The following is a 55,255-nucleotide window of genomic DNA, read 5'->3' on the forward strand; positions in this document are numbered from 1 at the left end:
GCGCCGGCCCGGTCGTGGCTGCGCCGCAGGCGCCTTCGGCGTGCTTGACCTTGCTTGCACCGCACTTGCCTTCGCCGCACTTGCCCTCGGTCTGCTTGGAGACGCTGGCCGGCATCATCGCCGCACCGCGCGGCGCTTGCGCCGGCCCGGTCGTGGCTGCGCCGCAGGCGCCTTCGGCGTGCTTGACCTTGCTCGCACCGCACTTGCCTTCGCCGCACTTGCCCTCGGCCGCCTTGGCCGCGGCCGGGGCCGTCGCAGCGCCAGCCACCTGGTAGCCTTGGCTCAGGTGCTGCTGGCTCAGTGCCGAAGCCGCGCCGGTGATACCCAGGCCGGCGGCCAGTGCACTCGCGGCGAGCAGCTTCATGTGCTTGGAGGAGTTCGTCATCGTGGTAGTTCCCTTGCAGTGGAAAGAATGGCCCGCACGTCGCGTGGCACGGCAAGACTGCAAAGGCGCTGGTCCCGGAATCATCACTGGAATCAAAACGTTTCGTTACAAGTGGCGCAAAGCCTCTGCCAGCCGCCTTTACGCGGAGGAACAGGACCGGTCCAGCGGCGCAATCCTCGGCAAATCCGTGCCATTTACGAGCCGATTACGCCAAAAAAAAACCGCCACCCAAGGGCAGCGGTCGTCATGCGGCAGTGTCTTCGGCGGGGCTCAGATGTCGCCGGCGCTGGAGGTCTCGTCGCGCTTCTCGCGCGGCGGCAGCGGCTGCTCGCCATGCACCAGGAACCAGACGTTCTCGGCGATGTTGGTGGCGTGGTCGCCGACCCGCTCCAGGTTCTTGGCCATGAACAGCAGGTGGGTGCACGGGGTGATGTTGCGCGGGTCTTCCATCATGTAGGTCAGCAGCTCGCGGAACAGCGCGGTGTACTGCGCATCCAGCCGTGCGTCGTCCTCGCGCAGCGCCAGCGCCGCGTCCACGTCGTTGTCCCGGTAGGCTTCGATGGCCCGGCGCACCTGCACCGCGGCCAGCCGGCCCAGCGCACGCAGGCCCTGGATCTGCGGCAGCGGCGGCACCTTGCCCAGCGCGATGGAGCGCTTGGCCACGTTGGCGGCATAGTCGCCGATGCGTTCGATATCGGCCGGGATGCGCAGGCCGGCGAGGATCTCGCGCAGGTCGCGCGCCATCGGGCCACGCAGCGACAGGCGCATGACGTCGTGGCTGATCTGCTGTTCCAGCGCGTCGATGGCTTCGTCGTTGGCGATGATGCGGCGGGCGGCATTCTCGTCGCGCTTCTCGATCACGTCCATCGACGCCTCGAGCTGGGCCACGGCCATCTCGCCCATGCGCACGATTTCGGCCACCAGGCGCTGCTGCTCTTCGTCGTAACTCTTGACGATGTGGTCGTTGGGAAGGTTCATGTCTGTGCTCTCGGAAGGGGGCGTGCGGCGGATCAGCCGAAGCGGCCGGTGATGTAGTCTTCGGTCTGCTGCTTGCTGGGCTGCGAGAAGATCACCTCGGTCCGGTCATGCTCGATCAGGTCGCCCAGGTACATGAAGGCGGTGTAGTCCGAAACACGCGCGGCCTGCTGCATGTTGTGGGTCACGATGACGATGGTGTAATCGTGCTTGAGCTCTTCCACCAGCTGTTCGATGCGGCTGGTGGAGATCGGATCCAGCGCGGAGGTCGGTTCGTCCAGCAGCAGCACGTCCGGGCGCAGGGCGACCGCGCGTGCGATGCACAGGCGCTGCTGCTGGCCACCGGACAGGCCCAATGCGCTCTGGCCCAGCTTGTCCTTCACTTCGTCCCACAGCGCGCCCTGGCGCAGCGCATGTTCGACGCGGTCGTTCATGTCCGCCTTGGACAGTTTCTCGTGGTGGCGGATGCCGTAGGCCACGTTCTCGAAGATGGTCATCGGGAACGGAACCGGCTTCTGGAACACCATGCCGACCTTGCTGCGCAGGCGGTTCATCGGGTACTTCGGCGACAGGATGTTCTCACCGTCCAGCAGCACTTCGCCGCGCGCTTCCAGCTTCGGGTACAGGGCGTAGATGCGGTTGAAGATGCGCAGCAGGGTCGACTTGCCGCAGCCGGACGGACCGATCAGCGCGGTGACGCGCTTTTCCGGCACTTCGATGTCGATGCCCTTCAGGGCATGGAACTTGTCGTAGTAGAAGTCCAGTCCACGCGCGGCCAGCTTGACCGGCGCCGGGGTGGCAAGCGATTCATGCGAGGCCGGCACCACGATGCGCTGCATCGGCACGGCGTTGGAAAGATCGTTCATGGCAGTGTCCGCGGAAAGGTCAGTCATGGGAGATACGGTTGCGCAGCAGGATGCCGCGTGCGCTCAGGCTGATAAGGAGCACGAAGACGGTCAGCACCAGCGCGCCGGCCCAGGCCAGCACCTGCCAGGATTCGTACGGGCTGCCGGCGAACTGGTTCATCACCACCGGCACCGAGGCCATCGGCTGGAACACGTTGCTGCTCCAGTACTGGTTGCCGAAGGCGGTGAACAGCAGCGGGGCGGTCTCGCCGGAAATGCGTGCCAGCGCCAGCAGGATGCCGGTGACGATGCCGGCCGACGCGCTGCGGTACAGCACCTGCACGGTGACCTTCCACTGCGGGATGCCCAGCGAAAGCGCCGCTTCGCGCATCTGCGAAGGCACCAGGCGCAGCATTTCGTCGGTGGTGCGTACCACGACCGGCAGCACGATGAAGGCCAGCGCCAGCGCACCGGCGAAGGCGGAGAAGCTGCCGCCGGTCTGCATCACGAACAGCGTGTAGACGAACAGGCCGAGCACGATCGACGGGGCCGACAGCAGGATGTCGTTGACGAAGCGGACCACGGTGCCGGCCTTGCGGAAGTTGCCGTACTCGGCCAGCCAGGTGCCGGCCAGCACGCCCAGCGGGGTGCCGATGCCGATCGCCATGGCGCACATCACCGCGCTGCCGTAGAAGGCATTGGCCAGGCCACCTTCCTGCATGGGCGGCGGGGTCATCTGGGTGAACAGCGCCCAGTTGATGCCCGGGATGCCCTTGGAAAACAGCGTCCACAGGATCCAGCCGAGGAAGAACAGGCCGAACAGCGCGGTGACGACGGACAGCAGGATCGCGATGACGTTGCCGATGCGGCGGCGCAGGTACAGCGATTCAGTGGCAGTGGACATCAGTTGCCCTCCTTGCGGGACAGGCGCATCAACATCAGGCGGGCGATGGCGAGCACCACGAAGGTGACGATGAACAATACGAAGCCGAGCAGCAGCAGCGCCGAACGGTAGGTTTCGGTGGCTTCGCCGAAGTCATTGGCGATCAGCGCGGCGATGGTGGTACCCGGCTCCAGCAGCGACGGCGACAGGCGCACGCTGTTGCCGATCACGAAGGCCACGGCCATGGTCTCGCCCAGGGCGCGCCCCAGGCCGAGGAAGATGCCGCCGATCACCGCCGAACGGGTGTAGGGCAGCACGATGTCCCAGCTGACTTCCCACTTGGTCGAACCCAGCGCATACGCCGATTCCTTCAGGCGGGTCGGCACGGTCAGGAATACTTCGCGCATCACCGAAGAGATGAACGGAATGACCATGATGGCCAGCACGAAACCGGCGGTGAGCATGCCGATGCCCAGCGGCGGACCCTGGAACATCGGACCGATGATCGGCCATTCGCCCAGGGTTTCGTTGAGGAAGGGGGTCACATGCTCGGTCATCACCGGCACCAGCACGAACAGGCCCCACATGCCGTAGATGATGGAAGGAATGCCGGCCAGCAGTTCGATGGCGGTCCCAACCGGGCCACGCAGCCAGCGCGGGGCGACTTCGGTCAGGAAGAAGGCGATGCCGAAGCTCACCGGTACGGCGATGACCATGGCGATCAGCGCGGTGACCAGGGTGCCGTAGATCGGTGCCAGCGCACCGAATTTGTTCTCCACCGGATTCCATTCGGAGGAGTAGAAGAAGCTCAGGCCCTGCGCTTCCAGGGCGTGGCGACCGCCCCACAGCATCGACAGCGCGGCGCAGGCCAGCGCGGCCAGGACGAAGATGACGGTGCCGACCAGCACCCAGCGGAACAGGCGGTCGTTGCGGGCATCACGCGTATCACGCGTGGAAGGTACGGCGGCAGGCTGTGCGATGGCATTCATGGGATGGGCGGCGCGGCCAGTTGGGGGCGGGGTGATGCGGTACGCAGAAGGACGGTGCCCGCGCGGGGCGGGCACCGTGCGGGCATCACTTCAGTTCGGTGCCCCAGTAGGCTTCGATCTGGGTGACCAGCTCGGCCGGCAGCGGCACGTAGTGCAGCTCGTTGGCCTGGGTCTGGCCGTTTTCGAAGGCCCACTTGAAGAACGCCAGCGCGTCCTGGTTGCGCTTGGCATCCTTGGGCTGCTTCTGCATCAGCATGAAGTTGGTGGCGGTGATCGGCCAGGCCTGCTCACCCGGTGCATTGGTGATGACCAGGTTGAAGTCCTTGGCGCTGGCCCAGTCGGCGCTGGCGGCCGCGGCGGCGAAGGTTTCAGCGCTCGGCTGCACCCAGGTGCCGGCCGCGTTCTGCATGGAGGTGTACGGCATGCTGTTCTGCAGGGCGTAGGCCAGTTCGACGTAGCCGATGGAGCCCTTGATCTGCTTCACGTACGAAGCCACGCCTTCGTTGCCCTTGCCACCCACGCCGTCCGGCCACTGCACGGAGGTGCCTTCGCCGACCTTGCCCTTCCAGTCCGCGCTGACCTTGGACAGGTAGTTGGTGAAGTTGAAGGTGGTGCCCGAACCGTCGGAGCGGTGGACCAGGGTGATCTTGCCTTCCGGCAGGGTCACGCCCGGGTTGGCGGCAATGATCGCCGGGTCGTTCCAGGTCTTGATCTTGCCGAGGAAGATGTCTGCCAGCAGGGTGCCACTCAGGCGCAGCTTGCCCGGCTCCAGACCTTCGATGTTGACCACCGGCACCACGCCGCCGATGGCCGACGGGAACTGCGCCAGGCCGGACTGGGCCAGCTCTTCGCTGCTCAGCGGCTTGTCCGACGAACCGAAATCGACGGTGCCGGCCTTGATCTGCGCGATGCCGCCGCCGGAGCCGATCGACTGGTAGTTGATCCTGGCGCCGCTGGCGGCGTTGTAATCGGCCGACCACTTGGACACCAGCGGGAAGATGAAGGAAGCGCCGGCGCCGGAGACTTCGGCGCTGACCTTGTCACCGGCGGCCGGGGCCGCAGCGGTGGAGCCGTCAGCCGGCTGCTGGGCGGTCGGTGCTTCGTTGCCGCCGCAGGCCGACAGGCCGAGGGCAATGGCCAGGGAAAGGGTGGCCAGGCCGGCCTTCTGCAGTTTCATGCGTCACTCCATAGCGGTAGGTTGCCGGTCTGTCCGGCGGTTGCGGCTATGAAATGATGTTTTTGTTACAACCTGATGACGCAGGTGACAGCCTACCCGCAGCGCCCCTGTTGACGGGCCTTTCACGACCCCGCGCCGTCCAGCCAAGCCACCTGCGCCACCCGAACTGCGCGGCTTCTGCTCTCGCCTTTCACCCCCAACCGCGCCCGCAGTCTGTCCCAGCGGTGCCGGGTGGGGTAGTGCAGGACGCTGAGCCGCATGGATGCGGCGTCGCAGCCTACAAGGACGCACTTGCGGCGTGTCCTGCACTACCCCACACGGCACCGCGTGCATGCAGGAAGACCGGGCGCAAAAAAAAACGCGCAACCCTGGAAGGTCGCGCGCCCCGGAAAGGGCCGGCGGAGGGAGAGAGTCCCCGCCGGCCCCATGCCTCGATGGATCAGTACTTCAGGTTCTGCGTCCAATACGTTTCGATCTGCTGCACCAGGCTGTCCGGCAGCGGCACGTAGTCCAGCTGCTTGGCCTGGTTGTCACCGCTCTTGTAGATCCAGCGGAAGAAGTCCTGGGTTGCCTTGGCGTTGGCCACGTTGCGCGGCTGCTTGCGCACCAGGATGAAGTTGGTGGCAGTGATCGGCCAGGCCTGGGCGCCCGGAGCGTTGGTCATCACCAGGTAGAAGTCCTTGGCGTTGGCCCAGTCGGCGCTGGCGGCCGCAGCGGCGAAGGTGGTGTCCGACGGCTGCACGACATTGCCGGCGGCGTTCTTCATCGATGCATAGGACATGCGGTTCTGCAGGGCGTAGGACAGTTCGACGTAGCCGATGCCGCCCTTGATCTGCTTGACGTAGGCAGCGACGCCTTCGTTGCCCTTGCCGCCGATGCCGGCCGGCCACTGGACCGAGGTGCCTTCACCGACCTTGGTCTTCCACTCCGGGCTGACCTTGGACAGGTAGTTGACGAAGTTGAAGGTGGTGCCCGAACCGTCCGAACGGTGGACGATGGTGACCTTCGCGGCCGGCAGGGTCAGGCCCGGGTTCAGCGCGGCGATGGCCGGGTCGTTCCAGGTCTTGATCTTGCCCAGGAAGATGTTGGCCAGGGTGGCGCCATCCAGCTTCAGCGCGCCCGGGGCGATGCCGGCCACGTTGATCACCGGCACCACGCCGCCGATCACCGACGGGAACTGGGCCAGGCCTGCAGCCGCCAGTTCTTCCGGCTTCAGCGGGGCATCGGAGGAACCGAAGTCGACCGTGGCGGCCTTGATCTGCGCGATGCCACCGCCGGAACCGATGGACTGGTAATTGACCTTCTTGCCGGTGGCGACGGTGTAATCGGCCGACCACTTGGACATCACGGGGAAGATGAAGGACGCGCCGGCGCCGGTCACATCAGCGGCGTTGGCGGCGAAGACGGACGACGCGGCCAGGATGGCGACGGCGGCGCGCGACTTGAAGGCGTGGATCACGGGGATGGCTCCTGGGTGGTGGACGGGTGAGTACCCGTCGTGTCGCTGCACATTCCATAACGATTGCGTGACACCAACGCGACTGTCACATGACGCATCCATGACAGCGCGAAAAAGCTTCCGCGGCCGATGGGCCCGCAAACGCAGAAGGGCACGGCGCAATGCCGTGCCCTCCACGATCAGCTGACTGCAACTGCGGGGCTTACCAGAAGAACTGCAGGCGCGCTTCCAGGATGTTCGGGTCGTCGTTGACGAAGCCACGCGCGCTGGAGCTGTACTTCTGGCTGTCCACCATCACGTAGTTCAGCGCGAACTTGGTGTTGGAACGCCAGTAGTAGTTCACGCCCACGGTCCAGATATCCATCTTGCCGCCCAGCACGCCGTCCACGATCGGCGGACGACCGGCGACCGGGTTGGCGCTCAGGTTGCCGTCGTTGAGGTCCATGTGGTCGTAACGTGCGCCAAGCTGCCACATGCCGCTGCCCGGGTTGTCCGGCAGGCCGGTGCCCGGCACGCCGCCCTTGTAGCCCCAGGTCTCGCCGGTGATGTTCCACAGGCCACTGACATAGAAGCCATCGCTGGTGTAGTTGTCGTTGGCCATGCGCTTGGCCTTGCTGCTGTAGTACTCACCCTGCGCCTTGAACGGGCCGCCGATGTACATCGCTTCCACGCCCAGCGTGGTGACGCGGTCGGTGTCGACCATGTTGCCGCTGTCGACGAGGCGCACGGTGGCCAGGTCGGCGTTCGGACGGGCACGCACGCGCAGGGTATCTGCGTCGGTGTCGTAGGCCACGTAGCTCAGGCCGAAATGCAGCACCTGGCCCTTTTCGTTGATCGGGGCGAAGGTGCCGCGCGCGCCGTAGCCGCTGCCGTGGGCCAGGTTGCGGGTCAGTTCGCGGCCGAAGGCGCTGGCGGTCACCGACCAGTTGTCCTGGCCGTAGCCCCAGGCGCCGCCGAGGCGACGCGCCACCGCGTAGGTGTTGGTGACGGCGGCCTTGGAGATGAAGTCGTTGTTCTTGGTGCTGGACAGCTCTTCCAGGCTGTTGGGCTGCTTGTACTGGCCCAGCTGCAGGTAGTGGTTGCTGTTGCCGCCCAGCTTGTACTTGATGTTGGTGTCGAGGAACTTGTCGGCCTTGGCGTCGTAGCCGACCACCCATTCCACGTTGCCCGGGCCCTTGCCCTTGAGCACCAGTTCGGCGCGGCGCAGCTCGAACTCGCTGTCCTTGCCGTTGGCTGCATCGCCGCCGTTGAGGTCGGCTACATCGTTGTCGAACCAGTTGCCATCGGCCTGGACCAGGCCTTCGAAGGTGATCTCCGAACCGCCGATCACATCGATGGCCACTTCAGCGTGGGCGGCCGGGACGAACAGCGCAGCCGCAACGGCCGCAGTGAGAAGTTGGCGATGCAGTTTCATGGAGAAAGTAGCCTTGCAGGCAGGTGGGAAGATGCGCGCAGGCTAGATCGTGAAGATTGCGTAAATATGACAGTTCGCGAACGGCAGTCGGCCGCCAGGGGCCTTGCCCACCAACAAGGTGCCTATCAGGCCCGACCCATATGACGGCAGGATTGCGTCCCGATGGCAGCGCGTGTGCCCGCGTCAGGCGGCCAGCGTCTTGTCCTTGAAGCGGCACAGATCGCGGATCACGCACTGCGGACAGTCCGGTTTGCGCGCCTTGCACACATAGCGCCCGTGCAGGATCAACCAGTGGTGCGCATCCAGCAGGAACTCCGCTGGAATCGCCTTCATCAGCCCGTCCTCGACCGCGCGCACGTCCTTGCCCGGTGCCAGCCCGGTTCGGTTGGAAACGCGGAAAATATGCGTATCCACCGCCATGGTCGGCTGCCCGAAGGCAGTGTTGAGCACCACGTTGGCGGTCTTGCGGCCCACGCCGGGCAGGGCTTCCAGCGCTGCGCGGTCCTGCGGCACCACGCTGCCGTGCTGTTCGACCAGCAGGCGGCAGGCGGCGATCACATTCTTCGCCTTGGCGTTGAACAGGCCGATGGTGGAGATGTAGCGCTTCAGTCCTTCCTCGCCCAGGTCCAGGATCGCCTGCGGCGTGTTGGCCACCGGAAACAGCTTGCGCGTGGCCTTGTTGACGCTTACGTCGGTGGCCTGCGCGGACAGTGCCACGGCCACCAGCAGCTCGAACGGCGAGCTGTATTCCAGTTCGGTCTTCGGGTGCGGATTGAGTTCGCGCAGCCGGGTGAACATTTCCACCACGTCGGCGCGCGGCATCTTCGCCGTACGCCGCGCGGGTGCGCGTGCGGTCTTGCTGACGGTAGCCATCAGTTTCCTTTCGGTGCGGCGGCGCGCGCCTTCGCGCGGGCCAGGATCGCCGCGGCGGCAGAGGGCAGGGCGGGCTTCTGGTCGGGTGCCGGCGGCGGTGCACGGCGCGCGTCGCGCTCGGCATCGCGGCGCGCCAGGCGTACCGCGCGTGCCCGGTAGCGCTCACGTGCCGCCCAGGCCTGGCGCAGCTGGTGCTGGGCCTGCAGCAAGCGCTGCGGCAGATCCGGATGCCCGGACACCCGGCTGCCATCGGCATCACCGGGCGCGTACTCCATCAGGCCAGCCTGCACGGCGCCATCCAGGTCGTCGGCCAGCACCCGCTGCAACAACAGCGCAGGGTCGATCACGCGGGCCATGGTTCAGCGGTTCTGGAACATGGCGGCACGCCGCTCGAGGAAGGCGCTGGTGCCTTCACGCATGTCCTGGGTGGCAAACAGCAGCCCGAACTGCGCACTTTCGTATTCCAGCCCCGATTCCAGGCTGCATTCACCGCCCACGTGCACCGCATCCAGCAGCGCACGCACGGCCAGCGGCGCCGCGTTTGCCAGCCGCTCGGCAAGTCCGGCTACCCGCGCATCCAGGTCATCGGCGCTGGCGACCTCGTTGACCAGCCCCAGTTGCAGCGCCCGCGCGGCATCGATCGGGGTGCCCAGCAGGCACAGTTCCAGCGCTGCGGCGCGCCCGCACAGGCGCAGCAGGCGCCGGCTGCCGCCGAAGCCGGGAATCAGTCCCAGGGTGATCTCCGGCTGGCCCAGCCGGGCGGTATCGACGGCAATGCGCAGGTGGCAGGCCATGGCCAGTTCCAGCCCGCCGCCCAGCGCGAACCCGTTGACGCGCGCGATGACCGGCTTGGGCATCCGCTCGATCTGACGCATAAGGCGCTGGCCCAGAAGGGAAAAGTCCCGTCCCTCCACGGCCGAGAGGGTATTCATCTCGCTGATGTCAGCCCCTGCAACGAAGGCTTTCGGCCCGGCGCCGGTCAGGATCACGACGCGTACGGCCGGGTCCTGGGCGGCCTGCTCGAAGGCTGCAGCCAGTGCGCGCAGGGTTTCCCCGTTGAGCGCATTGAGTTTCTCCGGCCGCTGCACCGTCACGGTGCGGATGAAACCGTGGTCCAATACGACAACGGGGGCGGCAATCGGGGCGTCGGCCACGCTGAATCTCCAGAAACGTTAAAAAATAGTGATGTTGAACTCTTGAAACGCAGTCAGGTCAAAGCCTGCGTTGTCAGTAGCGGAACCCCCCTCGCGGCCGCTATCCTAACCCGTCGCCTCAGGGCGGCGAAAACGCCCCCTGAGTTACCACCCCTGGAGAATTGTTTGATGAAGTTGCGTTCTATCGCGGTCGCCGTCGCGGCCCTGGCCCTGACGGGCAATGCCTTCGCCCAGGACGTTGCGTCCGAAAAGGGCAAGCTCAGCTATTACTTCGGTTACGACTACGGCAACAACCTTGCCGAGCTGACCGGTCGCGGTGAACAGCTGGACATCAACTCGGTGGTGAAGGGCCTGCAGGATGCCTACGCCAAGAAGCAGCCGGCCATCACCGCCGACCAGCTGAAGCCGGCCGTTGAAGCGTTCCAGAAGCGCGAGCAGGGTCGTGCGCAGGCTGCCAAGGCCGAGTACGACAAGGCTGCTGCTGAAAACAAGACCAAGAGCACCCAGTTCCTGGCCACCAACAAGGCCAAGTCGGGCGTGCAGACCCTCGCCAGCGGCGTGCAGTACCGCGTGATCGAAGCCGGCAACGGCGCCAAGCCGACCCAGGCCAGCACCGTGCAGCTGGAAGTGGCCGGTCCGTTCCCGTATGGCACCCGCCCGGCTGAAGCCCGTCCCGCCCAGCAGATTCCTGCGATGAAGCTGAGCGAAGTGGAAATGAAGGCCATGCGCGAGACCCTGCTGCAGATGCCGGCCGGTTCGAAGTGGGAAGTCACCCTGCCGCCGGAACAGGCCTACGGTGCGGACCCGCGTACCCCGTTCCCGCCGAACGTGGCCGTGCAGTTTGAAATCAAGCTGGTCAGCGTCAAGTAATCAGCAACACGGTTCTACCCGACGCGCCGGTGGCTTCCACCGGCGCGTTTTTGTTTGCGCCGGGTGCCGGCCGTGGCCCATTCGCGGTAATGTACGGCGGTGCAAACCACGGAAAATACAGCACGTGCCGTGCCCAGTCCCTGCATTGGAAAATGCGAACTCGACCCGCATCGGTCGTGCACCGGCTGCCTGCGCAGCATCGACGAAATCGCGCGGTGGTCGTCGATGAGCGAGCGCGAACGGCAGCACGTCATGCACCATCGGCTGCCGCTGCGCGAGCAGCTCCGCGCTTCACTGGAAGGCTCGCTGGCCGACCACCAACGCCTGATGCGCGCGCTGCATCCGCTGGATGCGCCGCCCCAAGGTGATGGCTGGAACCGCAGCGAACTGATCGACCTGCTGCCCCCCGGACCGCTGGTCGAAGCGGCCGTGCTGGCCGGTATCGTGCCGCGTGCCACCGGCGCGCAGGTGATCCTCACCCGCCGCACCGAAGCGTTGCGCCAGCATGGTGGCCAGGTGGGTTTTCCCGGCGGCCGCACCGAAGCCGATGACGCCGATGCGGTTGCCGCGGCGTTGCGCGAAAGCAACGAAGAGATTGCGTTGGCGGCCGGCCAGGTGCAGGCGCTCGGTTATCTGGACCCGTTCGTGACCATCACCGGTTACCGCGTGACGCCGGTGGTGGCGGTGATCGATCCGGCCTTCAAGCCCATTCCATCTCCTGATGAAGTGGCCGATGTGTTCGAAGTGCCGCTGGATTTCCTGATGTCTCCGGACAACCTGCGCCACGTGGAAATCACCCATCGCGGGCGCGTGCGCCATGTCCTTGAATACAGCTGGCCGGGCCAGCGGATATGGGGCGCCACCGCAGCCATCCTGTACAACCTGCGCCGTCGCCTGGAGCAAGTGCAATGACCGACATTGAAGGACGCTGGAACCCGCTGGTCGACGCGGCATCATTGGCCGCGATGCTCGACGCCGATACGCTCCGCGTGGTGGACGCACGCGCCACCGCCAGCACCGCCGTGCGCGTGGTCGATGCGCGGTTTTCGCTGACCGATGCGCAGGCCGGGGCTGCGCAGTACGCCGCCGGGCACATTCCCGGTGCGGTGCATGCCGATCTCGACCACGATCTTTCAGACAAGCGCAGCGTGGGCCACGGCCGGCATCCGCTGCCGGACAGCGCAACCTTTGCTGCCACCGTCGGTCGCTGGGGCATCGGCCCGGACACCCAGGTGGTGGTGTATGACGCGGCCGAAGGCAGCATGGCCGCCGCACGCCTGTGGTGGCTGCTGCGCTTGATGGGGCATGCCCGGGTGTCCGTGCTTGATGGCGGCTTCGCGGCGTGGCAGCAGGCCGGTCTGCCGGTAAGCACGAAGGTCATCCCCCCCGCCGCCCTGCCGCCGTATCCCGGCCGGCTGGATGGCCGCCAGGTGGCAAGCGCGGACGAAGTAGCGATGCGGCTGAAGCATGCCGCCGGCTGGCTGGTCGATGCACGCGCCAACGAACGTTTCCGCGGTGCAGTGGAGCCGCTGGATCCGGTGGCCGGCCACGTACCCGGTGCGGTCAACCGTCCGTTCGCGTTGAACGTGGTGGACGGCAGGATGCGCCCGGCCGATGAGCTGCGCGCCGAACTGCAGCAGGTGATCGGCGCGCATGATCCCGCGCAGGTGGTGCTGATGTGTGGATCGGGCGTTACCGCCTGCCATCTGTTGCTGGCGATGGAATCGGCCGGCCTGCATGGTGCACGCGTCTACGCCGATTCGTGGAGCGGCTGGATCAGTGACCCGGCCCGGCCGGTGGCGACCGGCGCGTAATCCATGCGTGGTGGCGGGCAGGCTCGCCGCCCTTCACGGTACGGCGTGCCGGAGCGGGACGCCGGCCAGCACCTCGTGCCATGGGAACAACGGGCCCGGATCGCGCTTGCGCGCCACCGTGATCGCGGCATCGTCGCTGGCCGGGATCTGCTCCAGGTCCAGCTCGTCGTGGCCCACGATGTGGCGCAATGACGGATGGCGCGCCGCCAGCGCGCGCACCAGCACGAGCAGGGCCGCGATCTGCGCGGCGGGGTAGGGTTCCTGCATGGACTGGCAACGGCTGTCGAACCAGTCCGGATAGCGGCCCGTGTTGACCAGCTCGATGCCGATGGACGTCGCGTTCATGCCCCGCACGTGGTGGGCGATGCGGTCGGTGGCCACGTACTGGTACACGCTGCCATCGCGATCGATGTAGAAGTGCCCGCTGTTGCCGGTCCCGCTTTCGTACAGCGGCTTCTCACCGTACTGGCGGGCCATTGCCAGGTCCGGCAGTTCGGTGCAATGCACCACCACCGTCTGCAGGGTGTCCGTCGCGCGCAGCGGCAGCAGGTCGTGGTAAGGCAGCGGCTGGATCTGCAGCCCGGGAATCAGCGGATTCGGCATGTGCCGATGCTAGCATTGCGCGATGAACTGCATTCCCGAAATGACCGCTGCGCGCGTCCCGACGGTGTCCGCATGAGCCGCGGCCACTGCATCCTGTCGCATGGCTTCGAAAGCGGCCCCGATGCCATCAAGGTGACCGCGCTGGCCGACGTGGCCGAGCGGCTTGGCTGGACCCACGAGCGGCCCGACTTCATGGACCTGGATGCCAGGGCGGACGTGAGCCGGCTCGGCGACGTGCCGGCACGGCTGCAGCGGCTCATCGTGCTGGCCACGGCCGCCGCGGCCCGCGGCCCGGTGGTGCTGGCCGGGTCCAGCCTGGGCGCCTACATCTCCGCCATCGCCTCGCTGCAGGTACCGGTGGCGGGCCTGTTCCTGATGGTGCCGCCGACCACCATGGGCCCCATGCCCGCGTTGGATGCGGCCGCCGTGCCCACCAGCGTAGTGCACGCCTGGCATGACGAACTGATCCCCGCGACCGCGGTCATCGACTGGGCGCGCAAGCGCTCGGCATCGCTGCTGCTGGTCAACGACGGCCATCGCCTGAACGACCACGTGGCCGAATCCTCGGCCGCCTTTGAAGCCCTGCTGCGCCGCCTGTAAGGCGCCGCCCCGGTAGGGACGGCTGCTGGCCGTCCTGCTCGTGCAGCCGCCGCAATCCCGGTAGTGACGGCCGCTGGCCGTCCTGCTTCTGCTCCCCGCCGAGCACGGCTCGGCGCTACCAACGGGTTTGCTCGGTGACGACCGATCCCCACGGTGGGTGACGAGCGTTGGTCGTCACGCCCTTTCCCAACGTCCGACACCCGTCAGGGCGGTCCGGGCCGCCAGCGATTACAATGGGGCCCCCGTGCCGCCGGCATGGGCGCGGGCCCGTTGCCAGGGCCTGCCCGATCCTGCGCCGCGCAAGCGGCCGCCCCACCTGCGAAACCGATCCCGTGAATTTCTTCGTCTCCTGCGCCAAGGGCCTGGAATACCTGCTTGCCGATGAACTGTCGGCCCTGGGCCTCGCCAAGGCGACCGCTACCATTGCCGGCGCCAACGCCGAAGGTGACCTGGCCCAGGCGCAGCGCGTGGTGCTGTGGTCGCGCCTGGCCAGCCGCGTGCTGTGGCCGCTGGCCGAGTTCGAATGCCCCGACGAACAGGCCCTGTATGACGGCGTGCACATGATGCCGTGGCAGGACCACATGAAGCCGGAGATGACCCTGGCCGTGGATGCCCACGTCTCCGGCGACAAGATCACCCACGCGCGCTTTGCCGCGCAGCGGATCAAGGATGCGGTGGTCGACCGCATGCGCAGCGAAGGGCTGGAGCGTCCGTCGGTGAATACCGATCTGCCGGACATCCGCATCAACCTGTCCCTGCGCAAGGGCCGGGCCACGATCTCCATCGACCTCGGGGGTGGCCCGCTGCACCGCCGCGGTTGGCGTGGCGCCGCGCACGATGCGCCGCTGCGCGAAAACCTTGCCGCCGCCGTGCTGCTGCGCGGGCAGTGGCCGCGCCTGCACGCCGCCGGAGGGGGCCTGCTGGACCCGATGTGCGGCAGTGGCACGCTGCTGATCGAAGGCGCCTTGATGGCCGCCGACGTGGCACCCGGACTGATGCGCCATGGCAGTCTGCCGCCGAGCCGCTGGCTGGGCTTTGACAAGGACAGCTGGAAGGCCCTGCTGACCGAGGCGCGCGAGCGCGAGACCGCCGGCCTGGCGGCGCTGAAGCCGGTGGTGTTCGGCAGCGACATCGATCCGCTGGCGATTGCCGCGGCGCGCGAAAATGCCGAAGTGGCAGGCGTCGCGCATGCGATCACCTTCACCCGCGCCGATATCGATGACCTGCCGGCGCCGCCGCTGGAGATCGGTACGGTGGTCTGCAACCCGCCTTATGACGAGCGGCTGGCGGCCGATCCAGCACTGTATCGCCGTCTCGGCGATGCGCTGCAGAAGGCCGTGCCGCAGTGGCGCGCCAGCCTGCTGTGTGGCGATGACGAACTGGCCTTCGCCACCGGCCTGCGCGCCGGCAAGAAGTACCAGATGTTCAACGGTGCGCTGGAGTGCGCGCTGATCGTCTGTGATCCGGTGGCCGTGCCCAAGCGCGACCCGGCCGTGCCGCGCGAGCTGAGCGAAGGCGCGCAGATGGTGGCCAACCGCATCCGCAAGAACCTGAAGAAGTTCAAGACCTGGCGAGCGCGCGAGCAGGTGACCTGCTTCCGTGCCTACGATGCAGACCTGCCCGAATACGCGGCGGCCATCGACGTGTACCAGGAAGACGGCGGCAAGGGCCGCACCTTCCTGCACGTGCAGGAATACGCCCCGCCGGCGACCATCCCGGAGAACGACGTGCGCCGCCGCCGCAACGAACTGCTGTCGGCCGCGCGCGAGGTGTTCCAGGTTCCGCCGGAGCAGGTGGCGCTGAAGTCGCGCGAGCGCGGCAAGGGCGGCAGCAAGTACGGTCGCTTCGAGCGGCGCGATGAGTTCCTCATCGTGCGCGAGAACGACGCGCTGCTGCGGGTGAACCTGTTCGATTACCTCGATACCGGCCTGTTCCTGGACCACCGTCCGCTGCGCCGGACGATGGCCGAACAGATCCGCGGCAAGCATTTCCTCAATCTGTTCTGCTATACCGGCGTGGCCAGTGTGCAGGCGGCGGTGGCGGGTGCGGCCAGCACCACCAGCGTGGACCTGTCGGCAACATACCTGCAGTGGTGCTACGACAACCTGGCCTTGAACGGGCAGGGCGGCAACCAGCACCTGCTGGTGCAGGCCGATGCGATGGCGTGGCTGGAGGCCGACGAAGGCCGGTACGACGTGATCTTCTGCGATCCGCCGACCTTCTCCAACTCCGCGCGTGCCGAAGATTTCGACGTGCAGCGCGAGCAGCTGCGGCTGCTGCGTGCGGCCGTGGCGCGGCTGGCACCGGGTGGCGTGCTGTACTTCTCCAACAACTTCCGCCGCTTCAAGCTGGAAGAAAACGCGATCGCCGCGTTCGCCACCTGCCGCGAGATCAGCCCACGCACCATCGGGCCGGATTTCGAACGCAACGCGCGCATCCATCGCGCATGGGAACTGCGCGCGCTCTGATCGCCCCGGTGGGTCGCGCCCGCCGCGCCCCCGGTAGTGACGGCCGCTGGCCGTCATGCTCCGGCAGTCGCCGCGCCCCCGGTAGTGACGGCCGCTGGCCGTCATGCTTTTCGCACCCCGCCGAGCCATGCTCGGCGAGCGCAGCGGCAGAAGCATGACGGCCAGCGGCCGTCACTACCTCACACCAACGCCGCCACCAGCCCCAGCACCGGCAACGCCAGCGCCACCGGCGCGATCCAGCGCGGCTTCCACGGATACAACCCGAAGGCCAGCAGCAGCCCGGCGATGGTCATCGTGCCCAGCCACAGCACCGGGCCCATCGCCCAGCCGTGGTCGACCACGCTCAAGCCGAACGCCACGCCCAGCAGCACCCAGCCCAGCACCGACCACTGCCTACGCCGCGACAGCGGCGCGGCCTGCTTGCCATGCAGGTCCAGCTGGTGCTTTTCCATCGCCAGCGACAACGCCGCGAACGCGCTGAAGGACACGCCCAACGCCAGCAGCATCATGCCTTCGCCTCCATCGCCACCGCACTGCCCGCGGCAGCGGCGGCCGCTCGTCTTTTCTTCTCCGCCGCGCTCAACGGCGGCGTCCAGCGCTGCATCCTCCAGCCGCACATCGCCAGCATCGCGCCGAAGGCCAGCATCACCAGGTCGAAGCCGGCCAGTACCCAGTCGCCGGCCGGCACGGTCACGCCCAGATGGGCGTGCGTGGTGAGCGCATTGAGCAGCGGCAACAGCGCGAACAAGGCCGCACCGAGGTACAGCTGCCACGTCCACATGACCCGCTTCGGCCAGACGAAGGCGGCCAGCAGGGCCGCACCCCAGGCGTAGAAGAACACGCTTACCTCGGCGTCGGCGCGTTCGGGCAGCTGCAGCGGCAGCAGCCGGTTACCCCAGAAGTACGCTGCGAACGCGATCGGCAGGCCGGCCACCGCGCCGATGTTCAGCGCGTCCACCAGCCGCAGGCCGAAGCCGATCCGGCCACTCCTGGCATGTTTCGGCCGCTCCTTGACCGCCCACAGCACCACGCCGCTGGCCACCATCAGGCAGCCGGTCAGGCCGGACAGGAAGAAGAACGCACGCAGTCCCCAGTCGGCGAAGTGGGCCAGGTGCAGCCCGTACATCACCCCGCGCGTCGCAGTGGCCGCGCCGGAGGCCGGTGATTCCATCAGCAGCTTGCCGGTCACCATGTCGTAGCGCAGCGCCGGCGTATCGATGGACAGGCGTCGACCATCGCGCTGGCGGATGTCGATCACCGCATTGGCCGCGCCCGGGCGGGTGACGCTGAAGCTGGACACATCCACGCCCTTCCAGTGCGTGCGCGCGCTGTCCAGCAACTGCTGGATCGGCAGCGGTGCAGCGCGCCCTTCAGCCGGTGCGCTGACCTCGGGCATGCCGCCGAACGCTTCGCTGAAGAACGCATCTTCATCAGTGGGGTAGGCCGCCTTGATGCCCCACGGCAGGTACATCACCATCAACGTGACGATGCCGGTGTAGGTGATCATCGCGTGGTACGGCAACGCCATCACCGCGCTGACGTTGTGGAAATCAAGCCAGGAGCGCAGGCCCTTGTCTTTGCGGAAGGTGAAGAAGTCCTTGAAGATCTTCTTGTGGGTGATGACCCCGGTGATGATCGCCACCAGCATGAACATCGCGCAGAAACCCACCAGGTAACGTGCCCACAGCACCGGGATGTAGTGCAGGTCGAAGTGCAAGCGGTAGAAGAATTCGCCGCCGCGGGTTTCGCGCGCCTCGAGCTTTTCGCCGGTGTTGGGATCTACCGTGGCATCACCGAAGCGTCCGCCACCGCGGCGGCGGCGCTCGCCTTCCACCGGCGGTTTGACCATCGATTCCGGATTGCGCCAGAACATCCGCATGGCCGGGTTGCGCGGGTCGGGCAGGGTGACGAACCAGGTCTCGGCCTGGCCGGCATGTTCCTGCAGGTAGTGCACCGCGCGCTCGGCGGCGACGTCGGTACTGACCGTGGTGGCCGGCAGTTCCGGGCGCATCCAGCGGCTGATTTCCTCGCGGTAGTAGCTGGCCGTGCCGGCCATGAAGATCAACAACAGCAGCCAGCCGACCAGCAGGCCGGTCCAGGTGTGCAGCCAGGCCATCGACTGGCGGAATCCGTTTTTCATGCCCACGCTCCCAGTGCCCGTGCAACCGCCGCCATCACCGCCGTGGGCAGCGCGATGCCCAGCCAGGCACGCAATGCGGTACGGCTGGCGAAGGCCCACAGCGCCGCACAGGCACAGACCACGATCGCCACCAACATCCCGGTCAGCACGGTCTGGCCGCGCGCGCCGGGCAACGCCAGCGCGCAGAACACGCAGGTCACCGCGGCCAGCGCGTAGCCACCGAAGATGGCGGCCATGCTGCGCGAAAACACACCCCAGCCGGGGCGGGCGAAGAACGTGGCCAGGCGGGCGCTGGCGGTCGTGCTGGCAGAAGGAGGCGAGCGGTCCACGGTGATCCTGCAGTTGCGGTTGATGGCATCGCTGCCGGTGGAGAGGGGGCCATCCGTGGCCGGCCACCGGCACATCGCCGGCGGCATCCATCAGATCGTCAGAGCTTCCAGCGCAGCGTCATGGTCACGTTGCGGGGTTCGCCCCAGTAGACACCCTGGTAGAAGCCGACGTTGTTGTAGTACTCCTTGTCCAGCACGTTGTTGATGTTGAGCTGGGCACTGAAGTTTTCGTTGAAGCGGTAACCGGCCGACAGGTTCACCAGGTAGAACGCATCCTGTTCGATGCGCGCGCTTTCGGTGCGGCCGCTGGTCAGGTAGTCCGCGCGCGGCTTGGTGCTGTTGTTCCAGATGCCGCTCTGCCAGGTCGCGCCGCCGCCCAGCCAGAAGCGGCCCTCGGCGCCGCCCGGACGCCAGCTGGCGTTGAGCCGGAAGGTGTCCTGCGGGTTGGTGGTCTTCTGCAGCACGCCGGCGCGGTTGCGGATGGTGGTGTGGGCAAAGCCGGCGGAGAGGTTCCAGTGCTCGCCGATGCTGCCCTGGGTTTCCAGCTCCCAGCCTTTCACCTTGTTGCCCTTGCCGGTGGAACGGTAGGCCTGGCTGCCATCGGGCAGCGACGACGGCGGCACCGAATCATCGATCTCGGCCACGTTGTCCTGCTCGCCTTCGAAGATCGCCGCGGATGCGTTGAGCAGCCCGCCGAAGAACTCGGCTTTCAGGCCGCCTTCCCACATCGTGCCGACCACCGGTTCCAGGTAATCCCCATTGCGGTCGCGGTAGTTCTGCGGCTGGAAGATGTCGGTGTAGCTGACGTAGCCGCTGAAGATCGTGTTGAAGTCGTACACCAGTCCCAGGTACGGGGTCAGCGAATCGTCAGGCTTGTAGCCGGTGCGGGTGGTGGCGGTCAGGTTGCCGGCGGTGTCATGGGTGTAACGCCAGGTCCTGGTTTCCCAGCTGCCATAACGGGCACCGACCACGGCCAGCAGCGGATCAGCCAGCTGCAGCCGTGCGGCCACGTAGGCGGCGCTCTGCTTCAGCTCGTTCTCCGACGCCAGGTAGCCCAGCCGGGTGACCGGCAGCCGCGGCACATCGCCGGTCCAGTTGCGCCAGTCCGGCACCACGGCATAGGCGGCGGTGTAGTCGAAGTCGAGCGCATCGGATTCGCCCTTGCGCACCGACTGGCCCAGCCCGAACACCAGTTCGTGGTTGCGCCCGAACAGCTTGAACGGACCGCTGACGTTGAGGTCGAACACATCCATCGTGCTCTGCTCGTTGAAGTGCGAAACGTAGGCCGACACGCCGGTACCGTCCGGGCGTGGGTAGCCCTGCGCGCCGTACCAGACGCTGCCATCGGTATCGCGGTCGGCGTGGGTCAGGTTGGCCTTGGCCGACCAGCCGTTGCCGAGCTGCTGCTCCAGGCGTACGAAGCTGGTCTTTTCAATGATCGGCCAGGCACTCCACGATGCCGACAGGTTGGTCGAGCGCGGCAGGTTGGCCGGCTTGCCGTCGGCGCCCCAGTACGGCACCACGCCCCAGGTCACCCCGGAGGTGTGCGGCGACTGGTACTCGTAGCCCAGTTCCAGCAGGGTGCTGTCGGTGACGTCGGCCTGCACGATGCCGTAGAACACGTCCTTGTCCAGCTTGTACACATCGCGGAAGGAATCGCTCTGCTGCTTGGCCGCGACCACGCGCGCCCGGATGCGCCCGTCCAGCGCCACCGGACCGCCGAGGTCGGCTTCCAGGCGCTGGTTGCCCCAGCGGCCCACGGTCAGGTTGGCACCGGCCTGGAAGGTATCGGTGGGGCGCTTGCGCACGAAGCTGATGGTGCCCGACGGATCGCCGGCACCGGTGGTCAGGCCGGTCGCACCGCGGATCACTTCGATACGCTCGTAGATCACGCTGTCGGTGTTGGTCTTGATCGACCCACCGAAGGTGTTGAGCATGCCATCGACCTGGAAATTGGTGATGTTGTAGCCGCGCGACACATAGTTGATGCGCTCGCTGTCGGTGACCGAAACGTGCACGCCGGTGACCTGGCCCATGACATCGGACAGCGCGAACAGGCCCATGTCGTCCAGCCGCTGGCGGGTGATCACGGTCACCGACTGCGGCGTTTCGCGCAGCGAAAGGTCCAGCTTGGTGGCGGTGCTGGCGTGCTTGACCGTATAACCGTTCTTGATCTCGCCATCGGCGGTGACCTGCACGGCATCCAGGGTGCGCGCGGAGGCATCGGCCGGGGTGTCGGCGTGGGCGGTGGAAGCGAGCAGCAGGCTGCCGATGGCAAGCGCGAGCAGCGAACGGGGCGGAGCGTTGAACAGCGACGACATGAGGGATGCGATTCCATGCAGGTAAGAAAGCCGGCGATGGAAGTGGCCGCGCAGGCGCGCATGCCCAGCGCCAGGATGCAGCGCCCGCTCCCATCGTCACCGCACCGGACGGGGCGGCGAACGTTAGCTGGTACACGGGGCGGCAACGGCGGAACGGGTCCGCGACTGACTGGCTGGGCGTACGATGTGACTAAATGATAAGTATTCGCATTTAGTTAAGCAAGCGTTTTCAGTACGGTCACACGCGTGACCGCACGGGCTTTCAGCGCACCGCGCAGGCGCGGTGGATTTCCTGGTCGATGCGTGCCGGAGCGCTGCGGCCGGTGAACACTTCGGCCATTTCCTTGCGCAGTCGTGCGTCTTCGCAGGATTGCGGATCGACCACGTTGTCGATCACCGTGCCGCGCACATCGGGCTGATCGTAGCCGGCGCCCTCGCGCACCCAACGGCGTGCCTGCGACGATTCCTGCGCCACGCGGATCCGGTCGGCAGTGGTCAGCCTGGGATCACGCACCACCGGGCGGCTCACCCCGGTGTCCTGTTCCTTCGGGCAGGGCACCGACTGGTAGGCCACCTGCTGGCCATCGCTGCACTTGTACACGCGTTGCGCGTGCGCCTGCGTTGCCAGCGCACACAGCGCCAGCGTCATCAACATCCTGGTCATGGATCCCCCCGGCGCACCGCCTTGGCGCGCGATGCGCGGGAGAATACCCTATTCAGGGAGCGTCAACACCTATGTTTGTGTAGAACCCGGCACAGTAGCGCTGCCCCTTGCGGCTAAGGTTGAATCGCTGGCAATTGGTGTCGTAGCTGAAACCTGTCGCGGTGATCAGATAGCTGGACAGCGTGACACCGTTCAGATGGTGCTGGCTGCCATTGGATTTCAGCGACCAATGCTCATGCGGCCCGGTCGAGGAGCCGCCATCGCACAACGCCTGGCCCCTGGTATTGGCCGGATTGGCAATGGGGTCATTCGCGGCCACCGTGGCGCCAGTGGCCTGACGGATGTTCATCAGGTGGTAATAGGTCGTGGACCACCCGCCTTCATGCACGACCTCGGCCATGCACGACGAATGGCGCTTGAACCTGCCCGCTGCAGAAGACGTTACCCAGTTGTTGTTCTGGTTGCTGCCCCATCCTCCGCCAACGGACATGTCCAGCGACGACATCGGGAAGCGGCCGCTGCCGGAATGGGTGTGCGCCCCGCCTACGTGCCATCGCGCGTTGAGCGGGTAAGGGAACTGCAGCAGATTGGTCGGAGGGGCATCGGCGCGAGGCTGCGGCAGGGCCGTCCGCGAGCGCAGCGCGACCTGCCGGGTGCTGCCGAACAGCCGGCGGTAGACATCGTTGAACCCGGCGTCGGCCAGCGCGGCAGCACGCGTGTCGTCCATGCCTGACAATGCGTACAGGGTGCGCAGCGGATTGTCGCCGGACAGCGCCACCGGCCCCTTGGTGCTGGTGTCATTGGCGTCGTACATCGCATCACGCAGGGACTCGGCCACTTCCCGCAGCTGCGGCCCGAAGCCGGTGGTGGCGACCAGCGCACCGAACGGCCGGTCCAGGCGTGCAGGCGAAGCATCCTGATTGCCGACCACGCCGGTCTGCAGTTCCATCAGGGCAAGCAGGACGCGCGGACTGATGCCGCTGTAGCCTGCCCAGTGCGAAAGTGTTTCGGCCTGCGGGCTGAGCTGTGGCGCGTGCCCGGCCAGCCACGTGGCGATATCGAAATCAAACATTTCATCGTACTGGTACACCAGGTCGCGGCTTTGCAGCGAAGGTGCGTCGGCGTGTGCCGTGGACAGGGTCGATGCCGCGCAGAGCACAGCAAGGAGGAGCGGTTTCATCAGTCGGGGCGCAGGAAGTGTCATGGTTCGGATTCCAGAGTGGATCTGAGCGGCATGGGGATTTCAGGCCGCAACCATCCCTGGACCCCGTAAAAGGGGATCCTGTCGAGAGGTAAGGACTGGCTCGCTGCTGCCGCTGTTGGCGGGCGGGCAAGGCCAATGCTAGGTACGTGCGATGGCGCCGGGTTTGTCGGCAATCACAGAGTTACCTGCGTCGAAAATATCCATCGGAGTGGTCATCCAGCGCTGCGCCATCAATGGGCCTTGCGACTACGACTACGCTCACGTCGCCAGCAATGTCGTGGCTGCATGCAGCAGCAACCCGATCAGCCCGCCGACCAGCGTGCCGTTGAAGCGGATGAACTGCAGGTCGCGGCCGACGCTCAGTTCCAGCTGGTCCACCAGATGGCGTTCGTCCCACCCCTTCACCGTCTGCGCGATATGCGCGGTGACACCATCGCGCAGGCGCGAGGTCAGCCGCTGCGCGCCCTCCAGCAAATGCTGGTTGAGCGCATCGCGCAGGGCCGGGTCCGAAGACAGGCTGCGGCCGAGCGCGGCCATGCTTCGCTCCAGGTACCCGGCCAGTGCGGAATCTTCGCTCTGCAGGTCGGCGCGCAGGCTGGCGTGGATGCGCGACCATAGTCCCTGCACGTACTCCTGCAGGGCAGGGTGGTCGATCATTTCCTGTTTCAGCTGTTCGATACGGGTGGCCAGCGCCGGGTCTTCGCGCAGGCGCTGCACGTAGCTGCCCAGCCACTGTTCGTAGTCCTGCCGCAGCGGGTGCGTCGGCTCGGCCAGCACCTGCTGCATTTCTTCCAGAACCGCACCGGCCAGGCGCTCGGCCAGGCTGTCGCCGATCTCATCGATCGGCTTGATCCAGTTCACCGTGCTGGACAGGGTCGGCCACTCGCGCTGGATGTAGCGCACGATCAGCTGCGAGGCGCGTTCCTTGACCTCCGGCTGTTCCAGCCAGCGCGCCAGCCGCTGCAGGCCTTCGTCCAGCACGCGCTGGTGGCGGCCATCGGCGGTCAGCAGGGCCAGCAGTTCACCGGCGGTGGAGGCCGCGTTCCACTGCCGCAGCTGCTGCACCACGAAGCCGTGCAACTGGCGGCGCACGGCGGCTTCGTCGAAGAAATCCAGTGCCTGCAATGCCCAGCCACGCGCCATGTCGGCCAGCATGCGCACCTGCTCGGGTGCGGACAGCCAACTGCCCAGGCGGGCGGCCGGATCGAACACTTTAAGCCGCGCCAGCAGCATGTCCGGCGCCAGGAACTGGTCGCGCACGAAGACCGCCAGGCTGTCGCCGATGCGCTCCTTGCTGCGCGGGATGATCGCCGTATGCGGGATGGGCAGGCCCATCGGCCGGCGGAACAGCGCCACCACCGCGAACCAGTCGGCCATCGCGCCCACCGCAGCGGCTTCGCAGAAGGCGGCAACCCAGGCCCAGATACCGCGCTCGCCCTGCCAGTGGCTGACCGCGAAACCGGCCAGCATCACCAGCAGCATGCCGAACGCGATGGCTTTCAGGCGCCGCAGCTGGGCGCGGCGCGGATCAACGGGAGTCGTGGTCATGCGGGCAGTCTACCGGGGCCGGTGTTGAGCCCCGTTGACGGTGAACATCGATCCCATCGGCGGTGGACATGCAGCGGTAGCGCCGAGCCATGCTCGGCGAGCGCAGCGGCAGCCTTGCCCTGCCACCCGGCCCGGCACCACGCGGCGATCAGGCCAGCTGCGCGCGCAGCGCCGCCAGCTGCTGGCGCAGCGCATCGTTTTCGCGGGTCAGGCTGACGATGCGGGCACGCAGTGCCGGGGCGCCTTCGCCCAGCTGTTCCAGCGCGTGCATTACTTCGGCATCGCGCAGCGCCTGCTCGTCCTCGCTGACCTCTTCCGCCTGTACCGCCACCGCCGGCTTGGCGGCACGCGGCTTGCGGTTGGCCTCGCGGGCGCGCTTGGCGGCCTGCTTCAGTTCGTCCTTGCCACCGGTGGCGGCCGCGCGCTGCTCGTCTTCCGGCAGCGATGCCACCGCCGCCGCCGCGCTGATCGAAAGCTGGCCGTTCTTCACCGCTTCCACCACTTCCGGCGCAGCCTGCGCACGAATGCGTTCGATCATGCTGATCTGGTTGCTGCTCAGCTTGGCTTCGCGGGCCAGTTCGGCGCGGCTGAAGCTCGGTGCTGGATCCCACGGCGGGCTGTCCTGCTCGTCGTCCTGGCCTTCGGCGGTGCCGTCGCTTTCGCGCTGCAGCTTTTCCTGCTCGATGCGCTTGCGCTGGGCCAGGATCTCGCGCTTGCGCAGCGCCAGTTCGCCACGCTGGAAGTCCGACACGCTGCGCCGTCCCAGGTGCTGTTCGATCATCCACAGGTGGACATCGTCCATGCTCTGGAAGCGGGTGTTCTGCACCGTGTTGAACGGCAGGTCGTGCTTCTGGCAGATACCGTAGCGGTTGTGTCCGTCCACCAGCACGTCACCCCACAGCACCAGCGCATCGCGGCAGCCTTCGGCCAGGATGCTGCGCTCCAGCGCCTCGTATTCGTCTGCGGTGAGCGGGTCGATGTAGGCCTTGAGTTCTTCTTTGACGACGATGTTCATGGGCAACGGGCGGTCGTGGAGCGGAACCGCCCATTGTACCGGCTCGGGCTGGCGCGTCCCGGCTCAGGCGGTGGCGCGGATCATCGCGCCGAGAACGTCGGCGATCTGGTCGATCTGCGCCGGTTCCACGATCAGTGGCGGCGACAACGCGATGGTGTCGCCGGTCTGCCGCACCAGCAGGTTGCCGTCGTGGAAGCAGCGCCGGAACACCTCGTAGCCGCGGCTGCCCGGGGCATCGCGGCGCGGGGCCAGTTCCACCGCGCCGACCAAGCCGAAGTTGCGGATGTCCACCACGTTGGGCAACCCCTGCAGCCCGTGCAGGGCGCGCTGCCAGTGCTCGCCAAGTTCGATGGCGCGCTCGAACAGGCGCTCTTCGGCGTACACGTCCAAGGTGGCCAGTGCGGCCGCGCAGGCCAGCGGGTGGCCCGAATAGGTATAGCCGTGGAACAGGTCGATCGCCTGCGTCGGCCCCTGCTGCAGGCTGGAATGGATGGCGTCGCCGACCAGCACCCCGCCCAGCGGCACCGCCCCGTTGCTGGCGCCCTTGGCGAAGGTGATCAGGTCCGGGGTGACGCCGAAACGCTGTGCGGCGAAGGGCATGCCGACGCGGCCGAAGCCGGTGATGACCTCATCGAACACCAGCACGATGCCGTGGTGGTCACAGATTTCGCGCAGGCGCTGCAGGTAGCCCGGCGCCGGCAGGATGACCCCGGCCGAGCCGGCGATGGGTTCCACGAACACCGCCGCGATGGTGGATGCATCGTGCAGCGCGATCAGCCGCTCCAGCGCATCGGCCAGCTCCGCCCCGTGCCGCGGCAGGCCCTGGCTGAAGGCGTTGCGCTGCAGGTCCAGCGTATGCGGAAGGTGCGCGCTGCCGCCCAACTGCAGGCCGAACTGGCGCCGGTTGTTGGGCAGGCCGCCGATCGCCATGCCGCCGAAGCCGACGCCGTGGTAGGCCTTCTCGCGCCCGATGAACCGAGTGCGCTGGCCTTCGCCGCGGGCACGATGGTGCGCCAGCACGATCTTCATCGCGGTATCGACTGCTTCCGAACCGGAGTTGGTGAAGAACACATGGTTCAGCCCGGCCGGGGCCAGCGCGGCCAGGCGCTGCGCCAGCACGAACGGCAGCGGCGAACCCATCTGGAAGGTGGGCGCGAAATCCAGCGTGCCCGCCTGTTCGGCGATGGCCTGCACGATCTTCCTGCGGCCATGACCGGCATTGCAGCACCACAGCCCGGCGGTGCCATCGAGGATCTGCCGGCCTTCCACATCCTCGTAGTACATGCCCTGCGCGCGCACCAGCAGGCGCGGCGCGCCCTTGAACTGCGCATTGGCGGTGAAGGGCATCCAGAAGGCGTCGAGGGTGTCCGGCTGCGTGGTGGCCAAGACGCTGAGCGGCGGGGTCGGGGAGGGCATGGCGGGCTCCGGAACGGCGGCGGTTTTTCTGACTGTAGCGTAGGGATATGCCGCGCTCGCGTGTCGACACGTGCGTGGTGCGGCTACTGGCAGAGCTACATGCAGCAGGTGTACTACGATCCGGAGGCGTGGCGATCAATTCGAGTGGATGCACGGACCCGCCGTGGCCATCATTAGCGCGCTTGCGGCAGCGACCCCTGTCGTTGGGGGCTACTTGGCTGCCGCGTTGTGAACCACGGCGAAGTCTGCAGATAGGACTTCAGTCAGAAAGGCCGATGGGCCTTGTTCACGGCGAGCCAATGTGCATATAAGAAGGGTGATCGCACGGACCGGCAGGAAAAAGAGCAGAAGGCAATTAATGAGAGGGGGGGCAGAGACTCTCTGGATAACAAAAGAAATGAGATTGCAGAGTCGAAGTGGCCTGACAGAGGGATAGAGCCCCCCGCCCAAAAATAAGGAAGGACGCATGAAAGAGTTGTCGATTCCAGTTCCAGCCGCTAGAGATCCAAAGTCGATGGAGATGCTCAGGGTGTGGGTTGCGGAGCAGGGTCTACATTGTTCAGTGAGGGTGGGGGTTTACGAGGACTCCGGTCGTGTAAGTGAGGAAAAAGCATGGGGGATCATGCTTGCAGATATTGCTCGCCATGTATCTGTTGCTTTAGAGAGTAGGAGTGGACTGGATCCAGCGAAGACCGTTGAGAGCATCAATCGATGCCTTCAGGAAGAGTTGCATAGGCCTAGCTCCGCGGTTAAAGGCGGCTTCAAGTAGGCTGATGGGGGTTTCTCCCCCAGCAGCCATAAGTGGAGTTTTCTTGGGGTCTACCCTAGCAGGTCAGGTGTCTTGCGATCAGTATCGGGCGGGTGATGGCGTATCCGCCGTCTGTCGGGTGTGGCAAATGGAAAAGTCCTCGTCCAAGCTTCTTGCGTGGCAGGCTGCTCAGACTCCCCGCGATCGTCTGGAGTTCGCACGGCTGCAGAGAACGAGCCCTGACGCGTAGCAATAGAAGGATGTTAATTGAAATATTATCTCCTGTGGTGTCATGGATTAGGGGCGGTCTGAATATATTTGCGCGAAATCCGATGGCAGTGCCGGCCGCTGGCCGGCAAGCTTCAGCTCCGTCAGATCACGTTGAAGGACCCTCCATGCAGCTGACATTCGGTGATGCCGAAGGCTTGGGCCAGCACAAAAAGAGGCGCCGCGAGCTGTTCCTCAACGAGATGGATCACGTGGCGCCCTGGAAGCGTCTGTTGGCGCTGATCGAGCCGTATTACCCGCTGACAGGCCGCCGCGGCCGTCAGGCGTATCCGCTGGCGACCATACTGCGCATCCACTTCCTGCAGCAGTGGTACGCGCTGAGCGACCCGTCGATGGAAGAAGCGCCGTATGACACAGCGGTGATGCGCCGATTTTCCGGCATCAACAGCTTGGAGCGCATTCCTGACGAGACCACGATCCTCATTTCCGTCGGTTGCTGGAGAGGCACGGCCTCGGCGCCGCTAAACAGTGGTGGTTAATATGAGATCTATTTCGATTGGGTTTCCGATTGACGGAGAGTCTGTATGTGAAGCTCTGCATGCTATGTCTGAAGCTGCAGACGATTGGATCGTGGAATCGATAGAGACGCTTACTGGGCAGGCCGCGTCGCTCCGTGGGGACCTGTGGCGGAATTCTTCGAATGGTGCGTTCATGATCAGGGCTGGTGACCTGTGCCTGGCGCTCAATGCTGCGACTCAGGTTGTTACATTAGATGCGCACCTTGCGAAAAATATCGGAGTGAGGATATGCATCGAGGATGGTGTTGCTATCGACGTTTCCGCGCCTGATGGTTGATTTGTTTTACGAGAAGATGTGCTTCACTAATTTTAGCTTTGATTTTTGATGGGCGGAGCGAGATGTGCTCGGCTGCATTCCGTTGAGTCTGTAGGGCTGAGGTGGTTAATCCCGCAGGCCGTACCGGGTTTATCGTGGTGTATGAATGATGTGCGGAGGGAGCTTGGACCCAATTTCCAAGTGCGACACCTACTAACCAGTAAGGTGTCGGCATGTCCGATCATTACAACCATTTGAGCGCGGAAGAACGCGCCGTTGTCGAGATCGAGATGCAGGATGGCAATAGCACGCGACCCATCGCCAAGCGCTTGGGCCGCAGTCCCTCGACCCTGAGCCGCGAGGTGGCCCGCCAAGTTGCGGCGGCTTACAGCGCCACCGACGCCGGCAGAGCCTATCGCACGGGCCGACTATGCTCTGTCCGGCGCTGCAGGCTTATCGAGCGCGGCGAACTGTCTGAGTTCGTTCGTAATCACTTGGCGCTGTATCGCTGGTAGCCCCAACAGTTGGGCTGCTCGGCGTTCTCAGCGCCAATGACCACACGTTGACCCAGGACGCGCATCCGGGCGATGGCAGCGGGGTGATCCCGTGAGCATTGGAGCGATGATGATGACGAAGCTGCTCAAGGCGTTCGGACTGCTGGCTATCACGGCGGCCGTGGCGAGTCTGGCGCCTGCCCATGCGCAGACGACGGTGCGCTACCTGCACACCGATGCGCTGGGCACGGTGGGGGCGAAGACCGATGCCAATGGGAACGTGGTCGAGCGGACGACGTTCGAGCCGTATGGGGCTGTGGTGGGCGGTGCCGTGGCTGACGGCCCGGGGTATACGGGGCATGTGAGTGATGCGGCTACCGGACTGAGCTACATGCAGCAGCGGTATATGGACGTAGAGCTCGCGAGGTTCGTGTCAGTTGATCCAGTCGGAGCAAGCCCCGTAGATGGGCGCAACTTCAATCGTTACTGGTACGCAGGCGCTAATCCTGTTGGTAGGACCGATCCTGATGGCCGTTGTGACGGCATTTCAACGTGTCGCATCGCCTCAGAAGAAAGAGCAGTGATGCGGGGAGAGATGACACAGGATCAGAAGGATGCGAATGACACTGCTCGGGGCGTGGGGGCAATGATAGGAGCCGCTCTAGTGGTGGCAGGGCGCGCGGTGCTTCCAGTTGCACCAGTTCTTGCTAAGTCTGCTGTCAAGGAGGTGCAGCAGGAGATAAAAGGCGAGAGGAAGCAGCGGAACGCTCCTCCAGGCCCTGACGCTAGGGCGGAAGGTAACCCCCATAGCCGAATAGAGAGAGAGGGCGCTGACGGGCAATACACCACGCATAACGGTGACGGTACGTTCAAGCAGTACAGAGGTTCAGGAAAGGACCATGGACAGGTGCCTAGGCCGAATGTTAAAGAGACTAAGTTGAATGTTGCCCCGAATGGACAGAGTTATCCTGGCAAACCGGAAGTTAGATCAGCACGCACAGATGAAATTCCTAAAGGTAAATGATATGAGAGTAGATTATGATCCCATTGAAGATATGCCCGACTTTCGAGAGTGGGTTGCTGCAAATGGGTCTGAATTTGACTTTTCGGATTACATTCATGCGCAGGTTCTGCGGGGCACGCTGACGGCTGATGCACTGATGTCGATAATTCTTTTGGTATGGCCTTCATTCGTCGAGGTGGACGGCTTCGTCGCCCTACAGTCGCGACGTGGCCGGGTGCGCGAGCTGGTTTCGCAAGGCGTTACTGGGAAGGAAGTCGAGTATTGGTGCAATCACTTGAATATTGATGGCCTCCTCCCGGGGATTGAGGTCTCCCTCAACGAGTGCGTCGGCGCAATTCTGCGAAACGCATGGGCCGCGAAGCTCGCTTCCCAGTTTCCGCTGTTAAAATTCAACGTCATACTGTTGAGCGATAGTGATAGCTCAGAGGTTAGTGTTACGTTTCATCAGGTTGAATAGATTTTCCTGTGCGTATTTTAGAAAATTTCGCACCGTGCCAATAGTTTTTCTACAGCGCGGTGTTTGTCTCGTGGATTTCGCGCCCGTGGAGCAGCAGGAATAATGCGAAAGATCACCGATCTCGAAAGGCTCTTGATCGAGGGCGTCGCGAGCAGGCTTCCTCCTCTTGAAGCCTCAGGGCTTACGGACGACCTGGAACACGCTGTTGTAGCCGATGATGCTGTGCCGGGTGCAAGGGTTGTGTTTGCTATCGCGGGATATGAGCGACCGTCTTACAAGGGTCAGCACAGCTATCCGGTTGAGATTCGCCTATCGGATGCAGATGGAGCGGAACTGACTGCCGTGCTATACGCAGATGAAAACAATAGACTTTACGAACTTGAGATCATCCGGTGGGAAGAAGAGGCGCCGCTTGCTCCTGATGCCAGCTCCGCAAGGTTCCACTAACCGGCCGAGCGATGAGTATTATTCGCCTGCAAACGCATCATTCGCTCGCGTCTCTATTGCGCGGATGACGCTGACCCGGCGGGGTGATCCGAATGGAGAAGTTGCGGCATGTAGGATCCACACGTGGCGCAGCAGGCGGAAGTATGCAAGCGATACGGCGCGGAAATCGATATGCCCGAAGCAGAGTCCAAGCTGGGCCTGACCCCGAGCGCGGCGTGCGGGGTCTTGCCCATCCACGGATTGCGGCATCTGCCACGCGGCGATGCGTCCGGCTGGTACGTGTGGTCCGGTGATTATTCTGAAGATCCTGATTTCTTTGAGCCGCTGCATGTGAACCATGCCCTATCAAGTGCCATGGTGTTCGCGCGTTACCTGGCACTGCCACCGGGATGGCGGTTCCTCATTGGCGCGGATGGCTACGAGGACGTGTGGTACGACGCGTCTTTGCTCGCGACTGAATGACTCTGAGGCGCGATGACCTGCTTCAGCCCGTGCCCATGTGCTGCCAGTTTCGCTCTTCAATTAGCTGCTCATTTGGAAGGAGCACTACGCACTAGGCCCCTTAGCTTCACATTGTGGTCCGTTTTACAGCACGGCAAGACCGTGACGTGGAAGGCGAGTCGTCGACGCCGAGGAATCGCCCTTTCAGCCTTCGCGGGTCAGCTCGCGCGCCGCGATGATCAGCCCTTCAACCAGCTCCTCGTTCATCACCACCACGTCGTTTCCGCTGGTGTGGCTGACATGCACCGCATGCAGGATGTCCAGGATGACGATCACGCACTGCTGCCTGCTGTAGACGGGGGAACTGCCGGTGTCAGGCTGCTGGTTGACCTGTGCTGTGGCGGCGGCCGGCGGAGGGTCGGCAAGCGGCGGCACCAGCCGCAGGCGGGGCGTGTCCTGGAACACCGGATGCGGCACGCCATTGGCGCGCAGGATCCGTTCCAGCTTGTCGATGAAGTGCGGCGGCAGATCATGCATGGCATCGCCCAGCAGGGAGTACAGGCGCATACCGCTTAGGGTGTGATCGGACATGGGGCAACCTCGTAGCCGGATGGGCCCCCTGCGTCAGGGCGCAGGGTGGCGGGCGGTGCGGGTTGGCATACCGGCCGTGTGATCAAAAAAACCGGCGGATCAAATCCCCACGCATCGCCCGCCGTATTGCCGGCGAGGTGATGCATTCTCCGCCGGGCCCAAGAGGGGCAGCAAGAGAGAGCAAGTGACCACACGTATCAGGATGCCAATCCCGGCTGGCGCTTCTACGTCGCCAGCATCGCCATCGTGCGCAACGCGACCCAGCGACGTACATGGGCAAAGCTGCAAACCAGGGTCACCACGTCATGCAGCGCACCTCACCGGCAGCTCGCGCTTACCTGATGTATCGCATCGCGCAGTGCCTGACGATCCCGCTCGTCCACCGCATCCTGGAAGTACTGCAGGTCCTGCTTGCCCAGCTCGCACGGGTCATCGGTATAGCCGGGCGGCCACAGTCCGAGGAACTGCGCCACCCCGGCGATGATCTGTTGCGGGCTCATCTGCGGACGCATGCGGAAGTAGCGCGGGCGCTCCTGGAAGGCCGCATGCACGGCGCGGCGTCCGATCAGTTTCGGGGCGAGGGTGGCGGCGTCGATGCCGTCACCGCCGCTGACCGCGTCGCCGCGCAAGCGAAGGTCCAGTGGCGCGTTTGCGACCGGGTCGGCGATGTCCACCAGCACGGTTGCATCCGGGGCGTTAACCAGCGGCTGCAGCGGGCTGACCACGCGGCGGCTGCGTTGCGCCGGCGCAACGTCAGGGCTCTTCGGTAGCGCGATGGACGGGGCTGCGGGCGGTGGCGGCGGCAACCAGCGCACGCTGGTGCGATGGCCATCGCTGCGCGCCAGGGTGGCGCGGGTGGTGGTCAGCAGCCACCAGCCGATCAAGACATGCACGGCGATGACCAGCGCCCAGGCGATGACCTGCGAGGCGGCAGCGGTGGGGAGTGATCGGCGGGGTAGGGCCAGGGTCGACATCGGCAGTGCATCCATGCGGTTACCTGGGGAGTGAGAGTAGGGGGAGGGGCGAAAAGTTTCGTTGGGTGGTTCAGGGGCTGCCGCTTCGCTCGCCGAGCATGGCTCGGCGCTACCAAGGCCGAGCATGGCTTGGCGCTACCAGGGCCGAGCGTGGCTGCGCGCTACCAAGGCCGGGTAGGAGGGCGCGCGCGCAGGGGGATGGCGCGGCGGTGTCGGCTGAAACCAATCTGCCCCCCGTCGGGAGGGGCGTGGCAGAATCCGGAACGCTCTCTGCTTGTTGATCCTGCCCATGTCGTCCACTGCTGCACCCGCCTCGATCCCGTCCACGCCGGCCAATTCGCCGCAGCGCGTGCTGCTGGCCAGCCTGATCGGCACCACCATCGAGTTCTTCGACTTCTACATCTATGCCACCGCGGCGGTGCTGGTGTTCCCGCACCTGTTCTTCCCGGAGAGCAGTGACAAAGCGGCGATGCTGCAGTCGCTGGCGACCTTCGCGGTGGCGTTCATCGCGCGGCCGGTGGGATCGGCGGTGTTCGGGCACTTCGGCGACCGCATCGGGCGCAAGGCCACGCTGGTGGCGGCGCTGCTGACGATGGGCCTGTCCACGGTGTTGATCGGGCTGCTGCCCACGCATGCGCAGATCGGCCTGTGGGCGCCGGCACTGCTGGCGCTGTGCCGTTTCGGGCAGGGGCTGGGGCTGGGCGGGGAATGGGGCGGTGCCGTGCTGCTGGCCACTGAAAACGCACCGCCGGGCAAGCGTGCCTGGTACGGCATGTTCCCGCAGTTGGGCGCGCCGCTGGGCTTCCTGCTGTCGGCCGGTATCTTCCTGATCCTTGGCCGCCTGCTCAGCGCCGATGACTTCCTGCAGTGGGGCTGGCGCATTCCGTTCGTGGCCAGTGCGCTGCTGGTCGGCCTCGGCCTGTGGGTGCGCCTGAACATCCATGAGACGCCGGCCTTCCAGAAGGCGCTGGATGCGCACGCGCGGGTCAAGCTGCCGATGCTGACGGTGCTGCGCGACCACGCCATGCCGATGCTGCTGGGCACGCTGGGCGCCTTCGCCACCTTCGTGCTGTTCTACCTGATGACCGTGTTCGCGCTCGGCCATGGCACGGCGGTGCTGGGCTACAGCCGCGAGCAGTTCCTGCTGCTGCAGATGGTCGGCATCCTGTTCTTCGCCGCCGGTATTCCCATTTCGGCGCGCTACGGCGATCGCTGGGGCACGCGCCGCACGATGATCATCGCCAGTGGCCTGATAGTGGTGTTCGGCGTGCTGCTGGCGCCGATGTTCCAGGCCGGCAGTCCGTGGATGGTGCTGGCGTTCCTGTCGCTGGGACTGTTCCTGATGGGCCTCACCTACGGCCCGTGCGGCACCTTCCTGGCGGAGATCTACCCGGTGGAAGTGCGCTACACCGGGGCGTCGTTGTCGTTCAACCTGGCCGGCATCCTCGGCGCGGCGCCGGCCCCGTACCTGGCGACATGGCTGGCCGAACGTTTCGGTCTGGTGGCGGTCGGTTATTACCTGTGCATCGCCGCGCTGGTGACCATCTGCGCGCTGCTGGCGTTGCAGCGGCGGGTGCGCTGATCAGCCGAAGAAGCGCTTCAGCGTGCGTCCCAGCCAACTGCCGCCCTGGTGTTCGCGGGTGAACTGATTGAGGTGCTGCTTGACCGTTTCGGCGTAGGCTTGGTCATCGCCGCGGATATGGTTGAACAGCCAGCGCGAGAGCATGGTGCGCAGTTCGTCGGTCACGTCCTCGCCGGCCTGGAAGCGCAGGCGGTAGTCGGACACGCGCTTGCCGAAGATTTCGTGCACGCGCTTGTGCGCGGCGCAGAACGGGTAGCCGGCTTCTTCCATCAGCTCTTCTTCGAAGGCGAAGTGGGACATGGTGTAGTCCACCAGTTCGTCGATCACCTCGGCCACGGCCAGCCGCTGCAGGCCCTGCTGGGCGACGTGCAGATGGTTGAGCATCTCCACGATCCGCCTGTGCTGGTTGTCGATGACATCGATGCCGATGTTGAGATCGTCCTGCCAGACCAGCAAGGCCATCTGCGTGCTCCCTGTATGCGATGGGAGCGAGTCTGGGCGGGCGTGCCGATTGCGACACTGATCTGGATCAAAGCGGGTAAGCACGTGACGACCAACGGTCGTCACCTACCAGGGCGGGGGTCAGGCGGCGGTGGCGGCCAGTGCGGCGCCGCAGACGCGGTTGCGGCCGCCGGCCTTGGCCAGGTAAAGCTGGCGGTCGGCTTCGGTGATCAGCTCATGCAGGCTGTCGTGGTTGGGGCGGATGCAGCACAGGCCGATGCTGACGGTCATGCGCAGCACGCTGTCGCCGATCGGCACCTGCAGCTGGGCCACGCTCTGGCGCAGGGTTTCGAAGTAGTCCGCCGCTTCGTCCGGTGCCAGCCCCGGCACCATCAGGCAGAACTCTTCGCCCCCGAAACGGGCGACCAGGTCGCCGTTGCGCGCGTGTGCGGCCACGGTATCGGCGCAGGCGCGCAGCGCGTCGTCGCCGCCATCGTGGCCGAAGGTATCGTTGATGTGCTTGAAGTGGTCGATGTCCACCATCGCCACGGTGATCCAGTCGTCCTGCTGCTGTACGCCATGCAGCTGGCGCTGGCTCTGTTCAAGGAAGCAGCGGCGGTTGGGCAGGCCGGTCAGGAAATCGCGGGTGGCCAGGTCCTGCAGGGTGCCGATCAGCTCCAGCTGGTCCACGTTCTGCGAGACGCGGCAGAAGAATTCTTCGCGCGAAAAGGGCTTGCGCAGGAAGTCGTTGGCGCCGTTCTTCAGGAAGCGCGGGATCAGCGAGGCATCGGTATTGCCGGACAAGCCGATCACCGCCACCTTGTCGCGCGAACGCTGCATGCGCAGCCGGCGGGTGAACTCCACGCCCTGCATGCCGGGCATTTCCTGGTCCACCACGGCCAGCCGGATGGACGGGTGCGCCTCGATCGCCGCCAGTCCCTTTTCGCCGTCGGCTGCTTCGTACACCGGGTGGCCGTACATGCGCAGCAGGGCTGCTGCATAGGCACGCGCGGACGGGGAGTCATCCACCACCAGCGCGGCGATGCGGCGGTTGCGGTCCAGCCGCTGCACCAGCCACACCAGGTAATCCACGCTGCCGGGGGTGTTCTTCAGCACGTAATCGATGACTTTCTGTTCCAGCACGCGCCGGCGCACGTCTTCGTCATACACCCCGCTCACCACCACCGTCGGCAGGCCGCGGGACACGAAGTAGTCCACCACTGCTTCGCGGTCACCATCGGCCAGCACCAGCCCGGTCAGCACCAGGAACCAGCCCTGTTCCTGTTCCAGCAGGCGGCCGGCTTCGGCCAGGGTCGAAGCCACCGTCACCTTCAGTTCCAGGCGCTGTTCGATGGCCTCGCGCACCAGGGTGGTGAAGGTTCGCGAATTTTCCACCAGCAGGATGCGCTGGGGCAGGGGGTCAACACCGGGGTCGCTTACGAAAGCGCCCTGCAGCAAGGCGGGCATGAGGCGTGCGCTCGGAACGGGCTGGGTCTTCAAGGCTATCGGCCGCTCCCCTGAAAACTTGAACTGCGTCACCAAATTAGATTGCGCAGCTTTACAAATGCCATCGTGGCGACCAGCAACGGCGTGCGCAGCAGGCGTCCGCCCGGGAAGGGGCGATGCGGCAGGCGCTCGAATACGTCCAGCCGTGCGGCCTGGCCGGCGATGGCTTCGGCGATGACCTGGCCGGCCAGGTTGGCCGCGGCGACCCCATGGCCGGAGAACCCCTGCGCGAAGTAGATGTCCGGGGTCAGCCGGCCCCAGTGCGGCGCGCGGCTGGGGGTGATGTCCACGTAACCGCCCCACAGGTACTCCAGCGGCACGCCCTGCAGCTGCGGGAACACCTGCCACAGGCGCCGCTGCATCACGCTGTCCAGGCCGGCCGGCGGGCGCGAGGAATAGCTGGCGCCGCCGCCGAACAGCACGCGGTGGTCGTGGCTGAGCCGGAAGTAGTCCAGCACCAGCCCGGTATCGGACACGGCCATGTCGTTGCGGATCAGCGCCCGCGTGCGTGCCTCACCCAGCACCGGGGTGGCGCCCACGTAGGTGCCGACCGGCATCACGTGGCGCTCCAGTTCCGGGGCGATGCCTTCCAGCCAAGCATTGCCGGCCAGCAGTACGTGGGCGGCGTGCACGGTACCGGTGGCGGTGCGCAGGGCAGGGTGCGGCATGCGCTGCAGTTCCAGCACCGGCGTGTGTTCGTGGATCACCGCGCCGGCGGCGATCGCCGCATCGGCCAGGCCCTGCGCGTAGGCCAGCGGATGCAGGTGGCCGCTCAGCGGGTCGAACATCGCGCCCTGGTAGCGCGGGCTGTCCAGCTGTGCGCGCAGGGTGGCACGGTCCCACCACTGCATGGGGTAGTCGTAACGGGTGGTCAGCCGCTCCATGTCGCGCTGCAGCGCCTGCGACTGGCGCGCGGTGATCGGCACGTTGGCATGCCCGGATACCCAGTGGCAGTCGATCCGGTACTCGTCGATGCGATCGCGCAGCAGCTGCACGCCCTGGCGCGAGTAGTCGAACAGGGTGCGCGCGTCTTCAACGCCGACCTGCTTTTCCAGCACGTCCACTTCGCAGCCGTAGCCAACCAGGGCCTGGCCGCCATTGCGCCCGGACGCTCCCCAGCCGACCCGGCAGGCGTCCAGCACCACCACGCGCAGGCCACGGCGGGCCAGTTCCAGTGCGGCCGAAAGCCCGGTGTAGCCGGCGCCCAGGATCGCCACGTCCACCTGCACATCGCCATCCAGCGGCGGTTGGGCAACGCGTGGCGCGACACTGGCGGCATACCAGCTGGGTGGCAGGGCAGGGTCTTCGCGCAGGGGGTGCGTGGGGTCCATCGCCATAGTCTGGCGCAGATGCCACGGTGATGGTGTGACTGGCGGTTAGGTTGCTGCCGTAATCTGCCGGGGTTACCGTGTGGGCAGCGCCGAGGACCTTCGCATGCGCCTTCCGCCCTTCGTGGGATTGCCGACCGACAGCAGCTTGCAGGGCCACCACCGTTTCGCGATGGCCGGCGAGAAGTACGTGCGCGCGCTGGTCGATGCCGCTGCGGTCACCCCGGTGCTGCTGCCCTCGCTGCAGCCGCCGCTGCCTGCGGGCGACTGGTTGTCACGCGTGCATGGGCTGCTGCTGACCGGCGCGGTGAGCAACATCGAACCGCAGCATTACGCCGGCGGCCGCACGTGGCCGGGCAACCTGCATGATCCTGCGCGCGACGGCGCCGCGTTTTCGCTGCTGCAGCATGCCTTGGCCGCCGACCTGCCGGTGCTGGCAATCTGCCGTGGTTTCCAGGAGCTCAACGTCGCCTTGGGCGGCACCCTGCACCCCCAGGTACACAGGGTGGAGGGACGGCACGACCACCGCGAAGACCCCGCGGCCTCGGTAGAGGTGCAGTACGGTCCGGCGCACAGCATTGCGCTGGTCGCCGGCGGTTGGCTGGCGCAGTGGCACGGTGCGCGTTCGGCGGTGGTCAATTCGGTCCACGGCCAAGGCATCGACAGCTTGGCCGACGCCCTGTTGCCCGAAGCACACGCCGACGATGGCCTGGTCGAGGCGGCACGCAGCCGCAGGCATTCCTTCGTGCTGGGCGTGCAGTGGCATCCGGAGTGGCGCGTCACCCACAATCCCTTCTATCACGCTGTGTTCCACGCGTTCGGCCAAGCTTGCCGGCAGCGACAACGACTTCAACAGGATTGCCCATGAGTACCGACAGCCGCACGCGCAGGATGCCAACGGAGGAAGATGCGCAGGAAAGCAGCCTGCTGCGCTGGCTGAAGGACCGCCGCATCACCGAAGTGGAGTGCCTGGTGCCGGACATCACCGGCATCGCGCGCGGCAAGATCATCCCGGCCGACAAGTTCTCCCACGATTACGGAACGCGCCTGCCGGAGGGCATCTTCGCCACCACCGTCACCGGTGACTACCCGGATGATTACTACGAACTGACCTCGCCTTCGGATTCGGACATGGTGCTGCGCCCGGACCCGGAAACCGTGCGCATGGTGCCGTGGGCGACCGATCCGACCGCGCAGATCATCCACGACTGCTATACCAAGAACGGCCAGCCGCACGAACTGGCACCGCGCAACGTGCTGCGCCGCGTGCTGGATGCCTACACCGAACTGGGCCTGCGCCCGGTGGTGGCACCGGAGCTGGAGTTCTTCCTGGTGCAGAAGAACACCGATCCGGACTTCCCGCTGCTGCCGCCTGCCGGTCGCTCTGGCCGCCCGGAGACCGCGCGGCAGAGCTATTCCATCGATGCGGTGAACGAGTTCGATCCGATCCTCGACCTGATGTACGACTACGCCGATGCGATGAAGCTGGACGTGGACACGCTGATCCACGAATCCGGCGCGGCGCAGCTGGAAGTCAACTTCACCCACGCCGGTGCGATGAACCTCGCCGACCAGGTGTTCCTGTTCAAGCGCACCATGCGCGAGGCGGCGATGCGCCACGGGGTGTACGCCACCTTCCTGGCCAAGCCGATGGAAAACGAGCCGGGCAGCGCCATGCACATCCACCAGAGCCTGCTGCGGATCAGTGATGGGGCCAACGTGTTTGCCGGCGATGGCGATGGGGAAGGGGAGTTCAGCCCGGTGTTCGGGCATTACCTGGGCGGGCTGCAGAAGTTCGCCCCGCAGGCGATGGCGTTCTTCGCGCCCAATGTGAACTCCTACCGACGGCTGGTCTTTGGCGAGGTGTCGCCGAGCAACGTGCACTGGGGCTTCGACAACCGCACCTGCGGCCTGCGCGTGCCGATGGACACCCCGGACAACATGCGGGTGGAAAGCCGCTTTGCCGGCTCCGATGCCAACCCGTACCTGGCGATGGCCGCCACCCTGGCCTGCGGGCTGCTGGGCCTGCGCGGCCAGCTGGCCCCGGATGCGCCGGTCAGCGGCAGCGCGAAGGAACTGGGGTATGACCTGCCGCGATCGCTGGGCGAGGCGCTGGACGGCCTGGAGCAGTGCGCCGAACTGCAGGCGCTGCTCGGCGAACGCTTCTGCAGGGCCTACATTTCGGTGAAGCGCAAGGAGTACGAGACCTTCTTCCGGGTCATCAGTTCATGGGAACGCGAGTTCCTGCTGCTGAATGTCTAGACATGGGACCCATCCCGCCGAGCATGGCCCGGCGCTGTCTGTCTTTTTTCCGTGCGCGCACGGGAAGTGCCACAGGACGGCTCTGTTTTCTTCCGTCGGCGCAGGCAACGTGTCACAGGGCCGGGCGGTGGGGCTGGGTGGGGGCGTTGAGCGCCATGGATGGCGCGAAACCAGGCCCGCATGGATGTAGTGGTTGCCGTCCCCCACCCGGCCCCATCGCCCGGCCAGCCCCGGAAGGTAGTCGCAACGTGCACGCGAGCATCACTGGATGAACCGGCGCCCCGGCGTTAGGCTGGCACCCGTCTGCAGGCCGCAATCGGCCCCCACCCCGCTATGGAGCCCCCTCCCATGAAGCTGCGCACCCTCACGCTCGGTCTTTCCGCCGCCCTGCTTGCCGCCTGTAGCGGCGGTGGCAACGGCGCCGCGCAGGACGGCAAGGTCCTGAATGTCTACAACTACAGCGATTACATCGCCGAAGACACCATCCCGAACTTCGAAAAGCAGAGCGGGATCAAGGTCACCTACGATGTGTTCGACAGTGACGAAATGGTGGAAACCAAGCTGCTGGCCGGCAACAGCGGCTACGACGTGGTGGTGCCGACGCTGAACTTCTTCGGCCGGCAGATCCAGGCCGGCGTGTTCCTGCCGCTGGACAAGGCGAAGATCCCCAACCTGGCCAAGCTGGACCCGAAGGTGATGGAGCGCATCGCCACTCAGGACCCGGGCAACAAGTACGGCGTGCCGTACATGATCGGCACCACCGGCATCGGCTACAACGTGGACATGCTGAAGGAACGCTTCGGCGGCAGCGCCGACATCGCCAACAGCTGGGACCTGGTGTTCAAGCCGGAAAACATCGCCAAGATGAAGGACTGCGGCGTGACCCTGCTGGACACCCCGGCCGACATGATCCCGGTGGCGATGCATTACCTGGGCCTGGACCCGCACAGCAACAACCCGGCCGACATCCAGAAGGCCGCCGAGCTGCTGAAATCGATCCGCCCGTACGTGCAGAACTTCCACTCCTCGCAGTACGTGGGCTCGCTGGCCAACGGCGGTACCTGCCTGGTGGTGGGCTGGTCGGGCGACATCATCCAGGCGCGTGACCGCGCCGACGAAGCGGCCAACGGCGTGCACGTGGCCTATTCGATCCCGCGCGAAGGCGCGCCGCAGTGGTTCGACATGCTGGCCATCCCGAAGGATGCCAAGAACCCGGAAGCGGCCTACCAGTTCATCAATTACCTGCTGGAACCGAAGGTCGCCGCGGCCAACACCAACTTCATCCATTACGGCAACCCGGTGAGCGAGGCGACGCCGCTGGTAGACGAGGCGATCCGTACCGATCCGACCATCTACCCGCCGGCGGACGTGGCCGAGAAGATGTTCACCTATTCGATCAACACCCCGGAAACCGACAAGCTGTACACCCGCTTGTGGACGGAAATCAAAACCGGCCGTTGACCGCTGCGGCCCGCCGCCCACGTCCCCGCCGCAACGCTGGGACGTGCCCGCCGCAGGCCGCCAACTGCCGTCATGTCGCCTCGGCACGGGCATGGCTAGAATGGCGCCGCTGTCCACCATCCGCTCCCGGAGCCCCCCATGCCCGCTGAAGCCCTGCCGGAAGCCGCCGTCATCGATACCCACGGCGAGCCCGGCTACCTGTCCATCCGCGACCTGCGCAAGGAATTCGACGGTTTCGTCGCGGTCGACGACGTCAACCTGGACGTGCGCAAGGGCGAGATCTTCGCCCTGCTTGGTGGCTCGGGCAGTGGCAAATCCACGCTGCTGCGTTGCCTGGGCGGGTTTGAAACGCCCACCAGGGGCAGCATCGTGCTCGACGGCCAGCCGCTGGTGGCGCTGCCGCCGTACAAGCGTCCGGTCAACATGATGTTCCAGTCGTATGCGCTGTTCCCGCACATGAGCGTGGAGCAGAACATCGCCTTCGGCCTGAAGCAGGATGGGCTGGCGGGTGACGCAATCCGCCGCCGGGTGGGCGAGATGCTGGAGCTGGTGCACATGACCCAGCTGGCCAAGCGCCGGCCGCACCAGTTGTCCGGTGGCCAGCAGCAGCGCGTGGCGCTGGCCCGTTCGCTGGCCAAAGGGCCCAAGCTGCTGCTGCTGGACGAGCCGATGGGCGCGCTGGACAAGAAGCTGCGCTCGCAGATGCAGCTGGAGCTGGTCAACATCATCGAAACTTCCGGGGTGACCTGCGTGATGGTCACCCATGACCAGGAAGAGGCGATGACCATGGCCACCCGCATCGCGGTGATGGACGCCGGCTGGATCCAGCAGGTGGGCAAGCCGGATGAGGTCTACGAGCAGCCGGCCAACCGCTTCGTCGCCGGCTTCATCGGCTCGGTGAATTCGTTCGAAGGGGTGATCGACGAGGACCTGCCGGAGTACGTCACCGTGCGCTCGCCGGCGTTCCCCGCGCCGATCTACATCGGCCACGGCATCACCTGCTACGAGGGCCAGCCGGTCGCCTTCGCGGTGCGCCCGGAGAAGATCATCATCGGCAAGGACGAGCCGGAAGGGCACACCAACAAGGCCCAGGGCGTGATCGAGGACATCGCCTACTTCGGCAGCCATTCGGTGTACCACGTGCGCCTGCCGAGCGGGGCCAAGGTGATGGCCAACTTCGCCAATTCCCAGCGCTGGGCCAGCGATGGCCTGACCTGGGGCGATGAGGTCTGGGTGCACTGGCGCGACAACGACGGCGTGGTGCTGACCTCATGAGCGCGGCCGTGCGCAAGCGCTGGATGCCCGGACTGCGCGATGCGGTGGTCGGCGTGCCGTACCTGTGGCTGCTGCTGTTCTTCGCGGTGCCGTTCGTGATCATCCTGATGATCTCCTTCGCGCACACCCAGGTGGGCTCGCCGCCGTACACGTGGTTGCTGCAGTACGTCGATGGCGCGCTGGCGCTGAAGTTGAACCTGGAAAACTACCTGCAGCTGGTGCGTGACCAGCAGTACGTGCTGGCCTATGTCAGCTCGTTCAAGATCGCCGCCATTTCCACCGTGCTGACCCTGCTGATCGGCTACCCGATGGCCTACGCGATCGCGCGGATGAAGCCATCCACGCGCAACATCATGATGATGCTGGTGGTGCTGCCGTCCTGGACGTCCTTCCTGATCCGCGTGTATGCCTGGATCGGCATCCTGGACCGCAACGGCCTGCTCAACCAGCTGCTGCTGAAGATCGGCCTGATCGACCAGCCGCTGCAGATCCTGTACACCCCGACCGCGGCCTACATCGGCATCGTGTACTGCTACCTGCCATTCATGGTGCTGCCGTTGTATGCCAACCTGGTCAAGCATGACCAGCGCCTGCTGGAAGCCGCCTACGACCTGGGCGCCAAGCCGTGGCAGGCTTTCCTGCGCATCACCCTGCCGCTGTCCAGGGCCGGCATCATCGCCGGCTGCATGCTGGTGATGATCCCGGCGGTGGGCGAATTCGTGATTCCCGAAATGCTGGGCGGCCCGGACACGCTGATGATCGGCCGCGTGCTGTGGGGTGAGTTCTTCAACAACCGCAACTGGCCGGTGGCCTCGGCGGTGGCGGTGGTGATGCTGTTGCTGCTGCTGGTGCCGATCTTCCTGTTCAACCGTTCGCAGCAGCGCGTGCTGGAAGGAAAGCAGGCATGAGCACGATGCGCGGTTACCGCTGGATGGGCTGGGGCGCGCTGGCGCTGGGGTTTGCCTTCCTGTACCTGCCGATCCTGCTGCTGATGGTGTTCTCCTTCAACAGCTCGCGGCTGGCCACGGTGTGGGCCGGTTTTTCCACCCGCTGGTATGGCGAACTGTTCAACGACCGCGCCCTGATGGATGCGCTGTGGATGAGCCTGAAGGTGGCGTTCTGGACGGCCTGTGCGGCCACTGTGCTGGGCACGATGGCGGCCATGGTGATGACCCGCTTCCGGCACTTCCGCGGCAAGTCCGCGTTCAGTGCGCTGATCACCGCGCCGCTGGTGATGCCGGACGTGATCCTGGGCTTTTCGCTGATGACCCTGCTGGTGTCGATGGGCGGCATTCCCGGCTTCCCGGCGCGCGGCGCGGCCACGATCTGGATCGCCCATGTGACCTTCACCCTGTCCTTCGTGACGGTGGTGCTGTCATCGCGGTTGCAGGAACTGGACATCTCGCTGGAAGAGGCGGCGATGGACCTCGGCGCCAGCCGGTTGACCGTGTTCCTGAAGATCACCCTGCCGATCATTGCCCCGGCGCTGCTGGCCGGCTGGCTGCTGGCCTTCACCCTGTCGCTGGACGACGTGGTGATCGCCAGCTTCGTGGCCGGTCCCAGTTCCACCACCTTGCCGATGAAGGTGTTCGCCTCGGTCCGCATGGGCATCAGTCCGAAGATCAACGCGCTGGCCACGCTGATGGTTTCGGCGGTGGCGGTGGCGGCGGTGATCGGCTGGTATGTGACCGCGCGCGGTGAGAAACGGCGCCAGCGCGACCTGCTGCTGGCGCGCCAGGACAATGGCTGATGGCCGGCGCTGGCGTGCCGCCAGCAGCCGTTTGTCGAAGTTGATCGATCAGCGCGGCCCCTTGTCGCGCAGTGTTCCGCTCAGGTGGATGAACTCCAGTCCTTCGCCGGTGATGTTGGTGTAGGCGCGGCGCCTGTACCAGTCCTGGACCTGCACCACGGTTGCCTGGTGGACCGTCTCGGTCCAGTAGAGCAGGTACTGGTCCGGCGCCGTGGCGATGGCGGTGTACTCCACGGTTTCGGTTTCGCCTTCCTCGGGACCGCTGATACCGAAATAGGTCATGGTGCGGCCATCCTCTTCGAACCGCAGTTCGTAGACATTCTCACCGAAGTCCAGCTCCACGACCCTGCCGATGCCGGGGTACGGCCGGTCCGGATAGGTCTGCGGCGTGGGACTGGCCAGCGCGGTGGCGGCGCTCAGCGCCAGCAGTGTGCTCATGATGATCTTCCTGTACACGACGTCTCCTCGTGGGCCTGTTTGAGGGTTGTGGATGGCGCTGACGGGACCGCTCGCGCAGAAGAAGTTTCACCGCCTGCGACTGGCGCCGTAAGAGGGAAGCGGGTCGGGGATTGACGGCTACCGTTGATTCGCACGGCTCACCCCTGGTCGGCAGACAGGCGCGACATCCGGTCGCACCGTCGGGCGCCAATGCAGCCGATCCGGCAACATCCGGCTCACGGTGGGCGGCGCAGAATGGAGGCCTGACTTACAGGAGCCCTCCATGACCGTCGAGATCGTCAACCCCACCACCGGCCGCGTGGACTACCGCCATGAGCTGCTGGACAAGGCCGGGATCGAGCAGCGCCTGCAGGCTGCCGCCGGCGCCTTCCCGGCGTGGTCGGCCACGTCGCTGCAGGAGCGCGCTGCGGTGCTGCGCGCTATTGGTGCCCAGCTGCGTGAGCGCAAGGATGACATCCAGGGGGCGATGACCCGCGAAATGGGCAAGCTGAAGGTCGAAGCGCTGGCCGAAGTGGAAAAGTGTGCAGCCGCCTGCGAGTACTACGCCGACCATGCTGCCGACTATCTGAAGCCGCAGTTGATCGACACCGAGGCACAGCGCAGCTATGTGCGCTATGAGCCGATCGGCTGCGTGTTCGCGGTGATGCCGTGGAATTTCCCGATCTGGCAGGTATTCCGCTTCCTCGCCCCGGCCTTCATGGCCGGCAACGTGGCCCTGCTCAAGCACGCCAGCAACGTGCCGCAGTGCGCGGACCTGATCAACGAAGTGGTGCGTGCCGGTGGCCTGCCCGACGGCGTGTTCGACGTGCTGCACATCGACAACGACCAGGCGGCCGACGTCCTGCGCGACCGCCGGGTGAAAGCGGTGACCTTGACCGGCAGCGAGCGGGCAGGGCGCTCCATCGCCGCCAACGCGGGCGACCAGTTGAAGAAGTGCGTGATGGAGCTGGGCGGCAGCGATGCCTTCGTCGTGCTGGATGACGCAGACTTGGACAAGGCGATCGACGCAGCGGTGAAGTCCCGCTTCGACAACAGCGGACAGACCTGCATCGCGGCCAAGCGGTTCATCGTGGTCGAGGCGGTGGTCGATGCCTTCACCGAACGCTTCGTCGCCGCAGCCGGCGAGCGTCGGTATGGCGATCCGGCCGACGCGCGCACCACCCTGGCGCCGATGGCGCGTGCCGACCTGCGTGACGAACTGCACAAGCAGGTCCAGGCCAGCGTTGCCAAGGGCGCGCGGGTGCTGGCCGGTGGTGAGCCAGTGGACGGCAGCCATGCCGGGTATCCGGCGACGGTGCTCGACCAGGTCGGCCCGGGCATGCCGGCCTACGACGAAGAACTGTTCGGCCCGGTGGCGGCGGTGATCCGGGTCAAGGACGAGGCCGAAGCGCTGCAGGTGGCCAACGATACCCGCTTCGGCCTGGGTGGCAGTGTGTGGACCACCGATGCCGCGCGTGGCGAAGCGTTCGCGCAGCAGATGGAGTGCGGCGCGGCCTTCGTCAATTCCATCGTCAAGAGCGACGTGCGGTTGCCGTTCGGCGGCAGCAAAGAGTCTGGCTTCGGCCGTGAACTGGCCGAGCACGGCATCCATGAGTTCATGAACATCAAGACGATCTACGTCGCCTGATCCGCACCCATGGCGCCGGGCGATGCTCGGCGCCGGTGGCAGCGCCGCGCAGAGTCCGGCGCTGCCGCGTTACAGCCAGCGCACGCGCTTGAACAGCCGGTACAGGCCCACGCAGATCGCCCCCACGCCTATGATCATCGCCGGATAGGCCCACGGCTGGTCCAGTTCGGGCATGTGGGTGAAGTTCATGCCGTACCAGCTGGTGATCAGCGTCGGCGCCGCCAGCAGCGCGGCCCAGGCGCCCAGTCGCTTGACCGTCTCGCCTTGGGCCAGCGTGACCAGCGACAGGTTGACGCTGAGCGCGGTGCCCAGCATCTCGCGCAGTGTATCGATGACATCGCTGATCCGGACGGCATGGTCGTGCACGTCGCGGATGTACAGCTTGACCTCATCGGGCACCAGTCCGGACTCGGACGGATAGCGCCTGAGCGCCGACAGCACGTCCTGCAGCGGTGCCACCGCCATGCGCATCTTGTTGAGCTCGCGCTTGAGTTCATACAGCCGCACCACGGTGCTGCGCTTGTAGTTCTCGGCGAAGATGTCCTTTTCCAGCAGCTCCAGCGTGTCGCGGAAGCGGTTGGTGATCGGCAGGTAGTTGTCCACGACGAAGTCCAGCACCGCGTACAGGCAGTACGAAGGACCCATCTTCAACAGGTGCGGCTCGCGCTCCACGCGTGCACGCACCGGCGCGTAGGACAGCGACGCGCCGTGCCGCACGGTGACCAGGAAACGCGGCCCGACGAAGGCGTGCGTTTCGCCGTACTGGATGCGCTCGTCGACCATCTGCGCGGTGGTGACCACCACGAACATCGAGTTGCCGTAGGTTTCCACCTTAGGCCGCTGGTGCGCGTTGCGCGCGTCTTCGATGGCCAGGTCATGCAGGCAGAATTCTTCCTGCAGTTTCAGCAGCACCGGATCGGCCGGATCGTACAGGCCGACCCAGACGAAGCCGTTGCCGCTGGCGATCACGTCGCTGATGGCATCCAGGCTGATGTCGTGGCGCTTGCCATCGTCATCGTAGTGGACGCAGTTGATCACGCACGCAGGGTTATGCGCAGCGGGGGCGGTGGTATCGGGCAGGGTCATGCCACGTATCCTGCGTCAGTGTGCGTGAAGCGCCAATCGCGGCAGGCGCCGGCCGAGTACCCAGGCCAGCGCGGCATGCACGGGCAGCAGCAGTACGATCCACTGGATGTTGTACTGCGCCTGCAGGCTGAGCCAGTGCAGCACCAGGCCGGCCAGGGACAGCAGCGCCACGCTCCACAGGGTGATCCGGAACAGACGTCCGGGCGCACGACGGCGCAGCAGGCCGATCGCCCCCGGCAGCAGCAGCAGGCACAGCGGCGAGAGCTGCAGCAGGTTGCGGTTGGCCCACGCGGCGTGGTGGTCGCTGAAGCCCCACAGGAACACCAGCAGGCCGCCGGCGATCGTGCTGAAGGTCCAGAACGGCAGGGCCAGCGCGGCCAGCAGGCGCGGCCGGCGGCGCAGCGCGATCACGCCGGCGCCCAGCCCCAGGCCCAGTACCAGCCAGGGCCACCACGCACGTGCGTGTTCGGCCGGTTCGGGGTCGATGCGATGGGCCAGCAGTTGCTGTTCGGACTGCACCAGCGGACGTCCTTCGCTGTTGCGCACCTGGCGCAGCGCGTCGGCCAGCCGCATCGGTACGAAGGCTTCCTGCCAGCGGGACAGCGGCTGGTCGGCGAACGGGCCCAGGCCCAGGTCGAAACCCAGCCACATCCATGGCGCCGGTGACGCCAGCCGCACCGATTCGCTGCGGAACGTGTTGCCGCGCGAACGGCCGGACAGCTGCGCATGCAGGCCGCCGCCCAGTGCCTTGTCCAGGGTGTCGCGCACCATCGTGGCGCAGTTGGCGGTGTAGTAGTCGTAGCGGTAGCGCGCGTTCTCCGGCTTGGCACGTTCGGCCAGGTCGGCGGCCAGTGCACGCGCCTGCGCCGGGTCCAGGTCGAGCCACTGCACGCTGGCACCGCGGCCGGCTTCGTCGTAGTAGCCCAGGTCCTGTTCCAGCGGCAGCGCGACCAGGTAATACATCATCTCGCCGCGCACGAAGCGGCTGACGAAATCAGGCTCGCCCGGGTCGAAATAACCGAAGTTGTACGAGGTGGTGGCGCCGGTGAGCGGGTCCACCACCACGATCGCATCGTGGCCGAAGCGTTCGAAGAAAATGGTGCCCGGCTGCATGGTGACCACGCCGATGCGCGGTACCGGGGCCTCGGTCGCTGCGCCGGCGACCGGACCTGTGGGCGGCTGCTGCGCCAGCGCCTGCAGGGGCAGTCCCAGCAGGCAGGCCAGCATCAGCACCGCCAGCGCGCAGCTCAGCCGCGTTGCCGTGCACAGGTTCAAGCGTTTTCCTGCTCGTCCGCCGGCAGCACGGTCACATGGAAGGCCTGCACGCGGCGGGCGTCGGCACGGGCAACGCGGAACATGAAGCGGTCCAGCGCCAGCTCGTCGCCGATTTCCGGCAGGTGGCCGATGGCTTCGGTAACCAGTCCGCCGATGGTGTCGTAGTCATCATCGGGGAAGGTGGCGCCGAAGCGTTCGTTGAAATCGCCGATGGCGGTCAGCGCATCCACCACGTACTGGCCGTCGGCCTGGATGGCGATGCCGGCGGCCGGATCCTCGGCTTCGTCGTGCTCGTCGTCGATCTCGCCGACGATCTGTTCCAGCACGTCTTCGATGGTCACCAGGCCGGCGACGCCGCCGTACTCGTCGACCACGATCGCCATGTGGTTGCGCGACAGGCGGAATTCCTTCAGCAGCACGTTCAGGCGCTTGGCTTCGGGGATCAGCACCGCTGGCCGCAGCAGCTCGCGGATGTTGCCCGGCCCGTTGTCGGCGACCACGCCGCGCAGCAGGTCCTTGGCCAGCAGCACGCCGAGGATGTCGTCCTTGTTGTCGCCGTGCACCGGGAAGCGCGAATGGCCGGACTCCACCACCTGCCGCATCAGCTCCAGGAACGGCGCCTCCACCGGCAGCGACACCATCTGCGAACGCGAGATCATGACATCGCCCACGGTCAGGTCGGCGACCGAAATGGCACCTTCCATCATGCGCAGGGTGTCGGCCGCGATCAGGCCGTCTTCGTGTGCTGTGTGCAGCACCGCAACCAGCTGGTCGCGCGTATGCGGTTCACCGGAAAACGCAGCACCGAGGCGTTCGAGCCAGCTGCGTTTCTTCTCACTGTGCTCCTGTGCGGAGCTTGTACTGTCGTCTTCAGACATCTCGGGAAAAAAGGCACCCGGCAGGCCGGGCGATGGACGCAGTCTAGCAGGATGGCGGGGCTGCAACGCGTCAGCCCCCGGCGCTGCGGGCCGGGACCAAGCTGCGTGTTCAGCCCTCGCTGGCGGCGGCTGCGGCGGGCGTGCCTTCCTCTTCCGCCGGCAGGTCAAGGCTGTAGGAGCAGCCGGCCAGGGTCTGGCCGGGATGGCTGCGGACGGTGGACACGCTCAGGATGATCGACTCGATCATCGGCTCACCGGTCTTCGGGTCGGTGGTGTCGCGGCTGACCACTTCACGCCCGGCCATGAACTTGCCGTCGGCGTCGTAGGCGGTCTCCAGCTTCAGTCCGGCGGCCAGCGGCCGGGGATCGGCCAGGTCCAGCACCGCCATGATGCTGGCGCCGGCCAGCGCGATGTGGTCGGTGGGGTGGCCGAACACGGTGGTGGGGTTGGCCAGGCGGAACTCGGTCATGAACGGGTTCTGCTGCGCCAGCGGCTGCAGGCCCAGGGCCACTGCCTTCAGCGGATCGGCCGCGGCGGCGCTGAGTGCAGCATGCTCGGCGATCCCCTGGCGGCACTCGACCAGCGCAGGAATGTCCACCCCGATGGCGGCGGCCGGCATGGCAGGCAACAGGGTCAGCAGGGCGATGCAGGCGGGCAGTTTCATGGCAATCAACAGACGGGCGCAGGACATGCCCGATGATAACGGCCCCACGCCGGTGACGCCCAATCGTGGCGAAGGCGGAGCGCGGTTGGCTCAGCCCAGGCTTTGCAGGGTGCGGGCCCACCAGCGCCACGCCGGCCCGGCTGCCAGTACCACCCCGACGGTACCCAGTGCCGTCAGTGCCATGCCGCTGTTCGGCGACAGCGGCAGCCAGCCTCCCCCCAGCGCGCAGGCCGCGCCGAGGATGAGCAGCAACGGGGCGACGGCGGTGGGACGTTGTTCCAGCATCACAGCCTTCCTGGCATGGAGTCGAGGCGGGATTGAAGCACGAACGCCATCACTCCAGGAAGCGCCGTGAACTACAGATTCAGCGCTCGCCGGCGTAGGGATCGGAGATGCCGAGCTCGGCGAGAATCTCGCGCTCCAGCTGTTCCATCGCGTCGGCTTCCTTGTCGTCCTCGTGGTCCCAGCCAAGCAGGTGCAGCACCCCGTGCACGGTGAGGTGCGCGTAGTGGGCGGTGAGTACCTTGGCCTGTTCGTCGGCTTCGCGCGCCACCACCGGCGCGCAGATCACCAGGTCACCCAGCAGCGGGAACTTCACGCCCTTCGGCAGGCCTTCGGGCAGTTCGGCCGGGAAGCTGAGCACGTTGGTGGCGTAATCCTTGCCGCGGTAGTGGCGGTTGAGGGATTGACCTTCCTTGGCATCGACCAGGCGGATGGCAAGATCCGCCTCGCGGATGCGGCCTTTCAGCGCCGCCGCCACCCATTTGCGGAAACTCACCGCCGAAGGCAGTCCGGCGCGGGGCAGGGCGTAGCTGACGGCGACGTCAAGGCGGACGGGACCCTTGGTCATGGGGTGGCTCCAGGCTGGATTTCGTGCAGGTCGCGACGGTCGTAGGCGGTGACGATGCGGGCCACCAGCGGATGGCGCACGACATCGCGCGCTTCCAGGAAGGTGAAGCTCACCCCTTCGACATCGCGCAGCACGTCGATGGCATCGCGCAGGCCGGATTTCACATGCTTGGGCAGGTCGGTCTGGGTCAGGTCGCCGGTGACCACGGCGGTAGAGCCATAGCCCAGCCGGGTCAGGAACATCTTCATCTGTTCGATGGTGGTGTTCTGTGCCTCGTCCAGGATCACGAACGCGTCGTTGAGCGTGCGCCCGCGCATGTAGGCCAGCGGCGCGATCTCGATCACGTTCTTTTCCAGCAGCTTGACCACTTTTTCCACGCCCAGCATTTCATACAGCGCGTCATACAGCGGGCGCAGGTACGGGTCGACCTTCTGGGTCAGGTCGCCTGGCAGGAAGCCGAGCTTTTCGCCGGCTTCCACGGCCGGGCGCACCAGGATCAGCCGCTGCACGCGCGATTCGTTCAGTGCTTCCACCGCGCTGGCCACGGCCAGGAAGGTCTTGCCGGTGCCGGCCGGGCCGATGCCGAAATTGATGTCATGCGCGGCGATCTGGTGCAGGTAGCGGGCCTGGTTGGCGCCACGTCCGCGCACCGTGCCGCGCTTGACCTTGATCGCCACGTCCTGCGCCTCGTAGGCGCGTTCGGCGATGTGCTCCACGTTGGCCTGGTTCAGCCGCAGGTGGATGGCCTGGCTGTCGAAGGTGACTTCGGCGGCCTCTTCGTACAGTGCCTCGACCAGTTTTTGGGCTTCGGCGGCGGCTTCGGCCGGTCCGCTGATGCGGAACACATGGGCGCGGTTGGCGATCTCCACGCCCAGTTTCAGTTCGATCTGGCGCAGGTGGCCATCGAAGGGGCCGCTCAGGTTGGCAAGCCGCTCGGTGTCTTCCGGGGCCAGGGTGAAATCGCGATAGGCAGGTGCGGTCATTGCGTCAGGCGGCACCGACCGGAACGACCGTGCCGCAGGGCTTGGAATGGGACAACAGGGTAGCGCTGTCATGCCGGGACTGCCACCGCATCGCGCGTGCGCCCCACTTTCCACAGGGACTGTGGGCGGGCGTGGGAAGAAGGTGTGGATAAGCCGCACCAGGCCCCTGCGCGCAAGGGCTGCGGCGCGCTGGTCAATTCATCGCCAGCGCCCGCATGCCGTCACCGCTCAGGCGCGCTCCACCACCCGTCCGCGCAGCGAGTTGGCGTAGGCCTCGGTGATCAGTACATCGACGAACTGCCCGACCAGCCGCGGCGGTGCGGCGAAGTTGACCGTGCGCATGTTCTCGGTCTTGCCGCTCAGCTCGTTGGGGTCCTTGCGCGAGGGACCTTCCACCAGCACCGACTGCACCGTGCCGACCATGCGCTCGGAGATTCCGCTGGCGTGCTGGTTGATGCGCGCCTGCAGGCGCGACAGCCGGGCGTGTTTTTCCGCATCGCTGATCGTGTCTTCCAGGTCCGCCGCCGGGGTGCCGGGACGACGCGAATAGATGAAGGAGAAGCTCTGGTCGAAGCCGATGTCTTCGATCAGCTTCATGGTCTTCTCGAAATCGGCATCGGTCTCGCCGGGGAAGCCGACGATGAAGTCCGAACTGATCGAAATATCCGGGCGCACCGCGCGCAGCTTGCGGATCTTCGACTTGAACTCCAGTGCGGTGTAGCCGCGCTTCATCGCCGACAGCACGCGGTCGCTGCCCGCCTGCACCGGCAGGTGCAGGAAGTTGGCCAGCTGCGGTACGTCGCGGAAGGCGTCCACCAGCGAATCGCTGAACTCCAGCGGATGCGAGGTGGTGAAGCGGATGCGCCCGACGCCGTCGATCTCCGCGATGGTGCGGATCAGCAGTCCCAGGTCGGCGAACTCGCCTTCGCCATACGGGCCACGGTAGGCGTTGACGTTCTGCCCGAGCAGGTTGATCTCGCGCACGCCCTGCGCGGCCAGTTCGGCCACTTCCACCACCACGTCTTCGAACGGGCGGCTGACTTCGGTGCCGCGGGTGTAGGGCACCACGCAGAACGAGCAGTACTTGGAGCAGCCTTCCATGATCGACACGAACGCCGACGCGCCTTCGGCGCGCGGGGCAGGCAGGTTGTCGAACTTTTCGATCTCCGGGAAGCTGATGTCGACCTGCGGGCGGTTCTGCTCGCGCCGTGCGCGGATCAGTTCCGGCAGGCGGTGCAGGGTCTGCGGACCGAACACCAGGTCCACGTAGGGTGCGCGCTTGATGATCGCTTCGCCTTCCTGCGAGGCCACGCAGCCGCCCACGCCGATGATCACGTCACGGCCGTTGTTCTTGAAGGCCTTCCAGTTGCCGAGCTGGCTGAAGACCTTCTCCTGGGCTTTTTCGCGGATGGAGCAGGTGTTGACCAGGATCACGTCGGCCTCTTCGGGCCGGTCGGTCAGCTCCAGCCCGTCGCTGGCGGCAAGCACGTCGGCCATCTTGGCCGAGTCGTACTCGTTCATCTGGCACCCGTGGGTCTTGATGTACAGCTTGCCGCGCACGGTGTCGGGCTTGCGCGGACCGGCGGGCAGGGGCAGCAGGGCGGTGTCGCCCGGGCTGGCGGGCAGGAAGACGTCTGGCGTCCCGGTCATGGCGATCAATCCAGGCGGGTGGCGTGATGGCCCCCTAGTTTACCGGAGGCACGGCCCCGGTAGCGCCGACCCAGGGTCGGCGAGCGCAGCGGGCCGCGGGCGCGGGCGCGTCAACCCGCTGCCAACCCCGCGTCCAGCGCTTTCCCGCGCAGGACAGCCGGATGTGCGGCCATCCGGGCGATATACGCCGCCGTCGCCGGACCCGGCTGCAGCAGGCCGAAACCGCTCATCCAGCCCAACGCGCTGCCCCACAGGAAATCCGCCGCCGACAGCCGTTCGCCCAGCAGGTAATCCCCCTGCTGCAGCTGTTCTTCGACCACCCGCAGCACGGTGTCCGCGTCCACGTACGGCGACATGCCGCGCGGCGCCGGCTCGCGCTTCATCGCCTTGTCGATCATCGCCGGCTCGAAACAGGCGCCATGGAACGCCAGCCAACGCAGGAACGGGCCACGCAACCGGTCGCCGACGGGCGGGGCCAGTCCGGCCTCCGGATAGAGCTCGGCCAGGTACTGATAGACCGCCACCTGCTCGGTGACCAGCACCCCGTCATGCACGATCGCCGGCACCTTGCCCATCGGATTGAGTGCCAGGTAGGCCGGCGCCAGGTTGTCGCCGTCCTTCAGGCTGAGCAGTTCCAGCGCGTAGTCCGCGCCGAGGGCTTCAAGCAGGACCAGCACCCCGCTCGAACGCGACGGGGAGGCGTGATAAAGGGTGACGTGGCGGGTGGTCATGGTCGCGCTCCAGTGGAATGAGCGGCCATGGTGGCGCAGTATCGCGGACAACTTCTGACCTCG

General features: G+C 66.0%; 55 protein-coding genes and 1 pseudogene. 20 read left to right on the plus strand and 36 right to left on the minus strand.

Features of this window, described 5'->3' with window-relative positions:
* From RTX79_RS16120 to RTX79_RS16170, 11 genes are all read right to left on the minus strand, one after another.
* Positions 1-385, minus strand: a 385-nt coding sequence (locus RTX79_RS16120; protein WP_312684762.1) for an HvfA family oxazolone/thioamide-modified RiPP metallophore, incomplete at its 3' end; no start/stop codon positions are given.
* Positions 386-655: 270 nt separating this feature from the next.
* Positions 656-1,363, minus strand: a complete 708-nt coding sequence (gene phoU, locus RTX79_RS16125; protein ID WP_312684763.1) for a phosphate signaling complex protein PhoU — start codon at positions 1,361-1,363, stop codon at positions 656-658.
* Between the two features lie 32 nt (positions 1,364-1,395).
* Positions 1,396-2,226, minus strand: coding sequence for a phosphate ABC transporter ATP-binding protein PstB (gene pstB, locus RTX79_RS16130; RefSeq protein WP_101100120.1), 831 nt, complete (start codon positions 2,224-2,226; stop codon positions 1,396-1,398).
* 19 nt (positions 2,227-2,245) lie between these two features.
* On the minus strand, positions 2,246-3,109 hold the full coding sequence (gene pstA, locus RTX79_RS16135; protein ID WP_057507732.1) for a phosphate ABC transporter permease PstA: 864 nt from the start codon (positions 3,107-3,109) through the stop codon (positions 2,246-2,248).
* Positions 3,109-4,077, minus strand: coding sequence for a phosphate ABC transporter permease subunit PstC (gene pstC, locus RTX79_RS16140; RefSeq protein ID WP_123699440.1), 969 nt, complete (start codon positions 4,075-4,077; stop codon positions 3,109-3,111). The genes pstA and pstC overlap by 1 nt, the downstream gene beginning before the upstream one ends.
* An 85-nt stretch (positions 4,078-4,162) precedes the next feature.
* A complete protein-coding gene (gene pstS, locus RTX79_RS16145) occupies positions 4,163-5,254 on the minus strand; it encodes a phosphate ABC transporter substrate-binding protein PstS (protein ID WP_312684764.1) in 1,092 nt (363 codons plus the stop codon).
* A gap of 439 nt (positions 5,255-5,693) precedes the next feature.
* Positions 5,694-6,713, minus strand: coding sequence for a phosphate ABC transporter substrate-binding protein PstS (pstS, locus tag RTX79_RS16150; protein ID WP_042614357.1), 1,020 nt, complete (start codon positions 6,711-6,713; stop codon positions 5,694-5,696).
* 202 nt (positions 6,714-6,915) lie between these two features.
* Complete coding sequence (locus RTX79_RS16155) at positions 6,916-8,127, minus strand: OprO/OprP family phosphate-selective porin (protein WP_312684765.1); 1,212 nt, start codon at positions 8,125-8,127, stop codon at positions 6,916-6,918.
* A gap of 183 nt (positions 8,128-8,310) precedes the next feature.
* Positions 8,311-9,000, minus strand: a complete 690-nt coding sequence (gene nth, locus RTX79_RS16160; RefSeq protein WP_312684767.1) for an endonuclease III — start codon at positions 8,998-9,000, stop codon at positions 8,311-8,313.
* The gene (locus RTX79_RS16165; RefSeq protein ID WP_312684769.1) at positions 9,000-9,356 is read right to left on the minus strand and encodes a hypothetical protein; all 357 of its coding nucleotides are present in this window, start codon (positions 9,354-9,356) and stop codon (positions 9,000-9,002) included. Before RTX79_RS16165 ends, nth begins: the two co-directional genes overlap by 1 nt.
* Positions 9,357-9,359: 3 nt before the next feature.
* Entirely contained in the window at positions 9,360-10,154 is a 795-nt protein-coding gene (locus RTX79_RS16170; RefSeq protein ID WP_428696025.1) for an enoyl-CoA hydratase-related protein, read from the minus strand.
* Positions 10,155-10,322: 168 nt separating this feature from the next.
* On the opposite strand from RTX79_RS16170, the gene RTX79_RS16175 reads away from it, so the two are divergent.
* The 3 genes from RTX79_RS16175 to RTX79_RS16185 all read left to right on the plus strand — a co-directional run bounded on the left by RTX79_RS16175 (position 10,323) and on the right by RTX79_RS16185 (position 12,838).
* Positions 10,323-11,024, plus strand: coding sequence for an FKBP-type peptidyl-prolyl cis-trans isomerase N-terminal domain-containing protein (locus RTX79_RS16175; protein ID WP_057507738.1), 702 nt, complete (start codon positions 10,323-10,325; stop codon positions 11,022-11,024).
* Between the two features lie 99 nt (positions 11,025-11,123).
* Positions 11,124-11,936 carry a CoA pyrophosphatase gene (locus tag RTX79_RS16180; RefSeq protein WP_312684770.1) on the plus strand — a complete coding sequence of 271 codons (813 nt, stop codon included), beginning with the start codon at positions 11,124-11,126 and terminating at the stop codon, positions 11,934-11,936.
* Positions 11,933-12,838: a sulfurtransferase gene (locus RTX79_RS16185; RefSeq protein ID WP_312684771.1), complete on the plus strand. Its 906-nt coding sequence runs from the start codon at positions 11,933-11,935 to the stop codon at positions 12,836-12,838. The genes RTX79_RS16180 and RTX79_RS16185 overlap by 4 nt, the downstream gene beginning before the upstream one ends.
* A 33-nt stretch (positions 12,839-12,871) precedes the next feature.
* On the opposite strand, the gene RTX79_RS16190 is transcribed toward RTX79_RS16185, so the two are convergent.
* Positions 12,872-13,441: an N-acetylmuramoyl-L-alanine amidase gene (locus RTX79_RS16190; RefSeq protein ID WP_312684772.1), complete on the minus strand. Its 570-nt coding sequence runs from the start codon at positions 13,439-13,441 to the stop codon at positions 12,872-12,874.
* A 72-nt stretch (positions 13,442-13,513) separates the two neighbouring features.
* On the opposite strand from RTX79_RS16190, the gene RTX79_RS16195 reads away from it, so the two are divergent.
* Positions 13,514-14,041 carry a hypothetical protein gene (locus tag RTX79_RS16195; RefSeq protein WP_123699433.1) on the plus strand — a complete coding sequence of 176 codons (528 nt, stop codon included), beginning with the start codon at positions 13,514-13,516 and terminating at the stop codon, positions 14,039-14,041.
* A gap of 332 nt (positions 14,042-14,373) precedes the next feature.
* Positions 14,374-16,509: a bifunctional 23S rRNA (guanine(2069)-N(7))-methyltransferase RlmK/23S rRNA (guanine(2445)-N(2))-methyltransferase RlmL gene (gene rlmKL, locus RTX79_RS16200; RefSeq protein WP_312684773.1), complete on the plus strand. Its 2,136-nt coding sequence runs from the start codon at positions 14,374-14,376 to the stop codon at positions 16,507-16,509.
* Between the two features lie 179 nt (positions 16,510-16,688).
* On the opposite strand, the gene RTX79_RS16205 is transcribed toward rlmKL, so the two are convergent.
* The 9 genes from RTX79_RS16205 to RTX79_RS16245 all read right to left on the minus strand — a co-directional run bounded on the left by RTX79_RS16205 (position 16,689) and on the right by RTX79_RS16245 (position 27,146).
* Positions 16,689-17,018, minus strand: coding sequence for a DUF3325 domain-containing protein (locus RTX79_RS16205; RefSeq protein ID WP_057507744.1), 330 nt, complete (start codon positions 17,016-17,018; stop codon positions 16,689-16,691).
* On the minus strand, positions 17,015-18,649 hold the full coding sequence (locus tag RTX79_RS16210) for a PepSY-associated TM helix domain-containing protein (protein WP_312684774.1): 1,635 nt from the start codon (positions 18,647-18,649) through the stop codon (positions 17,015-17,017). Before RTX79_RS16210 ends, RTX79_RS16205 begins: the two co-directional genes overlap by 4 nt.
* On the minus strand, positions 18,646-18,978 hold the full coding sequence (locus tag RTX79_RS16215; protein WP_312684820.1) for a DUF3649 domain-containing protein: 333 nt from the start codon (positions 18,976-18,978) through the stop codon (positions 18,646-18,648). The genes RTX79_RS16210 and RTX79_RS16215 overlap by 4 nt, the downstream gene beginning before the upstream one ends.
* 98 nt (positions 18,979-19,076) lie before the next feature.
* Positions 19,077-21,299 (minus strand): TonB-dependent siderophore receptor, encoded by a 2,223-nt coding sequence (locus tag RTX79_RS16220; RefSeq protein WP_123699431.1) that lies wholly within the window; start codon positions 21,297-21,299, stop codon positions 19,077-19,079.
* 262 nt (positions 21,300-21,561) lie between these two features.
* Positions 21,562-21,963, minus strand: coding sequence for a hypothetical protein (locus tag RTX79_RS16225; protein WP_309686951.1), 402 nt, complete (start codon positions 21,961-21,963; stop codon positions 21,562-21,564).
* Positions 21,964-22,015: 52 nt separating this feature from the next.
* Positions 22,016-22,912 (minus strand): M23 family metallopeptidase, encoded by an 897-nt coding sequence (locus tag RTX79_RS16230; RefSeq protein WP_312684775.1) that lies wholly within the window; start codon positions 22,910-22,912, stop codon positions 22,016-22,018.
* Between the two features lie 513 nt (positions 22,913-23,425).
* Positions 23,426-24,715, minus strand: a complete 1,290-nt coding sequence (locus RTX79_RS16235) for a DUF445 domain-containing protein (protein WP_312684777.1) — start codon at positions 24,713-24,715, stop codon at positions 23,426-23,428.
* A gap of 148 nt (positions 24,716-24,863) precedes the next feature.
* Positions 24,864-25,730, minus strand: a complete 867-nt coding sequence (locus tag RTX79_RS16240; protein ID WP_312684779.1) for a plasmid replication/partition related protein — start codon at positions 25,728-25,730, stop codon at positions 24,864-24,866.
* A 63-nt stretch (positions 25,731-25,793) separates the two neighbouring features.
* Positions 25,794-27,146, minus strand: coding sequence for an aspartate aminotransferase family protein (locus tag RTX79_RS16245; RefSeq protein WP_312684781.1), 1,353 nt, complete (start codon positions 27,144-27,146; stop codon positions 25,794-25,796).
* A gap of 466 nt (positions 27,147-27,612) precedes the next feature.
* Between RTX79_RS16245 and RTX79_RS16250 the strand changes: the two genes are divergently transcribed.
* From RTX79_RS16250 to RTX79_RS16280, 7 genes and pseudogenes are all read left to right on the plus strand, one after another.
* Entirely contained in the window at positions 27,613-27,915 is a 303-nt protein-coding gene (locus tag RTX79_RS16250; protein WP_312684782.1) for a DUF5076 domain-containing protein, read from the plus strand.
* A gap of 374 nt (positions 27,916-28,289) precedes the next feature.
* Positions 28,290-28,642, plus strand: a pseudogene (locus RTX79_RS16255) (transposase); the annotation flags it as partial.
* 547 nt (positions 28,643-29,189) lie between these two features.
* The gene (locus tag RTX79_RS16260; protein ID WP_312684783.1) at positions 29,190-29,471 is read left to right on the plus strand and encodes a helix-turn-helix domain-containing protein; all 282 of its coding nucleotides are present in this window, start codon (positions 29,190-29,192) and stop codon (positions 29,469-29,471) included.
* Between the two features lie 112 nt (positions 29,472-29,583).
* Positions 29,584-30,474 (plus strand): RHS repeat-associated core domain-containing protein, encoded by an 891-nt coding sequence (locus RTX79_RS16265; RefSeq protein WP_312684784.1) that lies wholly within the window; start codon positions 29,584-29,586, stop codon positions 30,472-30,474.
* Entirely contained in the window at positions 30,452-30,931 is a 480-nt protein-coding gene (locus RTX79_RS16270; protein WP_312684786.1) for a hypothetical protein, read from the plus strand. The genes RTX79_RS16265 and RTX79_RS16270 overlap by 23 nt, the downstream gene beginning before the upstream one ends.
* Positions 30,932-31,033: 102 nt before the next feature.
* Complete coding sequence (locus RTX79_RS16275) at positions 31,034-31,378, plus strand: DUF6984 family protein (protein ID WP_312684787.1); 345 nt, start codon at positions 31,034-31,036, stop codon at positions 31,376-31,378.
* A gap of 123 nt (positions 31,379-31,501) precedes the next feature.
* Positions 31,502-31,840 (plus strand): immunity protein Imm33 domain-containing protein, encoded by a 339-nt coding sequence (locus RTX79_RS16280; protein WP_312684788.1) that lies wholly within the window; start codon positions 31,502-31,504, stop codon positions 31,838-31,840.
* 183 nt (positions 31,841-32,023) lie between these two features.
* Here RTX79_RS16280 and RTX79_RS16285 read toward each other — a convergent pair whose 3' ends face one another.
* Positions 32,024-32,410, minus strand: coding sequence for a hypothetical protein (locus RTX79_RS16285; RefSeq protein WP_312684789.1), 387 nt, complete (start codon positions 32,408-32,410; stop codon positions 32,024-32,026).
* A 317-nt stretch (positions 32,411-32,727) separates the two neighbouring features.
* A complete protein-coding gene (locus RTX79_RS16290) occupies positions 32,728-33,399 on the minus strand; it encodes a hypothetical protein (RefSeq protein WP_312684790.1) in 672 nt (223 codons plus the stop codon).
* 274 nt (positions 33,400-33,673) lie between these two features.
* Between RTX79_RS16290 and RTX79_RS16295 the strand changes: the two genes are divergently transcribed.
* The gene (locus RTX79_RS16295; protein ID WP_312684792.1) at positions 33,674-34,966 is read left to right on the plus strand and encodes an MFS transporter; all 1,293 of its coding nucleotides are present in this window, start codon (positions 33,674-33,676) and stop codon (positions 34,964-34,966) included.
* Here RTX79_RS16295 and RTX79_RS16300 read toward each other — a convergent pair whose 3' ends face one another.
* From RTX79_RS16300 to RTX79_RS16310, 3 genes are all read right to left on the minus strand, one after another.
* The gene (locus tag RTX79_RS16300) at positions 34,967-35,428 is read right to left on the minus strand and encodes a bacteriohemerythrin (RefSeq protein WP_057507758.1); all 462 of its coding nucleotides are present in this window, start codon (positions 35,426-35,428) and stop codon (positions 34,967-34,969) included.
* Positions 35,429-35,548: 120 nt separating this feature from the next.
* A complete protein-coding gene (locus tag RTX79_RS16305; RefSeq protein WP_312684794.1) occupies positions 35,549-36,874 on the minus strand; it encodes a GGDEF domain-containing response regulator in 1,326 nt (441 codons plus the stop codon).
* Positions 36,875-36,942: 68 nt separating this feature from the next.
* Positions 36,943-38,250 (minus strand): NAD(P)/FAD-dependent oxidoreductase, encoded by a 1,308-nt coding sequence (locus RTX79_RS16310; RefSeq protein ID WP_428696026.1) that lies wholly within the window; start codon positions 38,248-38,250, stop codon positions 36,943-36,945.
* Between the two features lie 97 nt (positions 38,251-38,347).
* Between RTX79_RS16310 and RTX79_RS16315 the strand changes: the two genes are divergently transcribed.
* From RTX79_RS16315 to RTX79_RS16340, 6 genes are all read left to right on the plus strand, one after another.
* Entirely contained in the window at positions 38,348-39,109 is a 762-nt protein-coding gene (locus RTX79_RS16315; protein ID WP_312684796.1) for a gamma-glutamyl-gamma-aminobutyrate hydrolase family protein, read from the plus strand.
* Positions 39,106-40,503 (plus strand): glutamine synthetase family protein, encoded by a 1,398-nt coding sequence (locus RTX79_RS16320; RefSeq protein WP_309686914.1) that lies wholly within the window; start codon positions 39,106-39,108, stop codon positions 40,501-40,503. The genes RTX79_RS16315 and RTX79_RS16320 overlap by 4 nt, the downstream gene beginning before the upstream one ends.
* A gap of 348 nt (positions 40,504-40,851) precedes the next feature.
* Positions 40,852-41,964, plus strand: a complete 1,113-nt coding sequence (locus RTX79_RS16325; protein ID WP_312684798.1) for a polyamine ABC transporter substrate-binding protein — start codon at positions 40,852-40,854, stop codon at positions 41,962-41,964.
* A gap of 138 nt (positions 41,965-42,102) precedes the next feature.
* Positions 42,103-43,239, plus strand: coding sequence for an ABC transporter ATP-binding protein (locus tag RTX79_RS16330; protein WP_312684800.1), 1,137 nt, complete (start codon positions 42,103-42,105; stop codon positions 43,237-43,239).
* On the plus strand, positions 43,236-44,147 hold the full coding sequence (locus RTX79_RS16335) for an ABC transporter permease subunit (protein WP_312684802.1): 912 nt from the start codon (positions 43,236-43,238) through the stop codon (positions 44,145-44,147). The genes RTX79_RS16330 and RTX79_RS16335 overlap by 4 nt, the downstream gene beginning before the upstream one ends.
* The gene (locus RTX79_RS16340; RefSeq protein WP_123699418.1) at positions 44,144-44,989 is read left to right on the plus strand and encodes an ABC transporter permease subunit; all 846 of its coding nucleotides are present in this window, start codon (positions 44,144-44,146) and stop codon (positions 44,987-44,989) included. The genes RTX79_RS16335 and RTX79_RS16340 overlap by 4 nt, the downstream gene beginning before the upstream one ends.
* Positions 44,990-45,037: 48 nt before the next feature.
* On the opposite strand, the gene RTX79_RS16345 is transcribed toward RTX79_RS16340, so the two are convergent.
* On the minus strand, positions 45,038-45,427 hold the full coding sequence (locus tag RTX79_RS16345) for a MoaF-related domain-containing protein (RefSeq protein WP_312684806.1): 390 nt from the start codon (positions 45,425-45,427) through the stop codon (positions 45,038-45,040).
* Positions 45,428-45,710: 283 nt separating this feature from the next.
* Here RTX79_RS16345 and RTX79_RS16350 point away from each other — a divergent pair, with 283 nt between their 5' ends.
* A complete protein-coding gene (locus RTX79_RS16350; protein ID WP_312684808.1) occupies positions 45,711-47,075 on the plus strand; it encodes an NAD-dependent succinate-semialdehyde dehydrogenase in 1,365 nt (454 codons plus the stop codon).
* A 69-nt stretch (positions 47,076-47,144) separates the two neighbouring features.
* Here the strand turns inward: RTX79_RS16350 and RTX79_RS16355 are convergent, their stop codons facing one another.
* The 9 genes from RTX79_RS16355 to RTX79_RS16395 all read right to left on the minus strand — a co-directional run bounded on the left by RTX79_RS16355 (position 47,145) and on the right by RTX79_RS16395 (position 55,192).
* Complete coding sequence (locus RTX79_RS16355; RefSeq protein ID WP_312684810.1) at positions 47,145-48,161, minus strand: magnesium and cobalt transport protein CorA; 1,017 nt, start codon at positions 48,159-48,161, stop codon at positions 47,145-47,147.
* Between the two features lie 15 nt (positions 48,162-48,176).
* On the minus strand, positions 48,177-49,388 hold the full coding sequence (locus RTX79_RS16360) for a DUF4105 domain-containing protein (RefSeq protein WP_312684822.1): 1,212 nt from the start codon (positions 49,386-49,388) through the stop codon (positions 48,177-48,179).
* Positions 49,389-49,432: 44 nt separating this feature from the next.
* Entirely contained in the window at positions 49,433-50,314 is an 882-nt protein-coding gene (locus RTX79_RS16365) for an HlyC/CorC family transporter (RefSeq protein WP_057507771.1), read from the minus strand.
* A gap of 109 nt (positions 50,315-50,423) precedes the next feature.
* On the minus strand, positions 50,424-50,978 hold the full coding sequence (locus RTX79_RS16370; RefSeq protein ID WP_312684811.1) for a hypothetical protein: 555 nt from the start codon (positions 50,976-50,978) through the stop codon (positions 50,424-50,426).
* A gap of 90 nt (positions 50,979-51,068) precedes the next feature.
* Positions 51,069-51,263: a hypothetical protein gene (locus RTX79_RS16375; protein WP_057507773.1), complete on the minus strand. Its 195-nt coding sequence runs from the start codon at positions 51,261-51,263 to the stop codon at positions 51,069-51,071.
* A gap of 79 nt (positions 51,264-51,342) precedes the next feature.
* Positions 51,343-51,828: an rRNA maturation RNase YbeY gene (gene ybeY, locus RTX79_RS16380; protein ID WP_312684812.1), complete on the minus strand. Its 486-nt coding sequence runs from the start codon at positions 51,826-51,828 to the stop codon at positions 51,343-51,345.
* Positions 51,825-52,811, minus strand: coding sequence for a PhoH family protein (locus tag RTX79_RS16385; RefSeq protein WP_309686885.1), 987 nt, complete (start codon positions 52,809-52,811; stop codon positions 51,825-51,827). The genes ybeY and RTX79_RS16385 overlap by 4 nt, the downstream gene beginning before the upstream one ends.
* Positions 52,812-53,039: 228 nt before the next feature.
* Positions 53,040-54,461, minus strand: a complete 1,422-nt coding sequence (gene miaB / locus RTX79_RS16390) for a tRNA (N6-isopentenyl adenosine(37)-C2)-methylthiotransferase MiaB (RefSeq protein WP_057507776.1) — start codon at positions 54,459-54,461, stop codon at positions 53,040-53,042.
* Between the two features lie 110 nt (positions 54,462-54,571).
* On the minus strand, positions 54,572-55,192 hold the full coding sequence (locus RTX79_RS16395) for a glutathione S-transferase family protein (protein WP_312684813.1): 621 nt from the start codon (positions 55,190-55,192) through the stop codon (positions 54,572-54,574).
* Positions 55,193-55,255 lie beyond the last annotated feature (63 nt).

It is taken from the genome of Stenotrophomonas chelatiphaga, assembly GCF_032054965.1.
GTDB classification, from domain to species: domain Bacteria; phylum Pseudomonadota; class Gammaproteobacteria; order Xanthomonadales; family Xanthomonadaceae; genus Stenotrophomonas; species Stenotrophomonas chelatiphaga.

Excerpts from the sequence above, each read along its gene's own strand:
- pstS (WP_312684764.1), bottom strand. The coding sequence starts at position 5,254 with ATGAAACTGCAGAAGGCCGGCCTGGCCACCCTTTCCCTGGCCATTGCC.
- RTX79_RS16260 (WP_312684783.1), top strand. The coding sequence starts at position 29,190 with ATGTCCGATCATTACAACCATTTGAGCGCGGAAGAACGCGCCGTTGTC.
- RTX79_RS16355 (WP_312684810.1), bottom strand. The coding sequence starts at position 48,161 with ATGACCCTGCCCGATACCACCGCCCCCGCTGCGCATAACCCTGCGTGC.
- RTX79_RS16270 (WP_312684786.1), top strand. The coding sequence starts at position 30,452 with ATGAAATTCCTAAAGGTAAATGATATGAGAGTAGATTATGATCCCATT.
- RTX79_RS16165 (WP_312684769.1), bottom strand. The coding sequence starts at position 9,356 with ATGGCCCGCGTGATCGACCCTGCGCTGTTGTTGCAGCGGGTGCTGGCC.
- RTX79_RS16315 (WP_312684796.1), top strand. The coding sequence starts at position 38,348 with ATGCGCCTTCCGCCCTTCGTGGGATTGCCGACCGACAGCAGCTTGCAG.
- RTX79_RS16375 (WP_057507773.1), bottom strand. The coding sequence starts at position 51,263 with ATGCTGGAACAACGTCCCACCGCCGTCGCCCCGTTGCTGCTCATCCTC.
- RTX79_RS16350 (WP_312684808.1), top strand. The coding sequence starts at position 45,711 with ATGACCGTCGAGATCGTCAACCCCACCACCGGCCGCGTGGACTACCGC.
- RTX79_RS16385 (WP_309686885.1), bottom strand. The coding sequence starts at position 52,811 with ATGACCGCACCTGCCTATCGCGATTTCACCCTGGCCCCGGAAGACACC.
- RTX79_RS16210 (WP_312684774.1), bottom strand. The coding sequence starts at position 18,649 with ATGAAAAACGGATTCCGCCAGTCGATGGCCTGGCTGCACACCTGGACC.
- RTX79_RS16360 (WP_312684822.1), bottom strand. The coding sequence starts at position 49,388 with ATGCTGGCCTGCCTGCTGGGACTGCCCCTGCAGGCGCTGGCGCAGCAG.
- RTX79_RS16240 (WP_312684779.1), bottom strand. The coding sequence starts at position 25,730 with ATGAACATCGTCGTCAAAGAAGAACTCAAGGCCTACATCGACCCGCTC.
- RTX79_RS16320 (WP_309686914.1), top strand. The coding sequence starts at position 39,106 with ATGAGTACCGACAGCCGCACGCGCAGGATGCCAACGGAGGAAGATGCG.
- RTX79_RS16345 (WP_312684806.1), bottom strand. The coding sequence starts at position 45,427 with ATGAGCACACTGCTGGCGCTGAGCGCCGCCACCGCGCTGGCCAGTCCC.
- RTX79_RS16285 (WP_312684789.1), bottom strand. The coding sequence starts at position 32,410 with ATGTCCGATCACACCCTAAGCGGTATGCGCCTGTACTCCCTGCTGGGC.
- RTX79_RS16330 (WP_312684800.1), top strand. The coding sequence starts at position 42,103 with ATGCCCGCTGAAGCCCTGCCGGAAGCCGCCGTCATCGATACCCACGGC.
- pstC (WP_123699440.1), bottom strand. The coding sequence starts at position 4,077 with ATGAATGCCATCGCACAGCCTGCCGCCGTACCTTCCACGCGTGATACG.
- pstA (WP_057507732.1), bottom strand. The coding sequence starts at position 3,109 with ATGTCCACTGCCACTGAATCGCTGTACCTGCGCCGCCGCATCGGCAAC.
- RTX79_RS16335 (WP_312684802.1), top strand. The coding sequence starts at position 43,236 with ATGAGCGCGGCCGTGCGCAAGCGCTGGATGCCCGGACTGCGCGATGCG.
- RTX79_RS16245 (WP_312684781.1), bottom strand. The coding sequence starts at position 27,146 with ATGCCCTCCCCGACCCCGCCGCTCAGCGTCTTGGCCACCACGCAGCCG.
- phoU (WP_312684763.1), bottom strand. The coding sequence starts at position 1,363 with ATGAACCTTCCCAACGACCACATCGTCAAGAGTTACGACGAAGAGCAG.
- RTX79_RS16290 (WP_312684790.1), bottom strand. The coding sequence starts at position 33,399 with ATGGATGCACTGCCGATGTCGACCCTGGCCCTACCCCGCCGATCACTC.
- RTX79_RS16225 (WP_309686951.1), bottom strand. The coding sequence starts at position 21,963 with ATGACCAGGATGTTGATGACGCTGGCGCTGTGTGCGCTGGCAACGCAG.
- RTX79_RS16265 (WP_312684784.1), top strand. The coding sequence starts at position 29,584 with ATGACGAAGCTGCTCAAGGCGTTCGGACTGCTGGCTATCACGGCGGCC.
- RTX79_RS16195 (WP_123699433.1), top strand. The coding sequence starts at position 13,514 with ATGAGCCGCGGCCACTGCATCCTGTCGCATGGCTTCGAAAGCGGCCCC.
- RTX79_RS16325 (WP_312684798.1), top strand. The coding sequence starts at position 40,852 with ATGAAGCTGCGCACCCTCACGCTCGGTCTTTCCGCCGCCCTGCTTGCC.
- RTX79_RS16275 (WP_312684787.1), top strand. The coding sequence starts at position 31,034 with ATGCGAAAGATCACCGATCTCGAAAGGCTCTTGATCGAGGGCGTCGCG.
- RTX79_RS16395 (WP_312684813.1), bottom strand. The coding sequence starts at position 55,192 with ATGACCACCCGCCACGTCACCCTTTATCACGCCTCCCCGTCGCGTTCG.
- RTX79_RS16295 (WP_312684792.1), top strand. The coding sequence starts at position 33,674 with ATGTCGTCCACTGCTGCACCCGCCTCGATCCCGTCCACGCCGGCCAAT.
- RTX79_RS16185 (WP_312684771.1), top strand. The coding sequence starts at position 11,933 with ATGACCGACATTGAAGGACGCTGGAACCCGCTGGTCGACGCGGCATCA.
- RTX79_RS16365 (WP_057507771.1), bottom strand. The coding sequence starts at position 50,314 with ATGTCTGAAGACGACAGTACAAGCTCCGCACAGGAGCACAGTGAGAAG.
- RTX79_RS16175 (WP_057507738.1), top strand. The coding sequence starts at position 10,323 with ATGAAGTTGCGTTCTATCGCGGTCGCCGTCGCGGCCCTGGCCCTGACG.
- miaB (WP_057507776.1), bottom strand. The coding sequence starts at position 54,461 with ATGACCGGGACGCCAGACGTCTTCCTGCCCGCCAGCCCGGGCGACACC.
- RTX79_RS16305 (WP_312684794.1), bottom strand. The coding sequence starts at position 36,874 with ATGCCCGCCTTGCTGCAGGGCGCTTTCGTAAGCGACCCCGGTGTTGAC.
- pstB (WP_101100120.1), bottom strand. The coding sequence starts at position 2,226 with ATGAACGATCTTTCCAACGCCGTGCCGATGCAGCGCATCGTGGTGCCG.
- RTX79_RS16230 (WP_312684775.1), bottom strand. The coding sequence starts at position 22,912 with ATGGAACTGCAGACCGGCGTGGTCGGCAATCAGGATGCTTCGCCTGCA.
- RTX79_RS16310 (WP_428696026.1), bottom strand. The coding sequence starts at position 38,250 with ATGGCGATGGACCCCACGCACCCCCTGCGCGAAGACCCTGCCCTGCCA.
- RTX79_RS16370 (WP_312684811.1), bottom strand. The coding sequence starts at position 50,978 with ATGAAACTGCCCGCCTGCATCGCCCTGCTGACCCTGTTGCCTGCCATG.
- ybeY (WP_312684812.1), bottom strand. The coding sequence starts at position 51,828 with ATGACCAAGGGTCCCGTCCGCCTTGACGTCGCCGTCAGCTACGCCCTG.
- RTX79_RS16235 (WP_312684777.1), bottom strand. The coding sequence starts at position 24,715 with ATGACCACGACTCCCGTTGATCCGCGCCGCGCCCAGCTGCGGCGCCTG.
- RTX79_RS16250 (WP_312684782.1), top strand. The coding sequence starts at position 27,613 with ATGAAAGAGTTGTCGATTCCAGTTCCAGCCGCTAGAGATCCAAAGTCG.
- RTX79_RS16205 (WP_057507744.1), bottom strand. The coding sequence starts at position 17,018 with ATGATGCTGCTGGCGTTGGGCGTGTCCTTCAGCGCGTTCGCGGCGTTG.
- RTX79_RS16220 (WP_123699431.1), bottom strand. The coding sequence starts at position 21,299 with ATGTCGTCGCTGTTCAACGCTCCGCCCCGTTCGCTGCTCGCGCTTGCC.
- RTX79_RS16190 (WP_312684772.1), bottom strand. The coding sequence starts at position 13,441 with ATGCCGAATCCGCTGATTCCCGGGCTGCAGATCCAGCCGCTGCCTTAC.
- nth (WP_312684767.1), bottom strand. The coding sequence starts at position 9,000 with ATGGCTACCGTCAGCAAGACCGCACGCGCACCCGCGCGGCGTACGGCG.
- RTX79_RS16155 (WP_312684765.1), bottom strand. The coding sequence starts at position 8,127 with ATGAAACTGCATCGCCAACTTCTCACTGCGGCCGTTGCGGCTGCGCTG.
- RTX79_RS16340 (WP_123699418.1), top strand. The coding sequence starts at position 44,144 with ATGAGCACGATGCGCGGTTACCGCTGGATGGGCTGGGGCGCGCTGGCG.
- RTX79_RS16300 (WP_057507758.1), bottom strand. The coding sequence starts at position 35,428 with ATGGCCTTGCTGGTCTGGCAGGACGATCTCAACATCGGCATCGATGTC.